61 protein-coding genes are annotated in these 52880 nt (G+C 72.4%); 25 read left to right on the top strand and 36 right to left on the bottom strand.

The window, feature by feature from the left end; genetic code table 11:
• The first annotated feature begins 19 nt into the window (after window positions 1-19).
• From ACWEVP_RS00955 to ACWEVP_RS00945, 3 genes are read left to right on the top strand one after another with little or no spacing between them, the layout of a single operon-like run.
• A complete protein-coding gene (locus ACWEVP_RS00955; RefSeq protein WP_452060559.1) occupies window positions 20-718 on the top strand; it encodes a succinate dehydrogenase cytochrome b subunit in 699 nt (232 codons plus the stop codon).
• A complete protein-coding gene (locus ACWEVP_RS00950; RefSeq protein ID WP_452060558.1) occupies window positions 718-2649 on the top strand; it encodes a fumarate reductase/succinate dehydrogenase flavoprotein subunit in 1932 nt (643 codons plus the stop codon). The genes ACWEVP_RS00955 and ACWEVP_RS00950 overlap by 1 nt, the downstream gene beginning before the upstream one ends.
• Window positions 2646-3392, top strand: a complete 747-nt coding sequence (locus tag ACWEVP_RS00945; protein WP_452060557.1) for a succinate dehydrogenase/fumarate reductase iron-sulfur subunit — start codon at window positions 2646-2648, stop codon at window positions 3390-3392. The genes ACWEVP_RS00950 and ACWEVP_RS00945 overlap by 4 nt, the downstream gene beginning before the upstream one ends.
• Here the strand turns inward: ACWEVP_RS00945 and ACWEVP_RS00940 are convergent.
• The 3 genes from ACWEVP_RS00940 to ACWEVP_RS00930 all read right to left on the bottom strand — a co-directional run bounded on the left by ACWEVP_RS00940 (window position 3389) and on the right by ACWEVP_RS00930 (window position 5540).
• Entirely contained in the window at window positions 3389-3955 is a 567-nt protein-coding gene (locus ACWEVP_RS00940) for a class F sortase (protein ID WP_452060556.1), read from the bottom strand. The genes ACWEVP_RS00945 and ACWEVP_RS00940 overlap by 4 nt on opposite strands.
• A gap of 4 nt (window positions 3956-3959) precedes the next feature.
• Complete coding sequence (locus tag ACWEVP_RS00935) at window positions 3960-4721, bottom strand: choice-of-anchor P family protein (RefSeq protein ID WP_452060555.1); 762 nt, start codon at window positions 4719-4721, stop codon at window positions 3960-3962.
• A 333-nt stretch (window positions 4722-5054) separates the two neighbouring features.
• Entirely contained in the window at window positions 5055-5540 is a 486-nt protein-coding gene (locus tag ACWEVP_RS00930) for a hypothetical protein (RefSeq protein WP_452060554.1), read from the bottom strand.
• 122 nt (window positions 5541-5662) lie between these two features.
• Between ACWEVP_RS00930 and ACWEVP_RS00925 the strand changes: the two genes are divergently transcribed.
• Entirely contained in the window at window positions 5663-6502 is an 840-nt protein-coding gene (locus tag ACWEVP_RS00925; protein WP_452060553.1) for an LLM class F420-dependent oxidoreductase, read from the top strand.
• 108 nt (window positions 6503-6610) lie between these two features.
• Entirely contained in the window at window positions 6611-6907 is a 297-nt protein-coding gene (locus tag ACWEVP_RS00920; protein ID WP_364455042.1) for a DUF1540 domain-containing protein, read from the top strand.
• Here the strand turns inward: ACWEVP_RS00920 and ACWEVP_RS00915 are convergent.
• Window positions 6897-7235: a hypothetical protein gene (locus ACWEVP_RS00915; protein ID WP_452060552.1), complete on the bottom strand. Its 339-nt coding sequence runs from the start codon at window positions 7233-7235 to the stop codon at window positions 6897-6899. The two genes, ACWEVP_RS00920 and ACWEVP_RS00915, sit on opposite strands and share 11 nt — an antisense overlap.
• 23 nt (window positions 7236-7258) lie before the next feature.
• A complete protein-coding gene (locus ACWEVP_RS00910) occupies window positions 7259-7846 on the bottom strand; it encodes an SRPBCC family protein (protein WP_452060551.1) in 588 nt (195 codons plus the stop codon).
• A gap of 114 nt (window positions 7847-7960) precedes the next feature.
• Between ACWEVP_RS00910 and ACWEVP_RS00905 the strand changes: the two genes are divergently transcribed.
• Together ACWEVP_RS00905 and ACWEVP_RS00900 are read left to right on the top strand one after the other, a co-directional pair.
• The gene (locus tag ACWEVP_RS00905; RefSeq protein ID WP_452060550.1) at window positions 7961-8614 is read left to right on the top strand and encodes a TetR/AcrR family transcriptional regulator; all 654 of its coding nucleotides are present in this window, start codon (window positions 7961-7963) and stop codon (window positions 8612-8614) included.
• 10 nt (window positions 8615-8624) lie between these two features.
• Complete coding sequence (locus ACWEVP_RS00900; protein WP_452060549.1) at window positions 8625-9029, top strand: ChaB family protein; 405 nt, start codon at window positions 8625-8627, stop codon at window positions 9027-9029.
• A 25-nt stretch (window positions 9030-9054) separates the two neighbouring features.
• Here ACWEVP_RS00900 and ACWEVP_RS00895 read toward each other — a convergent pair whose 3' ends face one another.
• The 4 genes from ACWEVP_RS00895 to ACWEVP_RS00880 all read right to left on the bottom strand — a co-directional run bounded on the left by ACWEVP_RS00895 (window position 9055) and on the right by ACWEVP_RS00880 (window position 13285).
• Window positions 9055-9786: a metallophosphoesterase family protein gene (locus ACWEVP_RS00895; RefSeq protein ID WP_452060548.1), complete on the bottom strand. Its 732-nt coding sequence runs from the start codon at window positions 9784-9786 to the stop codon at window positions 9055-9057.
• Complete coding sequence (locus ACWEVP_RS00890) at window positions 9783-10592, bottom strand: nucleotidyltransferase (protein ID WP_452060547.1); 810 nt, start codon at window positions 10590-10592, stop codon at window positions 9783-9785. Before ACWEVP_RS00890 ends, ACWEVP_RS00895 begins: the two co-directional genes overlap by 4 nt.
• Window positions 10593-10634: 42 nt before the next feature.
• Entirely contained in the window at window positions 10635-11108 is a 474-nt protein-coding gene (locus tag ACWEVP_RS00885; protein WP_452060546.1) for a hypothetical protein, read from the bottom strand.
• 164 nt (window positions 11109-11272) lie between these two features.
• Window positions 11273-13285, bottom strand: coding sequence for an MGH1-like glycoside hydrolase domain-containing protein (locus ACWEVP_RS00880; protein ID WP_452060545.1), 2013 nt, complete (start codon window positions 13283-13285; stop codon window positions 11273-11275).
• A 185-nt stretch (window positions 13286-13470) separates the two neighbouring features.
• On the opposite strand from ACWEVP_RS00880, the gene ACWEVP_RS00875 reads away from it, so the two are divergent.
• Both ACWEVP_RS00875 and ACWEVP_RS00870 read left to right on the top strand, forming a co-directional pair.
• On the top strand, window positions 13471-14499 hold the full coding sequence (locus ACWEVP_RS00875) for an ion channel (protein ID WP_452060544.1): 1029 nt from the start codon (window positions 13471-13473) through the stop codon (window positions 14497-14499).
• 99 nt (window positions 14500-14598) lie between these two features.
• Window positions 14599-15051, top strand: coding sequence for a hypothetical protein (locus ACWEVP_RS00870; RefSeq protein WP_452060543.1), 453 nt, complete (start codon window positions 14599-14601; stop codon window positions 15049-15051).
• Window positions 15052-15193: 142 nt separating this feature from the next.
• Here ACWEVP_RS00870 and ACWEVP_RS00865 read toward each other — a convergent pair whose 3' ends face one another.
• Both ACWEVP_RS00865 and ACWEVP_RS00860 read right to left on the bottom strand, forming a co-directional pair.
• Entirely contained in the window at window positions 15194-15619 is a 426-nt protein-coding gene (locus ACWEVP_RS00865) for a pyridoxamine 5'-phosphate oxidase family protein (RefSeq protein WP_452060542.1), read from the bottom strand.
• Window positions 15620-15653: 34 nt separating this feature from the next.
• Complete coding sequence (locus ACWEVP_RS00860; protein ID WP_452060541.1) at window positions 15654-16601, bottom strand: 4,5-dihydroxyphthalate decarboxylase; 948 nt, start codon at window positions 16599-16601, stop codon at window positions 15654-15656.
• A gap of 80 nt (window positions 16602-16681) precedes the next feature.
• On the opposite strand from ACWEVP_RS00860, the gene ACWEVP_RS00855 reads away from it, so the two are divergent.
• Complete coding sequence (locus ACWEVP_RS00855) at window positions 16682-17536, top strand: LysR family transcriptional regulator (protein ID WP_452060540.1); 855 nt, start codon at window positions 16682-16684, stop codon at window positions 17534-17536.
• A 40-nt stretch (window positions 17537-17576) separates the two neighbouring features.
• On the opposite strand, the gene ACWEVP_RS00850 is transcribed toward ACWEVP_RS00855, so the two are convergent.
• A complete protein-coding gene (locus tag ACWEVP_RS00850; protein WP_372666270.1) occupies window positions 17577-17708 on the bottom strand; it encodes a hypothetical protein in 132 nt (43 codons plus the stop codon).
• Between the two features lie 99 nt (window positions 17709-17807).
• On the opposite strand from ACWEVP_RS00850, the gene ACWEVP_RS00845 reads away from it, so the two are divergent.
• On the top strand, window positions 17808-18410 hold the full coding sequence (locus tag ACWEVP_RS00845; protein WP_452060539.1) for a hypothetical protein: 603 nt from the start codon (window positions 17808-17810) through the stop codon (window positions 18408-18410).
• Here ACWEVP_RS00845 and ACWEVP_RS00840 read toward each other — a convergent pair.
• The 3 genes from ACWEVP_RS00840 to ACWEVP_RS00830 are packed head-to-tail and all read right to left on the bottom strand — an operon-like array spanning window position 18389 to window position 20765.
• Window positions 18389-18745: an STAS domain-containing protein gene (locus ACWEVP_RS00840; RefSeq protein ID WP_452060538.1), complete on the bottom strand. Its 357-nt coding sequence runs from the start codon at window positions 18743-18745 to the stop codon at window positions 18389-18391. The genes ACWEVP_RS00845 and ACWEVP_RS00840 overlap by 22 nt on opposite strands.
• The gene (locus tag ACWEVP_RS00835) at window positions 18742-19968 is read right to left on the bottom strand and encodes a PP2C family protein-serine/threonine phosphatase (protein ID WP_452060537.1); all 1227 of its coding nucleotides are present in this window, start codon (window positions 19966-19968) and stop codon (window positions 18742-18744) included. Before ACWEVP_RS00835 ends, ACWEVP_RS00840 begins: the two co-directional genes overlap by 4 nt.
• Entirely contained in the window at window positions 19965-20765 is an 801-nt protein-coding gene (locus tag ACWEVP_RS00830) for an alpha/beta fold hydrolase (protein ID WP_452060536.1), read from the bottom strand. The genes ACWEVP_RS00835 and ACWEVP_RS00830 overlap by 4 nt, the downstream gene beginning before the upstream one ends.
• A gap of 380 nt (window positions 20766-21145) precedes the next feature.
• Here ACWEVP_RS00830 and ACWEVP_RS00825 point away from each other — a divergent pair, with 380 nt between their 5' ends.
• Window positions 21146-22237, top strand: a complete 1092-nt coding sequence (locus ACWEVP_RS00825; RefSeq protein ID WP_452060535.1) for an alpha-lytic protease prodomain-containing protein — start codon at window positions 21146-21148, stop codon at window positions 22235-22237.
• A gap of 7 nt (window positions 22238-22244) precedes the next feature.
• On the opposite strand, the gene ACWEVP_RS00820 is transcribed toward ACWEVP_RS00825, so the two are convergent.
• The 4 genes from ACWEVP_RS00820 to ACWEVP_RS00805 all read right to left on the bottom strand — a co-directional run bounded on the left by ACWEVP_RS00820 (window position 22245) and on the right by ACWEVP_RS00805 (window position 24968).
• Window positions 22245-22511: a GlsB/YeaQ/YmgE family stress response membrane protein gene (locus ACWEVP_RS00820; RefSeq protein WP_452060534.1), complete on the bottom strand. Its 267-nt coding sequence runs from the start codon at window positions 22509-22511 to the stop codon at window positions 22245-22247.
• A gap of 92 nt (window positions 22512-22603) precedes the next feature.
• Entirely contained in the window at window positions 22604-22975 is a 372-nt protein-coding gene (locus ACWEVP_RS00815) for a hypothetical protein (protein ID WP_452060533.1), read from the bottom strand.
• 4 nt (window positions 22976-22979) lie between these two features.
• A complete protein-coding gene (locus tag ACWEVP_RS00810; protein ID WP_452060532.1) occupies window positions 22980-23345 on the bottom strand; it encodes a DsrE family protein in 366 nt (121 codons plus the stop codon).
• A gap of 66 nt (window positions 23346-23411) precedes the next feature.
• Complete coding sequence (locus ACWEVP_RS00805) at window positions 23412-24968, bottom strand: HD domain-containing phosphohydrolase (protein WP_452060531.1); 1557 nt, start codon at window positions 24966-24968, stop codon at window positions 23412-23414.
• A gap of 140 nt (window positions 24969-25108) precedes the next feature.
• On the opposite strand from ACWEVP_RS00805, the gene ACWEVP_RS00800 reads away from it, so the two are divergent.
• Complete coding sequence (locus ACWEVP_RS00800; protein WP_452060530.1) at window positions 25109-26269, top strand: LLM class flavin-dependent oxidoreductase; 1161 nt, start codon at window positions 25109-25111, stop codon at window positions 26267-26269.
• Here ACWEVP_RS00800 and ACWEVP_RS00795 read toward each other — a convergent pair whose 3' ends face one another.
• The 6 genes from ACWEVP_RS00795 to ACWEVP_RS00770 are packed head-to-tail and all read right to left on the bottom strand — an operon-like array spanning window position 26270 to window position 31299.
• On the bottom strand, window positions 26270-27016 hold the full coding sequence (locus tag ACWEVP_RS00795; RefSeq protein ID WP_452060529.1) for an SDR family NAD(P)-dependent oxidoreductase: 747 nt from the start codon (window positions 27014-27016) through the stop codon (window positions 26270-26272). It lies immediately after the preceding gene.
• The gene (locus tag ACWEVP_RS00790; RefSeq protein WP_452060528.1) at window positions 27013-27933 is read right to left on the bottom strand and encodes a 3-keto-5-aminohexanoate cleavage protein; all 921 of its coding nucleotides are present in this window, start codon (window positions 27931-27933) and stop codon (window positions 27013-27015) included. Before ACWEVP_RS00790 ends, ACWEVP_RS00795 begins: the two co-directional genes overlap by 4 nt.
• Window positions 27933-28775, bottom strand: a complete 843-nt coding sequence (locus ACWEVP_RS00785; protein ID WP_452060527.1) for an LLM class flavin-dependent oxidoreductase — start codon at window positions 28773-28775, stop codon at window positions 27933-27935. Before ACWEVP_RS00785 ends, ACWEVP_RS00790 begins: the two co-directional genes overlap by 1 nt.
• A complete protein-coding gene (locus tag ACWEVP_RS00780) occupies window positions 28772-29542 on the bottom strand; it encodes an HpcH/HpaI aldolase family protein (protein ID WP_452060526.1) in 771 nt (256 codons plus the stop codon). Before ACWEVP_RS00780 ends, ACWEVP_RS00785 begins: the two co-directional genes overlap by 4 nt.
• A complete protein-coding gene (locus ACWEVP_RS00775; RefSeq protein WP_452060525.1) occupies window positions 29539-30402 on the bottom strand; it encodes a hypothetical protein in 864 nt (287 codons plus the stop codon). The genes ACWEVP_RS00780 and ACWEVP_RS00775 overlap by 4 nt, the downstream gene beginning before the upstream one ends.
• A 12-nt stretch (window positions 30403-30414) precedes the next feature.
• A complete protein-coding gene (locus ACWEVP_RS00770; protein WP_452060524.1) occupies window positions 30415-31299 on the bottom strand; it encodes a DUF6282 family protein in 885 nt (294 codons plus the stop codon).
• A 148-nt stretch (window positions 31300-31447) separates the two neighbouring features.
• Here ACWEVP_RS00770 and ACWEVP_RS00765 point away from each other — a divergent pair, with 148 nt between their 5' ends.
• Together ACWEVP_RS00765 and ACWEVP_RS00760 are read left to right on the top strand one after the other, a co-directional pair.
• Window positions 31448-32809 (top strand): MFS transporter, encoded by a 1362-nt coding sequence (locus ACWEVP_RS00765; protein WP_452060523.1) that lies wholly within the window; start codon window positions 31448-31450, stop codon window positions 32807-32809.
• Entirely contained in the window at window positions 32810-33826 is a 1017-nt protein-coding gene (locus ACWEVP_RS00760; protein ID WP_452060522.1) for a dihydroorotate dehydrogenase, read from the top strand. It begins immediately after the preceding gene.
• Here ACWEVP_RS00760 and ACWEVP_RS00755 read toward each other — a convergent pair.
• The 5 genes from ACWEVP_RS00755 to ACWEVP_RS00735 form a co-directional block, all read right to left on the bottom strand.
• Window positions 33793-34584 carry an IclR family transcriptional regulator gene (locus ACWEVP_RS00755; RefSeq protein ID WP_452060521.1) on the bottom strand — a complete coding sequence of 264 codons (792 nt, stop codon included), beginning with the start codon at window positions 34582-34584 and terminating at the stop codon, window positions 33793-33795. The two genes, ACWEVP_RS00760 and ACWEVP_RS00755, sit on opposite strands and share 34 nt — an antisense overlap.
• 78 nt (window positions 34585-34662) lie before the next feature.
• On the bottom strand, window positions 34663-34833 hold the full coding sequence (locus ACWEVP_RS00750) for a hypothetical protein (protein WP_452060520.1): 171 nt from the start codon (window positions 34831-34833) through the stop codon (window positions 34663-34665).
• A 59-nt stretch (window positions 34834-34892) separates the two neighbouring features.
• Window positions 34893-35186 carry a hypothetical protein gene (locus ACWEVP_RS00745; protein WP_452060519.1) on the bottom strand — a complete coding sequence of 98 codons (294 nt, stop codon included), beginning with the start codon at window positions 35184-35186 and terminating at the stop codon, window positions 34893-34895.
• A gap of 65 nt (window positions 35187-35251) precedes the next feature.
• Complete coding sequence (locus ACWEVP_RS00740) at window positions 35252-36448, bottom strand: hypothetical protein (RefSeq protein WP_452060518.1); 1197 nt, start codon at window positions 36446-36448, stop codon at window positions 35252-35254.
• A 250-nt stretch (window positions 36449-36698) separates the two neighbouring features.
• Window positions 36699-37649, bottom strand: a complete 951-nt coding sequence (locus ACWEVP_RS00735) for a hypothetical protein (protein ID WP_452060517.1) — start codon at window positions 37647-37649, stop codon at window positions 36699-36701.
• Between the two features lie 172 nt (window positions 37650-37821).
• Between ACWEVP_RS00735 and ACWEVP_RS00730 the strand changes: the two genes are divergently transcribed.
• The 5 genes from ACWEVP_RS00730 to ACWEVP_RS00710 are packed head-to-tail and all read left to right on the top strand — an operon-like array spanning window position 37822 to window position 41437.
• Window positions 37822-38070 carry a PLD nuclease N-terminal domain-containing protein gene (locus ACWEVP_RS00730; RefSeq protein ID WP_452060516.1) on the top strand — a complete coding sequence of 83 codons (249 nt, stop codon included), beginning with the start codon at window positions 37822-37824 and terminating at the stop codon, window positions 38068-38070.
• Entirely contained in the window at window positions 38067-38969 is a 903-nt protein-coding gene (locus ACWEVP_RS00725; RefSeq protein WP_452060515.1) for an ABC transporter ATP-binding protein, read from the top strand. The genes ACWEVP_RS00730 and ACWEVP_RS00725 overlap by 4 nt, the downstream gene beginning before the upstream one ends.
• On the top strand, window positions 38966-39649 hold the full coding sequence (locus ACWEVP_RS00720; RefSeq protein ID WP_452060514.1) for a hypothetical protein: 684 nt from the start codon (window positions 38966-38968) through the stop codon (window positions 39647-39649). Before ACWEVP_RS00725 ends, ACWEVP_RS00720 begins: the two co-directional genes overlap by 4 nt.
• Before the next feature lie 25 nt (window positions 39650-39674).
• Window positions 39675-40796, top strand: coding sequence for a sensor histidine kinase (locus ACWEVP_RS00715; protein ID WP_452060513.1), 1122 nt, complete (start codon window positions 39675-39677; stop codon window positions 40794-40796).
• Window positions 40793-41437 (top strand): response regulator, encoded by a 645-nt coding sequence (locus ACWEVP_RS00710; protein ID WP_452060512.1) that lies wholly within the window; start codon window positions 40793-40795, stop codon window positions 41435-41437. Before ACWEVP_RS00715 ends, ACWEVP_RS00710 begins: the two co-directional genes overlap by 4 nt.
• Here the strand turns inward: ACWEVP_RS00710 and ACWEVP_RS00705 are convergent.
• From ACWEVP_RS00705 to ACWEVP_RS00695, 3 genes are all read right to left on the bottom strand, one after another.
• Window positions 41434-41970: a PadR family transcriptional regulator gene (locus ACWEVP_RS00705; RefSeq protein ID WP_452061303.1), complete on the bottom strand. Its 537-nt coding sequence runs from the start codon at window positions 41968-41970 to the stop codon at window positions 41434-41436. The genes ACWEVP_RS00710 and ACWEVP_RS00705 overlap by 4 nt on opposite strands.
• A gap of 27 nt (window positions 41971-41997) precedes the next feature.
• Entirely contained in the window at window positions 41998-42387 is a 390-nt protein-coding gene (locus ACWEVP_RS00700; protein WP_452060511.1) for a nuclear transport factor 2 family protein, read from the bottom strand.
• An 81-nt stretch (window positions 42388-42468) separates the two neighbouring features.
• Complete coding sequence (locus tag ACWEVP_RS00695; protein WP_452060510.1) at window positions 42469-43212, bottom strand: SDR family oxidoreductase; 744 nt, start codon at window positions 43210-43212, stop codon at window positions 42469-42471.
• A gap of 134 nt (window positions 43213-43346) precedes the next feature.
• Between ACWEVP_RS00695 and ACWEVP_RS00690 the strand changes: the two genes are divergently transcribed.
• A complete protein-coding gene (locus ACWEVP_RS00690) occupies window positions 43347-44216 on the top strand; it encodes an RNA polymerase sigma-70 factor (protein WP_452060509.1) in 870 nt (289 codons plus the stop codon).
• Between the two features lie 4 nt (window positions 44217-44220).
• On the opposite strand, the gene fadD8 is transcribed toward ACWEVP_RS00690, so the two are convergent.
• A complete protein-coding gene (gene fadD8, locus ACWEVP_RS00685; protein WP_452060508.1) occupies window positions 44221-45816 on the bottom strand; it encodes a fatty-acid--CoA ligase FadD8 in 1596 nt (531 codons plus the stop codon).
• 419 nt (window positions 45817-46235) lie between these two features.
• Here fadD8 and ACWEVP_RS00680 point away from each other — a divergent pair, with 419 nt between their 5' ends.
• Window positions 46236-47519 carry a sigma-70 family RNA polymerase sigma factor gene (locus ACWEVP_RS00680; RefSeq protein WP_452060507.1) on the top strand — a complete coding sequence of 428 codons (1284 nt, stop codon included), beginning with the start codon at window positions 46236-46238 and terminating at the stop codon, window positions 47517-47519.
• A 30-nt stretch (window positions 47520-47549) separates the two neighbouring features.
• Here ACWEVP_RS00680 and ACWEVP_RS00675 read toward each other — a convergent pair whose 3' ends face one another.
• Window positions 47550-49838, bottom strand: coding sequence for a PQQ-dependent sugar dehydrogenase (locus ACWEVP_RS00675; RefSeq protein WP_452060506.1), 2289 nt, complete (start codon window positions 49836-49838; stop codon window positions 47550-47552).
• Window positions 49839-49933: 95 nt separating this feature from the next.
• A complete protein-coding gene (locus ACWEVP_RS00670; RefSeq protein ID WP_452060505.1) occupies window positions 49934-50557 on the bottom strand; it encodes a TetR/AcrR family transcriptional regulator in 624 nt (207 codons plus the stop codon).
• An 80-nt stretch (window positions 50558-50637) separates the two neighbouring features.
• Here ACWEVP_RS00670 and ACWEVP_RS00665 point away from each other — a divergent pair, with 80 nt between their 5' ends.
• The 3 genes from ACWEVP_RS00665 to ACWEVP_RS00655 are packed head-to-tail and all read left to right on the top strand — an operon-like array spanning window position 50638 to window position 52719.
• Window positions 50638-51477, top strand: a complete 840-nt coding sequence (locus ACWEVP_RS00665; protein WP_452060504.1) for an NmrA family NAD(P)-binding protein — start codon at window positions 50638-50640, stop codon at window positions 51475-51477.
• A gap of 43 nt (window positions 51478-51520) precedes the next feature.
• Window positions 51521-52042 (top strand): PadR family transcriptional regulator, encoded by a 522-nt coding sequence (locus ACWEVP_RS00660; protein WP_372666310.1) that lies wholly within the window; start codon window positions 51521-51523, stop codon window positions 52040-52042.
• Window positions 52039-52719 (top strand): ABC transporter ATP-binding protein, encoded by a 681-nt coding sequence (locus tag ACWEVP_RS00655; RefSeq protein WP_452060503.1) that lies wholly within the window; start codon window positions 52039-52041, stop codon window positions 52717-52719. Before ACWEVP_RS00660 ends, ACWEVP_RS00655 begins: the two co-directional genes overlap by 4 nt.
• Window positions 52720-52880: the final 161 nt, after the last annotated feature.

The following is a 52880-nucleotide window of genomic DNA, read 5'->3' as shown; positions in this document are numbered from 1 at the left end:
CGCTCCTACCGTCGATCGGGTGGTGAACGACCTCGCGACCCGGCGCCCCGTCCGGCAGTTCTGGGCCTCGACGATCGGCAAGAAGATCGTCATGGCGGTGACCGGCGCGCTGCTGCTCGCCTTCGGCTTCGCGCACATGGCCGGCAACCTGAAGACGTTCCTCGGTGCCGACGACCTCAACCACTACGCCCACTGGCTGCGGACGATCGGCGAGCCGGTGCTGCCGTACGCGTGGTTCCTCTGGATCCAGCGCGTGGTCCTGCTCGTGGCGGTGGTCCTGCACGTCACGGCGGCGGTCCAGCTGGTGCGCCGCGACCGGAAAGCGCGGCCGGTCCCGTACGTCCACCGGCGGCCGGCGCGCGCGACCTTCGCCGTGCGCACGATGCGCTGGGGCGGGGCGACGCTGGCGCTGTTCGTCGTCTGGCACATCCTCGACTTCACCGTCGGCGCGGTGAACCGCGACTTCGTGCCGGGCGACCCGTACCACAACCTCGTGGCGGACTTCCGGGTCTGGTGGGTGAACCTGATCTACCTCGCCGCCCTGGCCATGCTCGGCCTGCACATCCAGCACGGCTTCGCCAGCGCCGCGCGCACGCTGGGCGTCACCAGCGCGCGGCGGGAACGGGCGATCAAGCTCTTCGGCAACGCGACGGCGATCGTGATCGCGGGCGGCTACGCGCTCGTCCCGGTCGCGATCATGACGGGACTGGTGGACTGATGGGCGACTACCGGACCGGCGACCCGATCGCCGACACCAAGACCCCGGCGGTCCCGCTGGAACAGCGCTGGGACGAACGGAAGTTCGCCGCGAAGCTGATGAACCCGGCGAACCGGCGCAAGCACCGCGTGATCGTGGTGGGCACCGGGCTGGCCGGCGGTTCGGCCGGGGCCACCCTGGCCGAACAGGGCTACCACGTCGTCCAGTTCTGCTTCCAGGACTCGCCCCGGCGGGCGCACTCGGTCGCCGCGCAGGGCGGGATCAACGCGGCCAAGAACTACCGCAACGACGGCGATTCGGTGTACCGGCTGTTCTACGACACGGTCAAGGGCGGCGACTTCCGCTCCCGGGAGTCCAACGTGTACCGGCTAGCGCAGGTGTCGGCGCAGATCATCGACCAGGCCGTCGCGCAGGGCGTGCCGTTCGCCCGCGAGTACGGCGGCCTGCTCGACACCCGCTCGTTCGGCGGGGTGCAGGTGCAGCGGACGTTCTACGCGCGCGGCCAGACCGGCCAGCAGCTGCTGATCGGCGCCTACCAGGCGCTGTCGCGGCAGATCGACGCCGGGAACGTCGAGCTGCACCCGCGGACCGAGATGCTCGACCTGGTCGTCGTCGGCGGCCGGGCCCGCGGCATCGTCGCCCGCGACCTGGTCACCGGCGAGATCGAGACGCACCTGGCCGACGCCGTCGTCCTGGCGACCGGCGGCTACGGCAACGTCTTCTACCTGTCCACCAACGCCAAGGGTTCCAACGCGACGGCGATCTGGCGGGCGCACAAGCGCGGTGCGTACTTCGCGAATCCGTGCTTCACCCAGATCCACCCGACCTGCATCCCGCGGTCGGGGGAGCACCAGTCGAAGCTGACGCTGATGAGCGAGTCACTGCGCAACGACGGCCGGATCTGGGTGCCGAAGCGCAAGGGCGACACCCGCCCGCCGCGGGAGATCCCCGAGGCCGAGCGCGACTACTACCTCGAACGGCTGTACCCGAGCTTCGGCAACCTGGTGCCGCGCGACATCGCGTCGCGGGCGGCGAAGAACGTCTGCGACGCCGGGCTGGGCGTCGGCCCCGGCGGGCTGGGCGTCTACCTCGACTTCGCCGACGCGATCGAGCGCATGGGCCGCCCGGCGATCGAGGCCCGATACGGGAACCTGTTCGAGATGTACGAGCGGATCACGGCGGAGAACCCGTACGAGGTGCCGATGCGGATCTACCCGGCCATCCACTACACGATGGGCGGGCTGTGGGTCGACTACGACCTGCAGAGCACGATTCCCGGGCTGTTCGTCATCGGCGAGGCCAACTTCTCCGACCACGGCGCCAACCGGCTCGGCGCGTCGGCGTTGATGCAGGGCCTCGCCGACGGCTACTTCGTGCTCCCGGCCACCTTGAACGACTACCTCGCCGGAAACCGCTTCGGCGACGTCCCGCGGGACGCGGTCACGCAGGGGGAAACCGAAGTGCGCGAACGGATCGCGAAGCTGATGGCGGTCAAGGGCACGCGGTCGGTCGACTCGTTCCACCGCGAGCTGGGCCTGCTCATGTGGGACCACTGCGGCATGTCCCGCAGCCGCGAGGGCTTGCGCAAGGCCCTCGACCGCGTCCCGGAGCTGCGCGCGGAGTTCTGGCGGGACGTCCGCATCCCCGGCGACGCGGCCACGCTGAACCAGGAGCTGGAGAAGGCTGGGCGCGTGGCGGACTTCCTGGAGCTCGCCGAGCTGCTGCTGATCGACGCTCTCGCCCGGGAGGAGTCCTGCGGCGGCCACTTCCGCGAAGAACACCAAACCCCCGAAGGCGAGGCCCGGCGCGACGACGAACGGTTCTCGTACGTCGCCGCGTGGGAGTACGGCGGACCGGACGGCCCGCCGGTGCTGCACCGCGAGGACCTCACCTTCGAGCACGTCCACCCCACCCAGCGGAGCTACACATGAACCTCACCGTCCGCGTCTGGCGGCAGGCCGGCCCGGCCGCCGAGGGCGAGCTGGTGTCCTACCCGGTCGACGGCGTCAGCCCCGACATGTCCTTCCTCGAACTGCTCGACGTCCTCAACCAGGAGCTGATCGAGAACGGCGGGGAACCGATCGCCTTCGACCACGACTGCCGCGAGGGCATCTGCGGCTCCTGCGGCGTCGTGATCAACGGGCAGGCGCACGGACCGGAGCGCACGACCTCGTGCCAGCTGCACCTGCGCTCGTTCCGCGACGGCGAGGTCATCGACGTCGAACCCTGGCGCGCCAGGGGTTTCCCGGTGATCAAGGACCTGGTCGTCGACCGTTCGGCGCTGGACCGGATCGTCCAGGCCGGCGGCTACGTCAGCGCCCCGACCGGCAGCGCGCCGGATGCCCACGCGACCCCCGTCCCGAAGCCGGACGCGGACCTCGCCTTCGACAACGCCACGTGCATCGGCTGCGGCGCCTGCGTGGCGGCGTGCCCCAACGGCTCGGCGACGCTGTTCACCGCCGCGAAGGTGACGCACCTTTCGCTGCTCCCGCAAGGACAACCGGAGCGGGCGCAGCGCGTGCTGGACATGGTGGACACGATGGACGCCGAGGGCTTCGGCGGCTGCACCAACACCGGGGAATGCGTCGCGGCCTGCCCGAAGGGGATCCCGTTCGCGAGCATCGCCAGCCTGAACCGGGAGTTCCGGAAGGCGAGCCGCTCGGGCCGCCGTTAGCGCTTCAGCTTGGCGTACACGATCACGTTGTCGAGGTAGTTCCGGTTCGCCGCGTCGTACTTGCCGCCGCAGGTGATCAGCCGCAGCTCGGGGTCGGTGGTGTTGCCGTACACGGCTTCCGTGGGGAACTCCTTCTTCGCGATCTGGTCGACCTTCGTCACCTCGAAGGTCAGCTTGCCGCCGTCGGCGCGGTCGACGTGCACCGGGTCGCCCGGCTTCAGCTCGTGCAGCCGCCAGAAGATGCCCTTGCGGTGGTCGCCGTCGATGTGGCCGAGGATCACCGCCGGCCCGACCTCGCCGGGCGTCGGGCCGTACTCGTACCAGCCGGCCTGCAGCGGCTGGTCGACCGGCGGCACCTCGACCGTGCGGTCGGCGTTCAGCCCGAGGGACACCAGCGTCGACTTCGCGTCGATGGCGGGGACGTCGAGCGCGGTCGGCAGGGACCGCGTCGGTGCCGCGGCGGCGGCCGGAGCGGGCGGCGGGGCGGCGGCCGGGGTCGTCGTCGCGCCGCAGCCGGCGAGCAGCAGCGCGGTGACGGCGACGAGGAGTGCGCGACGCAGCATCGGCTCAGCCCTCGGCCAGGCTGCCGTCGCCGGTCTGCGGCGCGCCGGCGGGGACGACGACGACCTGCCCCGGCCCGCGCGGCGGCGCTTCGGGCGCGCGTTCCTTCGACGGCCCGCACGTCACGGACGCGAGCTTGACGTCCCCGCTGCCCAGGGCGCCGGTGGTCTTGCCGCCGAGCAGCTTGATGTGCAGGGCTGTCACTTCGAGGGCGCCGTCGTACCGCTGGAGCTGTTCGTTGACGATCACTTCGGCGACGCCGGGGATGCCGAGCTTCTGGTTCGGTGACGTGGCGGCGGGGAGCGTGCCGAGCCGGCCGAGGTTGACGCCGGCGAGGTCGCTGCTGCCGGTGACGTGCCCGTCGGCGGACCCGCAGCGGGCGCTGATCAGCCGGATCGACGGGACGCGCCCGGCGGCCGCGGCGAGCAGCGGCAGCGTGACCTCGGCGACGCTCGCCTTGGCGGCCACGGTGCCGGCGCCGCCGACGACGGAACTGCTGATGGCCTTGGCGGTCACGAGCCCTTCGAGCGGCGCGTCGGCGACGCTCGCCTCGGCCGGGCCGCCGCTGCTCGACGCGGCCAGCTGTCCGGTGTCGACGGTGCCGCCCTTGCCGCCGGTGAGCACCCCGGGCAGCAGCGAAACGCTCGCCGAGGCGCCGTAGGCGGAGCCGGTGACGGTGTCGTCCGCGGTGGCGACGCCGGCGGCCCCGGCGAGGACGGCGACGGTCACCCCGGCCAGGCTCCCGGCTCGGAGCAGGGTCGTGCGCATGAGGAAAGTCCTTTCGCCGCAAGGGAAACGAGGAGAAGCCGCGACGGGGTCGTGCCCCGGCGGCGAGGGAAGCCCGGCCACGCTATCAAAATCGCTACGCGGGGCAAGGATCCGTTGCGGCGCAGCCGATCCCGGCGGATCGCGAAAAGTGATCACCGGCCGCACGGGCAACTCGAAGCGGTCATGCGCGAATGAGGAAATCCGCGATGGGGGGACGGGGAGTAGCGCGCATTGCGGCATTCGGGGCGGTCTGCCGCCCGATCGCCCACGGAAGAGTGATTACCTGGACGGGCGGCGGCGAACACGCAGCGTCATGTGACCGCCACGGCCGTTTCAAGCACGGTAGGGCCCGCGGTTCCCGAGGTCCGGGCTCACGCGCGGTTCCGGGCCGCCCTGTCCCGGAACGGGGGTGACGGCCGGCTGCTCCACCGCCGCCTCCGGCACCGGCTGGACGTACACCTCGGACGGCCGCTCGGTCTCCTGGAGGTGCGTCTCCACGATGGTGTCCTGCCGGCGGCGGCCCAGCACCGCCAGGGTCGAGGCGTGGGCCACCGCGAGCAGCAGGAGGAACACGCCCAGCCTGCCGACGAGGGCGGCCGTCGAGCCCGACCAGCCCGGGCCCACCACCGACAGCAGCGCCAGCACCCCGAACGCGACCAGGTGGAACACCGTCACCACCATCCACGCCATCGATCCGGTGCCGTCGCCACCGTCCGGGCCGCCGAGGTAGCGGCGGCCGCCGCGGTAGAGGATCTGGCCGTCGGCGAGCACGAAGATCAGGCCGATGATCAGGAACCCCGGGAGTTCGTTGTCGGGCATCGTCTCCTCCTCCTTTCCGGCGGGGTACCCCGGGGCGGGCGGCACGACGAGGTGCTTCACCGGATCGAGCGATCGGCATTCGGGCCGCCACCTGGAGGAACTCCGGGTTTACGATCACGATCATGCGATTCGCCATCAAGACCTCGCCCCAGAACACGGCTTGGGCGGACATGCTCGCGGTGTGGCAGGCCGCCGACGAGATCGAGCTGTTCGAGTCCGGCTGGACCTTCGACCACTTCTACCCGATCTTCTCCGACTCGAGCGGCCCGTGCCTCGAAGGCTGGGTCACCCTCACCGCGCTCGCGCAGGCCACCCGGCGGCTGCGCGTGGGCACGCTGGTCAGCGGCATCCACTACCGCCACCCGGCGCTGCTCGCGAACATGGCCGCGACCCTCGACATCGTCTCCGGCGGCAGGCTGGAGATCGGCATCGGCGCCGGCTGGAACGAGGAGGAGTCCGGCGCGTACGGCATGCGGCTCGGTCCGGTCAAGGAGCGCAGTGACCGCTTCGAAGAAGCCTGCGAGGTGCTCGTCGGCCTGCTGACGCAGGAGACGACGACGTTCCGAGGGGAGCACTACCAGCTGACCGACGCCCGCTGCGAACCGAAGGCCGTGCAGACGCCGCACCCGCCGATCTGCATCGGCGGCAGCGGCGAGAAGCGCACCCTGCGCACCGCCGCGAAGTACGCCCAGCACTGGAACTTCGTCGGCGGCGCGCCGGAGGAGTTCGCCCACAAGCGCGACGTCCTGCACCGCCACTGCGCGGACATCGGCCGCGACCCGGCCGAGATCACGCTGTCTTCGCACGTCCGGCTGAGCCCGGACGGCGACTACGCCAAGGTCGCCGCCGAAGCGGAGGCGCTCGGCGAAGCCGGTCTCGACCTCGCGATCGTCTACCTGCCGCCGCCGCACACCCCGGCCGTGCTGGAGCCGCTGGCGAAGGCGCTCGAACCGTTGCGCTGACGCGGCTTCCGTTCACCCGGCCGGGTTGCCGCGAATTGCGCGGCCCCGGACCCGGTGGGAGCGTCGGAACACCGAACTGCTTTCCCACCACGGATCCAGGAGCCGCGCATGACCACCACCGAAATGCCCGCCGTGCACGAATGCACCGTCAGCGGTTGTTCCTACAACCACGACGGCTGCCACGCCTTCGCGATCACCGTCGGGGGCGACAACGGGTCCGCGGACTGCGGCACGTTCGTCCCGCTGAACACCAAGGGTGGCCTCGACCGTGTCGTGGCCCAGGTCGGCGCCTGCTCCCGGGCCGACTGCCGGCACAACTCGGCGCTGGAGTGCACGGCGTCGAGCGTGCGCGTCGGCCCGGGCGAAGGCGGTCACTCCGCCAACTGCCTCACCTTCACGAAGTAGCCGGCGCCGCCGTGGCGCGCCGCCGGGCGAAGTGCAGCCCGGCGGCCGCCGCGGCACCGGCCGCGGCGACGACCCCGGTCGCCACGGGACTCAACGACTTCGACAGGCTCGGCGCCGTGCCCGGCCCGAGCAGCCCGCCGGCCAGCGGGACGACGTAGGCCGTCGCCATCAGCGCGCCCCACCAGCGGGCCGCGGGCGAACGCAGCGTGCGCGCCAGCACGATCACGGCCGGGATCCCGGCCAGCAACGCGAACTGGCCGAGCACCATGACGGGAAACACCCACGCGGCAACGAGAACGCCGCGCGTCGGGCGAACGGGTGCGGTCATCGTCTTCTCCCTTCGCGAGCGGGTCAGCACGCGGCTTCGGCCGCGGTCTTGAGGTCGGCCAGCCAGCGGTCGAGGCCCGGCGCGAGGTATTTGACGGCCGTCGCGGGGTCGGCCTCGATCTGCGCGCCCGTCCAGCTCTCCTCCGTGCGGACGACGACGCCGCCCCGGACCGGCGTGAACGTCCAGACGTGGACACCCCGGTCGATGCGCAGGCCTTCGCCGATCGCGGGGCCGCTCCAGCGGACGCAGTGGTCGCGCTGGACCTGGTGGACCGTGGACGTGATGACGAGCGTGGTGGCGGGGGAGGACGGCGTTGCCGGGGCGGGCGTCGTCCAGCGGAACCGCGAGCCGGGGTGCAGGGGGCCGGGATCGAGCCGCTTCGCGCTGGTGACCGCGGACTGCCACGCCGGCCACCCTTCGACGTCCGTCTGCGTCTTCCAGACGGTGTCCGGCGGCGCCTTCACGAACGTTTCGGCGCCGTAGTGCAGCTGTGCCGCGGGGTCGATGCCCTGACCGCGGCAGGTCAGCGGGCGTGCGGCGGCCGCGTCGGCCGGTGCGGCCGCGAAGAGGGCCGTGGCGGCCAGTGGGACGGCGAACAAGGCGTTGATCATGATGGTTCCCCTCGAAGTGTTAGTGGCTCTTGCTGTAGTTAGAAGCTATAACTTACCTGTGCTTAGTGTCAATAAGAAAAGTGATAACCTCTAACCCGTCAGGAAGGGGCCGCCATGACGGACGCAGGACCGACTTCGCGCGAGCGGTACCGGGCGCAGGTGCGCGCGGAGATCAAGCAGCACGCGTGGGAGCAGATCGCGACGGCGGGCGTGCCGGCGTTGTCGCTGAACGCGATCGCCAAGCAGCTGGGCATGAGCGGCCCGGCGCTCTACCGGTACTTCGCGAGCCGGGACGAACTGATCACCGCGCTCATCCGGGACGCCTACCGGAGCATCGCCGACACGGTCCGGGCGGCCTACGACGACGGCGCGGACCTGGCCGGGCTGGCGCGCGTCATCCGCGACTGGGCCCGCGGCGACCCGCAGCGGTACTTCCTGATCTACGGCACGCCCGTCCCCGGCTACCACGCGCCCGAGGACACGACGGCGATCTCGTTCGAGGTGATGGCCGTGCTCATCGAAGCGTGCGGCGCGCTGGGCGAAGGCGGGCCGGCGACGCCGTTCGACGCTCACCTCGACGGCCACCGGGCGTGGGCGGGTGGCCATCCCGCGCCGGCGGCCGTGCTGCACCGGGCGCTGGCGTTCTGGACGCGCCTGCACGGCGTGCTCTCGCTGGAGCTGGCCGGGCACTTCACGGGGATGCTGTTCGACACCGACCCGCTGATCGACGAGGAGATCGCCGGTTTGGCGCCCCGCGCCGAGGGGTAGCCGAGCGGGCATGCCCGGACGCGAAGACTTGCCCAGCACGCTGTTGCGCTCCCCGCGCGAGGCCCAGGACACGTGGGTGGCGGCCCATGATTCGGCGCTGGAGACCTACGGCCCCGGCCGCCGCGCCCAGCAGACGGCGTACTCGGCGGTGAAGCACTCGTTCGAAAAGGTCGGCGACCACTGGGAGCCGAAGCCCGAACGCGGACCGTCGGACGAGCAGGCGGCCCGCGGCGCGGGGCAGCCGGCCAAGCCGACGCGCGGGGGAGTGAACGCGACGGCGAGCCGGCAGCACCTGTACGAGCGGGCCAAGCAGCTCGGCATCCCCGGCCGGTCCCGGATGTCCAAAGAGGACTTGGTGGCCGCGCTGGAGAAGGAGAACCGGCGCCGCACCGACCGCGCTCGCCGAGGGAAGTGAAGCCGGGCCGCCGGAATCCGGTGGCTCAGCGGCGGGCCGGCTGCTTCGCGGGGCTCAGCTCGTACAGCGCGTAGGCCTTCCGGATCACCGGCTGGGCCACGTTGCGCACCCGCACCCCGCCCGGCGTCACGCCTTGCTCGCAGCCGAAGTGGGCGTGCCCGTGCAGCGCCAGGTCCGCGCCGGCCTCGTCGATCGGCTCGCACAGCAGGTACGACCCCAGGAACGGGTGGATCTCCGGCGGCTCACCGTGCAGCGTCCCCGGGATCGGCGCGTAGTGCGTCAACGCCACGACCACGTCCGTCTCCAGCGACGCCAGCGCCGAGCGCAGCGAGTCCGCCGACGCGATCGTCGTCTCGACGAACGCCTTCATCTCCCGCTCGCCGAACCGGCTGGCGCACTTGCCCGCGAAGCCACCGCCGAACCCCTTCACGCCGGCGACGCCCAGGGACCCGTCCGGCAGGTCGAACCGCGCGGCGGTGCCCTCGAGCACCACCACGCCGGCCTCGCCGAGCAGCTCCGCGATCCCCTCCGCCTCGTCGCTGTGGTGGTCGTGGTTGCCGAGCACCGCGGCGACCGGCACGCCCAGCCCGGCGACCTCGTCGGCCACCACGCGGGCCTCCGCGCACGTGCCGTGCCGGGTGAGGTCGCCGGCCAGCAGCAGGACGTCCGCGGTGCCGGCCAGGTGGTCCAGCGCGGGGCGCAGCAGCCCCCGCGAATCCTCTCCGAGGTGCACGTCCCCGACGGCGGCGATCCTCATCGGCTGATCTCCTCCGCGCTCGCCGGTTCCCGGACGTCGGCGACCCGGACGTCGTTGTGCACCAGCTCCCCGGTCAGGTACTCGGCGACGACGGCGTCCACCTCCGCCTTCCGCGCCGGGCAGGTGACCTCCCCGGTCAGGTGGACGTGCTCGCCGCGCACGGTCACGTGCACGCCGAGTTCGGCGGTGCGGGTGTCTTCGGCCAGCGCCCGGCTCAGGCGGGCGACGAGGTACTGCGGCGGTTCGGGCACGAGAGCCTCCTTCGGGTCGATCACGGACAGGTCGCCGAGCAGGCCCAGGAACGCCCGCGCGTACGGCGAAGCCGACACCTGGACGGCGACCTCGGTCCAGTTCACCTGCTCGCGCAGATCGCGCGCGATCCGCAGCAGCGGCTCGAAGTCGCAGCGGTGCGGGTCGAGCACGAGCAGCTTGTCCACGAGCAGGTCGGTGCCGGACAGGACCGGCGCGGCGGTCGGGCCCACGCGCATCAGCGCGGCGCGGTCGAGCAGCTCGTCGGTCACCGGCCGGTGGTTGGGCCGGTGGATCAGGTCGACGAGGACGTCGCCGTCGTAGACCTTCGTGAGCCAGTCCTCGGGCGGGTGCTCCCGCCGCAGCCCCGCCGCGGTCAGCACTTCGGCGGCCAGCTCGGTGTCGCCGGGCTTGAGGAAGAGGTCGACGTCGTGGTCGGACGGCGGCCCGCCGCGGGCGTACACGGCCAGCCCGCCCGCGACGGCGAACCGGAGACCGGTCCCGTCCAAGGCGGTCACCACGCGCGTCAGGCTCTGGAGCAGGGCATCCGGTCCCATGGGGGACGATTACCCGCTGCGCCGCGGCTCAACCCGCGGGGCTCACCGGGCGAAGCAGCTCAGCGGGGGCAGGGTGCCGGTCTCGCTGCCGGACAGCTCCACGAGCCAGACGAGCAGGTGGATCACGACGCCGACGACCTCGTCCGGCGCGCCGCGGGCGGCCAGCTCCAGCTGGATGTCGCGGCTCTCGTCGTCCTCGCCGAGATCGGCCAGCAGGGCGCGCAGGGCCGCCAGCGGCCCGGGTGGCAGCCGGTCCACCTCGACCGGCCGGGCTTCCTCGTCGGTCACGGCCACGGTGAAGACCGCCCCGGGATCGGCCGGGTGGCGGGCGCGGACCACCGCCGTGCAGTGGCCGACCAGCTCGGCGGCGACCTCGCCGGGGACCCGGGACGACCCCGCGCGGGCGAGGATCCCCAGTGCGTCGGCGACCACGTCGTACGCGCCGTCCCTCGCCGCGTCGGCCAGCTCGGCGGTGAACTGCCGGACCGAAGCGCCGGCGTCTCGGTTCTCCGTCATCCCGGCCAGGTACCCGGCCCGCCCGCGCCTAACCGGGGCCGGCGGCGTGTGCGGTGGCCGGCCGGTCGGGGGGCGTGCCGCCCGGCCACCGCGACGACCATCGAGAGGGCTCTCCGGCCCGGCTGTGACGGCCGGGCCGGGAGTTCACCGGTTCGGGTGACGCGTCAGCCCGCGGCCAGCCAGTCGAGGTTGATCGCGCCGGTGTCGCCCGGTGCGTAGGAGAGCGTGACCACCGGGTCCCGGCCGGTGAGCGGGACGTCGCCGAAGGTCACCGTGCCCCAGGCGTCCCAGCTGTCGGAGACCTTCGGGAAGCTCACCTGCCGCAGCCGCCGCCCGTCGACCGACAGCGTCATCGTGCGGGTGTCGCTGTTGGCGTTGGCGTACCGCACGGTGAGCGCGGTCGTCGCCGGGTCGCCGGTCGCGCGGTGCAGGGTGAACGTCGACGCCGCGCCCTGCGCCCACAGCCCGTCGAGGAACGCACGGCCCGAGTAGCCGGTGTGGTTCACGTTCGTCTTCACGCCGCCGGTGTTGAGCGCGTCCTCCGCTTCGAGGTGGTCCGGGGCGGGGCAGCCGCTCACCGTTCCCGCGGTGTCGGCGCAGCGGTCGGCCGCGTCGGGCACGCCGTCGCCGTCGCGGTCGCCGGCGGCCGCGCCGGTCAGCGTGATCGCGATGGTGTGGTCGCCGGTCACCGTGGCCGGCACGGTGGCGCCGGGCGCGGGACGGCCGTCGATCGTGACCGAGCCGACCCGGGTGCCCGCGCCGCGCAGCTCGATCGTGAGGGAAGCGTTGCGGTAGCGGAGGTTCCGGAGGGTGACGTCACCCCAGCCGGCCGGGAGGTCGGGCGCGAACACCAGGCCGCGGTCGGTGAACCTCAGCCCGAACAGGCCGGTGTGGACCATGTCGAGGAACGCTGTGGCCGACCAGGTCTGGTCGGGTTCGGAGCCCCAGTGGAACTTCACGGTGTCGCCGAGCCGCTGGTAGCCGCCGTCCACGACCCCGGTGGTGCCGTTGTAGATCTCCCAGTACCCGCTGTTGCCGCCCGCCAGTTCGGCCAGCCGCGCCACCTCCGACGCGAAGGCGCTTTGGTTCCCCTGCCCGGCCAGTGCTTTCGCCCACAGGCCCTGGACCAGCGGCCAGACGATCGCGTTGTGCCGTCCCGGCTGCGCGTCCGAGTAGCGGGTCCAGTTCGGGAACGTGTCGGGCATGCCCCACGTCATCTCCCGCGCGTTGGCCACGATCGACCTGGCCTGCGCCGGGTTCGCGACGCCGAAGAGCAGGGCGAAGGCCAGCCCGGTGCCTTCCTGGTAGGCACCGCGGGAGCCGTCGGCGAGCAGCTGGTAGTCGTAGAGTCCGGTCTTCGCGTTCCAGAAGTGCTCGTTGATCGCGGACTTCAGCGCGTTCGCCTTCGTCCGGTAACCGGCGACCTCCGCACCCGGGCGCCGCAGCTGCTCCGCCATGTTCGCGGCGTTGACGTAGGCGGCGTAGTAGATCTCGTTGGTGCTGAGGTACATCCCGCTCGCGACGCCCGGCCACGGCATGCTGCCGGTGCTGACCGACTCGGTGGCGTCGGCGGGTGGCACGGGGTAGCCGGCGATGCCGTCGTTGAAGAACGACGCGCCGGTGAACAGGCCGTACTCGGCGTCGAACCCGGCCGTGGTGGCGTGTTCGCGGATGCTCAGCGTGTTCGCCGTCGTGCGGTAGGCGTCGGCGAGGAAGCCGGTGTCGCCGGTCACCAGGTAGTGGTGCCACGCCGCCGTCGCCCAGACGACCTGGTCCCACTGCTGGTCGTCCTGCTGGACGCGCAGCGCGCCGCCGGAGTCCTTGTCGACGACCGCCCACAGCGTGTTCCGGGCGAGCGCGGGGGAGAGCAGGCTCGTCGCGTTCCAGCTGTTGACCGACGCGTCGCGCGTCCACGGCTGGTCGTACCCACCGCCCGCGCGGACGATGCCGGTGGCCGGGTCGAGCAGGCCGCTCTTGTCGTACTTCGCGTCGTAGCCGATGGTGTTGGTGCGCAGCAGGTTGTCCAGCGCTTCCTGGTAGGCCGTGCCGAACAGGGCCTGGCTGCCGGGGTTCGCGAACTCGAGCGCCGGTGGCGCCGCGCTCGCGGCCGCCGGGGTGGCGATCACGCCGCACGCGACCACCGTCGCGAAGAGTGCCGAACGGACCCGTTTCCTCATGCGCGTACCTCTTCCGGCGCCGGGGGACCGGGGACAGTCCACCACGGAATGCGGGTTTTTCCCGCCGGCCGCGGGGATTCTGTCCGTTCTTGTCGGGCCGTCACGGTCCGGTAACCGTCGTTGTGCCTGGTAGCACCGTGTGATCAGGTGTCGGGACCGGTGATCGCGTTCGGTGAGGAGGACCGGTGTCGTTCTTCCTTTCGCGGCTGTTCGCGCGCTGGGTCCTCCCGCGCGGCTGGATCCTGCCGGTCGCGGTCGTGGTGGTCGTGTTCGCGACGAGCTGGCCGCTGATGGCGCTGGCCGAGCCGGCCGGCAGCGAGCTGGTCCGGCCCGGAAACTACTGGTGGTACTTCGTCGTCACGACGACCACGGTCGGTTACGGCGACTATTCGCCCGAGACCGCCGCCGGGCACGTCGTGGGCGCGTACGTCATCGCCGGCGGGCTCGCCACGCTGACGACGGTGTTCACGAAGCTCGCGGCGCTGCTGGAACAGGCGAAGGGACGGCGGATGCAGGGGACGGAAGCGGTGCGCCTGAGCGGGCACACGGTGCTGCTCGGGTACGCGGCGGGGCGGACCGAGCGGATCGTGGCCCAGCTGCTGGCCGACGGCGTGCGCGGGCTGGTGCTCTGCGCGCAGGTGCCGGTGCACCCGATGCCGGGGCAGCCGGTGCAGTTCGTCCGCGGGGAGCCGACGGCCGCGGACGTCCTGGCGCTCGCCGGAACCGTGCGCGCGGCCGCCGTCCTGGTCGACGTGGCCGACGACAACGAGGCGCTGGCGGTCGCGGTGACGGTCGACCACGCCAGCCCGGCGGCGCACGTGGTCGTCACCCTGCGCGACCTGGAACGGGCCGAGCTGCTGCGGTACGTGAACCCGCGGCTCCGCTGCGTCCAGTGGCACACGCCGCGGATGGTGACGGAGGAGCTGACGTCCCCGGGGATCGCGGAGGTGTACGCGGAGCTGATGACGGCCGGGGGAGCGGACACGTTCTCGGTGACGCTCCCGGAGTCCCTGGGCCGGCTGCCGGCGTCGCGCTGCCACGTGGCGCTGGGGCGCGCGTACGGGGCGACGGTGCTGGCGGCCCGCACCGGGGAGGGCCTGGTGGTGAACCCGCCGTGGGACGCGGAGCTGGCGGCCGGGGCGGTCCTGTACTACGTCGGCCCACGCCGCCTGACGGGCACTGAGGTCGAGATCGCCCTGCGCGATCCTGCGTGATCGGTCGCTTTGTCCGCTTTTTTGGCGCCGGAAGGTGGCCGCGCCGCGCCGCGGGTTGCATACTGCGACCATGGCGCGAGGGAAAGCGGAGGTCGCGCGGTGAGTCCCCGGGAGGGGTCCTCCCGCCCGAAGTTCGGCAGGATCGACCCGTACTGCCTGATGGCGGTGCTGCCGGTGCTGCTGGTGGCCGGCATCATCGGGTCGCTGGTCAACGTGGCCCTGGGGCTGGGCTGCGCGGTGTTCGCGGGCTTGATCCTGCTGTTCGATTCGTGGGCGAACCGGCCGTCCCGGGCACCGGAGGAGAGCAGCCCGCGGCGTCCGGCGCCGGAGCGTGAACCGGTGCGCCGGGTGGCGCCCCCGCCGGGGCAACGGACGCAGGTAGCGCGGACCCAGGCACCCCGGACCCAGGCACCCCGGGCTCAGGCACCGCGGGCGCAGCAGGTGCCGCGCGGGCAGGTCCCGCCGCGGGGGCAGGTGCCGCCGCGCGGGCAAGTGCCGCGGCCGCAGGCTCCGCGGGTACGGCAAGCGCCGGGTGGAGCGCCTTACCGCTGAGTGCGGTGCGGTGCGATGCCGCGACCGGGTGGGCTTTGCTCCCCGGGCTTTCGTGCCGGGCGATCTCCGGCGATCAGTGGCGACCCGCCGGTGGGCTGCGGCCCTGGCGCGTCCGGCCGCGGATCAGTCCGAAGTGGTCACCTCACACCGTCCCCATGTCCAGCGACAGCCAGTGTTCCGGCCGCAGGTACACGACGATGTGCTCCCCGACCCGGCTCCGCTCGAACTCCAGGTAGCCGTCCACCTTCTCCTCGGGCAAGTACCGGCGCGCCATCTCCCGGGCCAGCGACGGGCTGTCCGGTTCCGTGCGGACGACCGGCCCCTCCACCGACACGTACCGGACCGTCGGGGAGGTCCGCTGCGCCAGCAGGCTGAACCGCCCGGCGGCCGAGATCGCCTTCATCTTGCGGGACTCCGGCAGCGTCCGCACCCACAGCTCGCCGCCCGGGGTGTACTGGTACCACAGCGGTACCGTCAGCGGGGCCCGGTCCGGTCGTTCCACCACCGACAACGCGCCGATGTTGGGTTCGGCCAAAAACTTCTCGCGTTCCTCCGTCGAAAGAGCCATGCGCCCGACGCTACCGGCACCCACCGACAGAAGATCACGTGCCGGGCAGCGCGAAGACCTCCTCGATCGCCCACTGGCGCGACGAAAGTCCCTGCTCGTGGTGGTAGCGCAAATAAGTCTCCAAGGTCGCACGATTGGCTGAAATCCCGTACGGCCACCAATCCGCGCCGAACTCGGCTTCGACGCGCTCGACCAGCGCGTTCATCCACGGCACCATCGTCGGCACCTGGTAAAGCCGCCGATCGCGCCGGTAGCTGTCGGCGGCCGCCGACGCCGCCTCCGAAAACAGCCGGTAGACCTCCTCGGCGGCGTCCAGCAGCTCGCGGCGGATCACCACGACGTGCATGATCGGGAAGATCCCGGTGCGCCGGTGGTAGTCGCGCTCGAGCGGCTCGAAGTCGGGGAACAAGCGGACCACGTCGGGGGCGCCGTCCAGCACGCACTGCGGGACGTTCGCCGAGAACAGCGCGTCGATCTCGCCCGCCGCCAGCAAGTCGCCGAGCGCCCGGTCGGACGTCGTCACCGAGACGTCCTCCGGGTGCGGGTGCGGGATGAACCCGAACGGCGCGGCCGGCCGCTCCAGCCCGCCGATCACCCACCGGTTGCGCGCCGGCTCGAAGCCGTAGTCGTCCGCGAGGATTCCCTTGGCCCACACGCCGGAGTCCTGCCCGTACGTGCCGAACTCGCCGATCGTCCGGTCCACGAGGCCGGCCGGCCCGGTGATCCCGGAGCGCGTGTTGACGAAGACGCACGAGTGCCGGAACACGCGGTTGGGGAAGATCGGCAGCGCGACGTACGGCAGCCCGGATTCCAGCAGCCGCAAGTAGAACGTCAGGCCCAGCTCGGCCACGTCGAACTCGTGGTCGCGGACCGTCCGCTCGAAGATCTCCGGCAGCGTGGCGGCCGTCTGCACGGTGACGTCGGTGCGGTCGAACAGCGCCCGGGTCGTGTCGTAGCGGTAGCACCCGATCGTGAGAGTCATACCGGAATCGTTCGCCGCGGAGGCGCCGGACGTCCAAGTCCGGCTCGGTGCACCCGATACCGTGTGGGTATCGTGACGCCGTGGACCTGCGCGCGCTCCGCTACTTCGTCGCGGTCGCCGACGAGCGGCACGTCGGCCGGGCCGCGAGCCGGCTGCACATGACGCAACCGCCGCTGAGCCGGGCGATCCGGCAGCTGGAGGACGAGCTCGGGGCCGCCCTGTTCGAGCGCACCCCCCAGGGCGTCACCCTGACCCCCGCCGGCTCGGTGCTCTACACCGAAGCGGACGCGCTCCTCAACCACGCCGGCCGGATCCCCAGCCGGGTCACCGCCGCCGCGGGCGCGGCCGGCCTGACCGTCGGCACCCTGGCCGACGCGGCCGGACACGTCAGTACCCGGCTGGTCCCGCTGTTCCGGGAGCGCCACCCGCACGTCGACGTCCGCGTCCACGAAACCGACCTCGGCGACCCGGCGGCGGGCCTGCGCACCGGCCTCGTCGACGTCGCGCTGACGCGGACTCCGTTCGACACCGCGGGAATCGGCACGCACGTGCTGCGCTCGGTGCCGGTCGGGGTGGTGGTACGCGACGAAGACCCGCTCGCCAGGCGGCCGTCCGTGCCGGCCGGCGACCTGGCGGGCCGCCGGTGGGTCCGCCTGCCCGACGGAGCCGATCCACTGTGGACCGCCTTCTGGACCGGCGGTGCGCCGGACGGGGACGCGCCGGTGCTGCGGACCGTCCAGGAATGCCTGCAGGCCGTGCTGTGGAACGGAACCGCGGCGCTCGCCCCGGTCGACCAGCCGCTCCCGCCCGGCCTGGTCGTCGTGCCGCTGGCGGACCGGCCGCCGAGCGACCTCGTGGTGGCCTGGCCGAAAGCCGGCCGCAGCCCGCTCGTCCGCGGCTTCGTCCAGGTGGCCGCGGCGGTCCACCGGGAGTGACGGTCCCCGGCGCGGAGCTTGCCGCACCGGGGACGCCGGCTCACTGGCAGGCTTCGCAGTCCGGGTCGTCGATGCGGCAGGCCGCACCGTCGGTGAGGTCGAAGTCGAAGTCGTCGAGCACCGGGACCACCGGGGTGGTCGAGGCGTCGGCCGGCGTGGTGGTGGCGGACATGGCCCTCCTTGGGTTCGGTCGGTTCCTACCCCTGTTCAGCGCCCAAGATCGACGCGCATTCCGTGACGCGGAGCACATCCGGTGTGCTAGCTTCCCGGCATGCGCCTCGTCTTCGCCCGGACGCTCGCGGTCATCGCATCCCTTCTCCTGTTTTCCCTGGTCACCCCGGCCGCGAACGCGTCGCCGCCGTCCGCGTGCGAGTGCGCGACGCCGTCGATCGACCGGCTGCAGCAGTGGCTCGCCAGTGGTGAGGGCACCACCGTCCCGGCCACCGGGAACCTTCTCGTCCCCGAAGGACGCGGGTACACCGCGAAGATCGACTTCCTGAACGCCGAGTGGCACGTGGCCGTCGTGTGGCTCGGGAACCGGTTCGAGGCGCAGGCCGATCTCTCCCGTTCGGCCGGCTTCTGGCTGACCTACCGCGCCACCGACGACCTCTACGTCCAGTTGCGCCCGGCCTCGCACTGGAGCGGTGGCGACAAGTGGCTCACCCTCGTGCCGTCGACGCGCGGGAAGCTCGTCACGAAGTTCTTCGGCTTCAAGCCCCGCGCGTGGACGTCACTGCCGGAGCTGGGGACGCCGGCCTACTCGTTCGCCTCGGCGCTCACCGAAGCCCGCGGCCTGGTCTTCGTCGGCAAGACCCCGAACCGGCTGGAGTTCCGGGGCCTGCGCGTCGACGGCTACCGGCCGCCCTGCCTCTGACGGATGGCCTCTTCGGCCGTCGGGTAGGTCGGGAAGAAGTCCGACAGCCCCGTCAGCGCGAACGTCCTGGTGAGCCGGGCCGGAACGGCGACCAGGGCGATCGAGGCCCCGGCCGCCTCGGCGGCGTTGCGTGCCGCGATCAACGCCGAGATCCCGCTGGAGTCGCAGAACGTCACCCCGGCCAGGTCGACGACGAGCAGCTGCCCGGTCGCCAGCACCAGCTCCCCGATCCGGGTGCGCAGCCGGGGCGCGGTGGCGACGTCGAGCTCACCCCGGACGGTCAGGATCGGGCCCGATTCCGCGGGGTCCGTCGAGGTCGAGAACGGGCTCGTCATGGCTGATCGCCTCCGGTCGGGGGAATGCCGAACGCCAGCAGGGCGGTGTCGTCCTCGACACCGTCGCCGAAGCCGGCCAGCAGGGCGGTGACCGCCTCGACGACCGCGGGCGCGGTCGCCGGGGCCAGGCCGGTCAGGTCCTCGCGAAGCCGCTCTTCGCTGTAGCGGGTGCGGCCGTTCGTGCGGGCTTCGGTCAGCCCGTCGGTGTAGAGCAGCAGCGTGTCGCCGGGCGCCAGGCGCACGTCGGCCGAGACGAACCGGGCGCCGGGCAGGGCGCCGACGAGCTGGCCGCCCCGCAGGGGCAGGAACCGCGCGGTCCCGTCGGCGGTGATCAGCAACGCCGGCGGGTGGCCGCCGCCGGCCAGGGTGACGGTCGCGTGGCCGCCGTCCGGCCGGATCCGGCCGTTGACGACCGTGCAGTAGCGCGGGTCGCTGCTGTGGAAATGCTGGTGCAGCACCGTGTTGAGGGTGCCGAGCGCCACGGCGGGGTCCGGGTCGTGGACCGCCGCCGCCCGCAGCGTGTAGCGCGCCAGCGACGTCACCACCGCGGCCGGCGCGCCCTTGCCCGAGACGTCGCCGAGGAAGAACCCCCACGTGTCGCCGGTGATCGGGAACAGGTCGTAGAAGTCGCCGCCGACCTGGTCGGCCGACGCCGGGTGGTAGTACGCCGCCACCTGCATGCCGGGCACTTCGGCGGGCGCCGGCGGCAGCAGCGTCTGCTGGAGGGTTCTCGCCAGCCGCTGCACGCGGTCGCGTTCTCGTTCGGCTTCGTCGCGCGCCCGCAGCAGTTCCTGCTCGTAGGCGCGGCGGTCGCGCGCGTCGAACACCGTGGTGCGGATGAGCTGGGCCTCGCCGTCGAGGCCGGTCTTGACCGTCGAGGTCACCAGCACCGGCAGCCGGCCGCCGCTCGCCGTCTTCAGCTCGAAGGCCACGCCGCCGAGCTCGCCCTGCATGCGCAGCAGCGGTGCGAAGTGCGTCTCGTGGTATAGCCGGCCACCGACGGTCAGCAGGTCGGCGAACCGCCGTCGCCCTACGATCTCGTCGCGGTCGTGGCCGAGCCAGCTCAGCAGCGTCGCGTTGATCTTCGCGATGGTGCCGTCCAGCAGCGTCGAGAGGTAGCCGCAGGGGGCGTTCTCGTAGAGGTCCTCCGCGCTGTCCTCCAGCAGCGCGGAAAACGCCGGGTCCGCGTTCTCCCGGCCGCCCGCGCCGGCCTCGCACATCATGGGCCGCTCACGAAGGCCGTGATCGCGGCGGCGGTGGCTTCGGGCGCGCTGAGCTGCGGGCAGTGCCCGATCGCGTCGAGCGTCACCAGGTGGCTGCCGGCGATCCGGTCGTGGGTGAACCGCCCGACCTCGGGCGGCGCGATGGCGTCCTGCGCGCACTGGACGACCAGCGTCGGCACGGAGACCTTCGCCAGGTCGTCGCGGTTGTCGGAAAGGAAGGTGGCGCGCGCGAAGACCCGTGCGATCGCGGGATCGGTGCGGCAGAAGCTGTTCGTCAGCTCCTCGCCCAGTTCCGGGCGGTCCGGGTTGCCCATGATCACCGGCGCCATCGCCGCCGACCAGCCGAGGTAGTTCGACTCGAGCGCTTCGAGCAGCTCGTCGATGTCCTCGCGGCTGAAGCCGCCGCGGTAGCCGTCGTCGTCGAGGTAGCACGGCGACGGCGTGAGCAGCACCAGCTTCGCGAACCGGTCCGGCTCGCGGTTGGCGGCCAGGACGGCGATCATCGCGCTGACGGAGTGCCCGACGAGCACGACGTCGGTCAGGCCGAGTTCGTGGCACAGGGCGAGGACGTCGTCGGCGTAGCCGTCGAGGGTGCCGTAGCGCTCCGGGGTCCAGGCGGACAGGTCCGAACGCCCGGCGCCGGTGTGGTCGAACAGCACGACGCGGTACCGCTCGGCGAGGGCGGGGACGACCAGGCGCCACAGGTTCTGGTCGCAGCCGAAGCCGTGGGCCAGCAGCACGACGGGCCCGTCTTCGCGCCCGGTCTCGACGACGTTGTTCCTGGTCCGCATGCTCACCGGCCACATCCTGCCACCCACGCCCGGCGTGGCGGAGGCCGAGCCGGGCTTGTTTGAGATCGCCGGTGAGTGGGTACTGGAGGAGGCTCTGCTGCGGCGGGACACGCGGCGCGCGGCCGGCGCCGAGGCGTGGTTGTCGCAAGTGGACGGTCGAGGGCACCGCGGCCGGAGCGTGGTCCGCCTTCGCTGCCCGGTTGCTGTGCGGGAGCGAGCGTGCGTCCGATATGCCCGGTACCTATCTTTTGTCCTGTACGACGAAAGTCGGTACCGCGGGCCCGGGCCACGGGATCACCCTCGGGCGGAGCGGATCACCGGATCCCCACCGCGACCGGCGCGGCCATCCCTCGTGCCGGTTTCTCCCCGAGAAAGCGAGTACCGGCATGCGCACAAGACACCTGCTCGCCCGCACCGCCACCGCGCTGGCAGCCACCGCCGCGGTCGCCGGCTTCCTGACGAGCCCGGCCGGCGCGGTCACCATCGACGGCTACGCCCCCGACGTCCAGCGCGACGCCGTCGCGTCCCTCGCCGCGGAGGCCGGGATCGGCGAGTCCGCCGCGGTCGCGCTGCTGCGGACGCAGGCCGCGAGCGTCGAGACCCTGCACCGGGTCACGGCCGACCTGGGCGCCCGCGCGGTCGACGGCTACCTCGACGCCGCGGCGAAGCCCGTGGTGAACGTGCTCGACCGGGAAGCCGCCGACCGGGTGACCGCGGCCGGCGCGCAGGCCCGGCTCGTCAAGTATTCGAGCGCGGCGCTCGCGGGCGCGCAGAACGCCCTGCGGGCGCTGCCGGCGGTCGCGCACACGTCGATCGGGCTCGACCCGAAGACCAACCAGGTCGTGCTGACGGTCGCGGACGCGGCCAAGGGCACCGACACCCTGCTGAACGCCGCGGCGTCGCTCGGCGACCGCGTCCGCGTCGAGCGGGTCGCGGGGGAGATGCACACGGCGATCTACAACGGCGAGGCCATCACCGGCGGCGGCACGCGCTGCTCGGTCGGCTTCAACACCAACCGCGGCGGCCAGAACTACATCCTGGACGCCGGCCACTGCACGCGCGCGGTGTCGCAGTGGAACGTCGGCCCGTCGCAGGGGTCGAGCTTCCCGGGCAACGACTACGGCCTGATCCGCAACACCACGGGCAGCGCCCCCGGCGCGGTCACCCTGTGGAACGGCTCGACGCAGCGGATCAGCTCGGCCGGCACGGCGACGGTCGGCCAGCGGATCAGCAAGAGCGGCAGCACGACGCACCTGACGTCGGGCTCGGTCACGCGGACGAACGTGACGGTGAACTACGCCGAGGGCTCGGTGTCCCAGCTGATCCAGACCAACGCGCTGGTCAACCCGGGAGACTCGGGCGGCTGCCTGTTCGCGGGCAGCGTCGGCCTCGGCATCACGTCCGGCAAGGGGTCGGGAACGTCGTTCTTCCAGCCGGTCGGCGAGGCGATGAGCGCCTACGGCGTGAGCCTGAACTAGGTCTCGGCTAGTCGCGGCGGCTGCGGCCGAAGACCATCCGGTAGAGGACGAGGATGATCAGCGCGCCGAGGATCGCCAGGCCCCACGTGCGGAGATCGAAGAACGTGCCGAGATCCGTGTGGAACAGGGTCTTGCCGACCCAGCCGCCGACGAACGCGCCGCCGATGCCGAGCAGGATCGTGATGATGCAGCCGCCCGGGTCCTTGCCCGGCATGAGGGCCTTCGCGATCAAGCCCGCGATGAGCCCGAGCACGATCCAGCTGATGACGCCCACGGGTGCCTCCGTCCGCCTGTCTTCCTGATCGCCAGAGGATGGCAGGCGGACGGCCGCCCGGCGCGGTGAGCCACGCCGACGTGATCGGATTCTCAGCCGGAGAGCGCCCGGTAGCCGGAGCAGAGGACGCGCAGCCAGCCGATTTCTCCGTTTTGCGCCGTGTAGTACGCCTGCTGCTCGACGAGGTGGTCGGCGCCGTCGCGCCCGACCCGCAGCCGGTAGGTGACGTGCTCGCAGTCCGCGACCCGGCCGGTGGTTACCGAGCACAGTTCGTGGATGGTCCGGCCGGGACCGAACCAGCGGCCCAGGATCACGTCGTCGACGATCTCCGCGGGATCGGTGGCGCTCCAGTGGCGGCCCGGAGTGAGCGCGGCGAAGTCGACTTCGCCGGCCAGCACCGCGTGCAGCCCGGCGGAGTCACGAGCCGCGAGAGCGTGGGCGAACTTCTCGCCTGCGGTGGTCATGGCGTCAGTAGCTGAACGTCGTGACGGGCTCGTCGCCGATCCACTCCCACATCGGCACGGTGCCGCCGAGGGACGCGTTGGCGACCAGGCCGTCGTCGGCGAGGTGGCGGGCATTGAAGCAGATCGGGCAGACCAGGAACCGGCCGCCGGCGGCTTCGTAGCGCTTGACCAGGTCGGCCAGCGGCGGGCAGCCCTCGCAGGCGGTCGCCTGGGCGAACCCGTCGAGGGCGAGGCGGACCGCCTCCTTGGTGAGGAACATCAGCGTCGCTCGGTGCTGTTCGGCGGCGCCGACCGCGACGAGGAACGCGACGGTGACCTTCTCGGGGTCTTCGAGACCGGTGGTGAGGCTGATGACGGCGCGGGTGGGCATGGCGGGCTCCTTACGGTTCGCCTCAGCCTCGTGCTCACCCGCCCGCCCGCGCATGGGGCGGATGCCTCATCTTCCGGGCAGGCCCGCGATGCCGTGTTCGAGCGCGAACAGCCCGGCGCCGGTCCGGTTGGACACGCCGGCCTTGGCGTAGATGTGCTCGACGTGGTTGCGGACCGTCTTCTCGCTGATCGACAGCTCGCGCGCGATCTCCCGGTTCGAGCCGCCGCCGGCGAGCAGCCGCAGCACCTCGACCTCGCGCCCGGTCAGCCCCGCGGGGTGCGCCGTCCGGCGGCGCGCGTGCCCGGCCGCGAGCAGCACGGCGTCGACGGCGTGGGCGTCCAACCGGGACTCCCGCGCCTGCTGCCGCAGGATCTCGGCCGCGTCCACGGCGTCGCGCGCCGGGCGGTGCGGCCGCGGTTCGCGCAGCGCGTGGTAGACGTCGGCGGCGGCGAGCAGCCGCGCGTGCGGGGCCAGCGCCGCGCCGGCCACGCCGAGCGGGTAGCCGGAGCCGTCGAGCCGTTCGTGGTGGGCGGCCGCGACGACCGCGACCTGCTCCAGGCCCTTGACCCGGCGCAGGATCCGGCCGGTCAGGTAGGGGTGCAGCCGGACACGTTCGCGCTCGGCTTCCGTCAGCGGGCCGGGCTTTTCCCAGATGCTGTTGGGCACGCCCATCCGGCCGAGGTCGTGCACGAGCCCGGCCCGCCGGACGAGCCGGACGTCCGGTTCGGACAGTCCACTGTGGCGCGCGGCTTCGGCGGCGAGGCCGGCGACCCCCCGTGAGTGCCCGATCGCGAACGGGCACTTGAGGTCGGCGAAGTCGCCGATGGCGGTGAGCAGGTCGTCGAGTTCGTCGTCGGTGAGGGTCCGGTCGCGGTCGGGGGCCTGGTCGAGGGCGGCCGTCCAGACGTCGGCGTCGAGCAGGCCGTCGAGGATTTCGCCTGCCGCGCCGGTGAACGCGGCGACGACGGCGGGGTCGAACTGGCGGCCGCTGCGCGCTTCGGCCATCGCCTTGGCGGCGGCCACCCCGCCGCGACGCAGGTGCACCTCGGCGACCTCGGCGAGGTGCACGACCCGTACCTCGATCGGGAGCCGGTCGCCGCGGGCGCCGGCGGGCAGGCCGCTGCCGTCCCAGCGTTCGAAGGTGCCGGCCAGCGCGCGGCCGACCGTCTCGCCGAGTCCCAGCCGGTCGGCGAGCCGTCCGGCCGAGGAGCAGTGGGAGTGGATCAGCTCGGCGAGCCGGCCGCGGGCCCGCAGGAGGAAGGCGGCCGCGACGACACCCCGCGCGACCGGGGCTCGGTCCCGGCCGGCGTGGGTGGCGAGCAGGCGCAGGAAGGGCAGGCCGGCCCAGTCGACGCGGTAGGTGGCGGAGCGGAAGGCGATGTCGTCGCCGAACCACGCGGCCAGTTCGTGGGAGTCGGCGTGACAGCCGATCCAGGCGACGAGGGTGGCGTAGAAGGTGGTGCCGCGCTGGTCGTCGTCGAGCCCGAGCCGCTCGGCGAGCCGGGTGGCGATCAGCGCCGAGCGCAGCATGTGCTCCATGGGCTGCCCGAGCCCGAGGTCGATGGCGAGCGAAAGAGCGGCGAGCACCTCGGCGCGCCGCGGCCCGTCCGGCTGGATCGCCATGGGCACCGCCTTTCGTCGGGGAGAAGCGTGCCACCCGGACGGCCCGCTGACCAAGCTGCTCCGTCCGGGTGACCATCCGTAACGGCCCGGTAGCTCTCGGAGACTGACCTTGCGGTGACCCCGATGTAGAGGAGCCGTGGATGAAGATCGACCTGTTCAACGAGATCCAGAACCCGCGGCCCTGGCCCGAAGGGCACGAACAGCTGCGGTTCCGGCAGGCGATCGAACAGGCCGTCCTCGCCGACGAACTCGGCTACGGGTGCTGGTGGCAGGTCGAGCACCACGGCGCGGGGGAGTTCAGCCTCTCGTCCGCACCGGAGCTGATGCTCGCGGCGCTTTCGCAGCGCACCAGCCGGATCCGGCTCGGGCACTCCGCGGTGCTCGCGCCGGGGCGGTTCAACCACCCGATCCGCGTCGCCGAGCGGGCGGCGACGCTCGACCACCTCAGCGGCGGGCGCGTCGAGCTGGGGCTGACCCGCTCGACGATCCCCGAGTGGCGCCTGTTCGGCATCGAACCGGACGACGCCCGCGCGCAGACCCAGCAGGCGTTCGAGATGGTGCCGAAGATGTGGACCTCCGAGCGGTTCTCCTACGAGAGCGACGCCTACCGCGTCGACGGCGTCGCGATCGGGCCGAAACCGCTGCAGAAGCCGCACCCGCCGCTGTGGCAGGCGGCCGCGAGCCCGGCGTCGTTCGAGGAGGCGGGCCGGCGCGGGGTGGGCGTGCTGGGCACGACGATGTGGGAGTCCCTCGAACGCGCGGGCCGCCTGGTCGACCTATACCGCGCGGCGGCCGCGCGGTGCACCGATCCGGTCGGGGCGTTCGTCAACGACCAGGTCGGCTTCTTCACGTTCGTCCACTGCGCGGACACCGACGAGGAGGCCATGCGGGACGGCGCGGCGGCCGCGGCGGCGTGGTACACGGTGACGGCGCTGACGTTCTTCGAAGCGGCCACGGAGTTCGTGCGCGCCAACGCCCGCAACGAGGAGCTGGTGAAGGCCCCGGGCCTGACGGGCGACTTCCTGCGCGGCGAGGCTTCGAACGCACCTTCGGAGGCGAACCTCCTGATCGCCCGGATCCTGCAGGGCGAGCAGGTCCCGGACGAGGAGGTGTTCGAGGTGCTGAGCGCGCAGGACTCGCTGATCGTGGGCAGCCCCGAGACGTGCCGCAAGAAGCTGCGCGCGTACGCGGAGCTGGGCATCGACCGGATGATGTGCCTCCAGCAGATCGGCGGCATCCCGCACGAAAAGGTGCTGAAGAGCATCCGGCTGATCGGCGAGCTGATCCCCGACCTGGCGTGACTACGCCGTGAAGCCGCCGTCGACCGGGACCACCACTCCGCTCAAGTGACTCGCCCGGTCGCTCAGCAAGAACGCCGCCGTCGAGCCCACTTCCGTGCCCGTTCCCGCCTTCCGCAACGGCGTTGCCGCGATCCGGGCCTCCACGCCGCCCGGGATCGTGCGGCGCAGCTCGTCCAGCATCGGTGTCTCCGTCGGGCCCGGCGCCAGCACGTTGACGCGGATGCCCAGCGGGCCGAAGTCGTGGGCGGCCGTGCGGGTCAAGCCGATCACCGCGTGCTTCGTCGCCTGGTACGCGCCCATGCCCGGGCTGCCGCGCAGGCCGCCGATGCTGCTCACGTTCACGATCGAGCCCGCGCCCTGCCGCTCCATCACCGCGGCCTCCGCCCGCAGGCACAGCCACGTGCCCTTGACGTTCACCGCCATGATCCGGTCGAAGTCCGCTTCGGACACCTGGTCGAGGCGCCCGCCGCCGCCCATCGCCGCGTTGTTGAACGCGCCGTCGAGCCGGCCGAAGCGGGACACCGTCGCCGCCACGAACGCGTCCACATCGGACGCCGACGACACGTCGCCCGTCGTGTAGGCGACGTCGTAGTCCGACAGCTCCGCCGCCAGCTTGGACAACGGCTCTTCGTGCCGGGCCACCAGCATCACCGAAGCACCGTCCGAAGCGAACACCCGCGCGGCGTCCGCGCCGATGCCCGAACTGGCCCCGACCACCAGAACCACTTTCCCCGTCAGCAAACTCATGCCGCTCCTCCTCGCAGTGCCAGCATCGCGCGCGCGTCGGCCGGCGTGGCGATCGGTTTCCCGAGATCCTCCACGACCGCCCGGATCTTCCGGACCTGCTGGGCGTTGCTCTCCGCGAGCCGCCCCTTGCCGATCCACAGGCTGTCCTCCAGGCCGACCCGCACGTGCCCGCCGAGCCACGCGCTGTGCGTGCCGAAGCTCAGCTGGTCGCGCCCGGCGGCAAACGCCGAAAAGCAGTAGTCGTCGCCGAAGAGCTTGTCCGCGATCCGCACCATGTGCTCCAGGTTCGCGTGGTCGGCGCCGATCCCGCCGAGGACGCCGAACACGCCCTGGATCAGCAACGGCGGTTTCGCCAGGCCCAGTTCGACGAAGTACGCCAGCGAGTACAGGTGCCCGATGTCGTAGCACTCGTACTCGAACCGCGTCCCGGACTCCCCGAGCGCCCGCAACGTGTGCTCGATCTTGTCGAAGGTGTTCACGAACGGGTGTGAGTACGTGTTGAGCACGTATGGCTTTTCCCAGTCGTGCTTCCACTCCGTCACCTTGTCGGCGATGCCCGAGTAGACGAAGTTCATCGACCCCATGTTCATCGACGCGAGTTCCGGCCGCAGCCGGTAGGCGGCCGCGAGCCGTTCGTCCATCGTCATCGACGACGCGCCGCCGGTGGTGATGTTGATGACGGCGTCGGACTCCGCCGTGATCCTTCCGACGATCTTCTCGAAGACGTCGGGATCGGGCGTCGGCCGCCCGTCCGGCTCGCGGGCGTGCAGGTGCACGACGGCCGAGCCCGCTTGGATGGCCTCCAGCGCGGCGTCGGCGACTTCGTCGGCGGACAAGGGCAGGTACGGGCTCTGCGACGGGATGTTCACCGAGCCGGTGATCGCGGTGGTGATGATGACTTTTTCGGCCGTGCGCATCAATCCTCCTGGGGCGCGAGCGCCCGGTAGGCGTCGAGCTTCGCGTCGTCGAGCGGGCCGGCCAGCGTCAGCGCCACCTGGGTGGCGCCGGCTTCGTACTGCGCTCGCACCGCCTCGCGCACCTGGTCGGGGGTGCCGCAGGCGACGAGCGCGTCGACGAGCCGGTTGGACCCCGGCGGCGCGAGGTCGGCGTCGGTGAAGCCGAGCCGCTTCAGTTTGGCGAGCTGGTGGGGGAGCGTCAGGTAGTAGGCGAGCCGGTCCCGGGCGACCTCGCGGGCGGCGGCACGCGACCGGCCCACCACCGCCCACTGGACCACCGACAGGAACAGGTCCGGGCCGACCGTCTCGCGCGCCCAGCGGGTGTGATCCGGCGTGACGAGGAAGGTGATCAGCCCGTCGGCGCGCTCGGCCGCCAGCCGGGTGATCCCGGCCGAGTACGCCCCGAGCACCTTCGGTACTCCAGGCGCCACCTTGTCGACGCCGTCGAGGTACTCCCGCAGGAAGGGGAGCGGTCCGACCCCGCGTTCACGGACCGCTCCGCTCACCCCGAGGCCGAGCACGTACCGCCCGGGGTACCCGGCGGCGAGGTCCCGGGCCGCCGAGCCCGCCGACTTCGGCACGCGCTCCAGCGCCCGGGCGACGCCGTTGCCGACGATCACCCGCTCGGTGGCGGAAAGGACCAGCGCCGCCGTCGTGAACGCCTCGCGCCCGTTCACCTCGGGGATCCAGACCGTCCGGTGGCCGAAGTCCTCGAGCGCGCGCACGAACCGGAGGACGCCGTCGTGGTCCAGGTGGTCCAGTTCGCCGAGCGACAACGCCGCGCGGGGCAGCGAAAGCGTCATGCGGTCGCGTCCCGGAAGGCCGTGACCAGGCCGCGGGCGGCTTCGGCCAGCATCGTCGTGTCGTTGCTGAGCAGCACGAAGTCGCAGCCGTCCCGGACCGCCCGCGCGGCTTTCCCCGGAACCCCGCCGAACGCGAGCCCGCACTTCTTCCCCGCGTCGTGCGCGGCCGAGATCGCCGAAGCGATCAGGTCGAGCACGTCGGGGGACGCGGGCGTCGAGCCCATCGACATCGACAGGTCCGCCGCCCCGACGAACACCGCGTCCACGGTGTCCAGCGCGAGCATCTCCGGCGCGGCCTTGATCGCCTCGACGCTTTCCAGCTGCGGGATGCACAGCACGTCGTCGTTCCCGGTGGCCAGGTACTCGGTGGCCGGCTTCAGTCCCCACGAGCCCGCCCGGCTGGTGCCCCCGGCGCCGCGGACACCGTGCGGCGGGAACCGGCACGCCCGCCCGACCGCCGCCGCTTCTTCGACCGTGTCGACGTGCGGCACGAGGATGCCCCTCGCCCCTGCGTCGAGGATCTTCTGGATCGTCGACGGCGTCTTGTCCGGCACCCGCACGATCGGCGTCATGCCGAGCGCGGCGGCGGTGTTGATGAGCCGGTACGCCGTCACCAGGTCCAGGGGCGCGTGTTCGAGGTCGACGACGACGAAGTCGAACCCGGCGAACGCCATGATCTCGGCCGGCTCGGTCGAGGCGATCTTCAGCCAGGTGCCGACGGGAGTGTGCGGGAGGGAGAACAGCCCGCCTCCGGTCCGGCCGCTCACGGCATCGGGTAATCGTCGGCGTTCAGGACCCAGCCGGGCTTCTCCGAGAAGTCCACCCGCGGCGGGCTGAAGATGTCGATCAGCTGGTTGACGCCCGGGTCGCTCGCTGCGGAGGTGTGCACGGTCGGCGGCGGGATGATCGTCACCGACGGGCTGCCGATCCGCACGTGCTCGTCCTCGCGCCAGGTCGTGCTGTCGGGCAGCCACGGCGTGCGGATGTGGTGGACGTATTCCCCTTGCACGGCCAGGGAAAGCTGCTCGAAGTCGTCGTGGTGGTGCGGCGAGAGCTTGCGCGGGTCGCGCGGGCCGTCCTGCAGCGGCAGGAAGTTCACCATGAACGACCGAGTGCGGAAGATCCGGCCGAACCGCTTCGGGTCGTCCGGCACCTCCGAGAGCGGGTAGCAGCGGACGCGCTCTTCGGCGGGTGCCGGCCAGCGTTCCAGCAGCGCGACACGTGGGTGGTCGTGCGCGTAAGCGTCCGCGTTGGCCGCGCGGTCCCGCCACGCGGGTTCGGTGGCCTCGACCAGCCGCACCAGCGGGCCGTCGCCGTGCACGCTGATCCGGGACGCGCCGGGCGGGACCACGACGAGCCCCGGCGAGTCCACTTTGGTCGCACCGTCGGCGGTCAGCACGGTGAACGCGGGGGAGGCGCCGGTGACGACGATCGCCAGCTCGCCTTCGAGCGTGCCGTTGTCGAGGTCGTCGCCGTCACGGGCGTCGGTGTGGATGAGGATGACGTTCTGGGCTCGCACGACCGGGTTCTCGCGCAGGTCGAGGTACTGCGCCGCGGCGATCGCGTCGCCGCTGTCGGGCCGGGCCGCGGTGGCCAGGCCGGCGCGGGGATCGTCCTTTTCGTACACGAGCGGGTCCTTTCAGGCGTCGAGGTTCAGCAGGTACGTCGGGTTGTCGCGGACCATCCGCCGCAGGTCCTTCTCCGGCAGGCCGAGGTCGAGCAGCGCCTCGCTCACCCGCAGCCACGCGTCGACCGGCTTCGGGTTGGCCTTCTGGCCGAAGTCCGACGCCAGCACCGTGTGCTCCGGGCCGAGCGCCTCGATCCAGGTCAGCAGGTTCTTCGGGTCCCACTTCTGGGTGCCCTCGGGGTCGTACATGCCGACCTCGTGCTCGATGAACGCGCCGAGCTCGATCAGCTCGCGGCACAGGGCCGGGTCGGCGCCGATGACGAAGTCGGGGTGGCTGACGACCATCCGCTTCATGCCGCGTTCGTGGGCCTCCTGGAAGAGCGTCTTGATGTACTCGGGGTACATGTGCCCGCCGTTGAGGACGGCCTGCTGCTCCTTGATCTCGTCGAGGATCTCGAGCGCCTCGGGCTTGAGCGCCCCTGCGCCGTCGACGATGTCGATGCGCTCGAGCGTCAGCGGGACAGTGGTGGTCGGGAAGGCGCCGTCCTCGGGGTGGCAGTCGATGTGCCGGCCGGAGGAGATGGTCGGGAACCAGACGACCTTGCCGCCCATGCGCAGGGTCATCCGCACGGCGTGGACGTTGAGGCCGCCGACCGTGCTGTTCAGCGCGATCCCGCCGAAGGCCTGCGCCTTGACGCCTTCGAGCCGGCCCTTCATCGCGAGGATGTCCATCTGGGTGTTGTGGTGGTGGGACTTCGCGACCATGGCGCGCATCCCGATCCGGGCGCCGTCCTGCGCGGCCTCCACGTGGTCGAAGCGCCGGGGGAACGGGCTCGGGCCGGAGTGGACGTGCATGTCGACCAGGCCGTCCAGGACGGCGGCGATGGCGGGGCTCATCAGCGTGCCTCTCGTTCGCATTATGAAGTCAAAGTTCACTATAAGACCGGCTGTCAACCCTGTGACCGCTCTTGTGTTCACGCTTGGCGGTATTTAGAGTGTCTGACGTTCGCTTCGTGAACACTAGGTTCGAAAACGGAGGACACCGATGTCCACACCGCCCGACGCCGCGGAGGCGGCCGTCCGCCCCGGCGCCCCGCACGGCCCGGACCCCGCGAAGGTGCGCGCCGCGGTCCGCGGCGGGACGCTCGCCTACTTCGTCGACCAGTTCGACATCTACCTGCCGATCGTCGTGCTGGCGCCGGCGACCGCGTACTTCCAGGCCGCGAACCTCAGCGCGAGCACGACGGCCCTGCTGGCGTCCCTGGTGTTCGCCTCGACGCTGATCGGCCGCCCGCTCGGCGCGGTCATCTTCGGCCACTTCGCCGACACGGTCGGCCGCAAGCGCACGACGCTGGTCGCGGTCGGCGGGTTCGGCACCATCACGCTGCTGACCGCGTGCCTGCCCGGCCACGAGACGATCGGGATGTGGTCGGTCGGCATCCTCATCGCCCTGCGGTTCGTCGACGGGATCTTCCTCGGCGGCGAGTACACGACCGCGGTGCCGCTGGCGATGGAGTGGAGCCCGAAGCACAAGCGCGGCCTCTACGCCTCGATCATCACGTCGACCTCGCCCGCCGCGTACGCGGTGATCGCCGCGATCACGCTGCTGATGCTGCAGCTGCTGCCCGCCGCCGGCCTGCACAGCGCCTACGTGCAGTGGGGCTGGCGGATCCCGTTCTTCGTCGGCGCGCTGCTGGCCGCGGTGCTCTTCCGCTACTACCTCAAGCAGGTCCACGAACCCCCGGCCCAGCTGACCGGCGAAAAGCACAAGCTCCCGTTCGTCCGGCTGCTGAAGAAGTACCCGCGGGCGCTGGGCCAGGTCTTCATCCTGATGACCGGCACGTGGCTGGCGACCAACATGGAAGCGGCCGTGACACCCGCGCAGCTGAAGGCGCACCTGGAGCTGTCCAGCAAAGAAGTCACGCTGACGATGCTGGTGATCAACGCGTCCGCCGCGCTGTCCTACCCGCTGTTCGGCATGCTCTCCCAGCGCATCGGGCGCCGGCCGTTCTACATCGGCTACGGCCTGGCGATGGTCGTGCTCGGCGCGGGTTCGTACACGCTGCTGATGGCTTCGGACGGCGGCTTCGGCGCGGCGCTCGGCTTCGGCGTGCTCATCGGCGTGTTCACCGTCGGCACGTTCGGCCCGATCGCGGCCTACCTGACCGAGCGGTTCCCGGCGAGCATCCGGTCGACCGGCTACGGCGTCGGCTACAGCCTCGCGCTGATCGCCCCGGCGTTCTACCAGTTCTACCTGCAGCGGTTCGACGGGTTCATGCCGGCGCACCTGGCACCCGGCGTCCTGATCGTCGTCGCCGGCCTGCTGATCAGCCTGGGTGGCTTCCTCGGCCCGGAGACCAAGGACGTCGACATGGCCGACGACAGCACGATCCCGAAACTGTCCTGAGTGGACGGTGTGGAAGTCGGGGGACTGGCGGCCGCCAACCCGGTGTGGGTCGGTTCTTCGGAGCTGACCATGACCCTCGAGGGGATCACCGCGTGCGTCGACGCGGGCGCCGGGGCGGTGGTGGCCAAGTCGGTGAACGAAAGCGCGGCGGCCCGGGAGCAGCTGGCCATCGCCGACTACGCCTTCGTTTCCGCCGACGGCGAGGTGCGGCCGCCGGGCGCGGGCCGGCCGGGCGACGGCCTGCTCAACCGGTCCGGGCTCGCGGCCGTACCCCTCGGCGACTGGCTGGCGATGCTGGCTTCCGCCGGTTCCCACGGCGCGGCGAAGGGGTGCCCGGTGATCGGCAGCATCACCCTGGGCGACCCGGCCGCGGCCGCGCGGATCGGCCGTGCGCTGGCTTCGGTGGTCCCGGCGGTCGAGCTGAACATCGGCGCCCCGCACGGCCGCGAGGCGCACGCGGTGCGGCAACTGACCGAAGCGGACGGGGTGGCCGAGGCGGTGCGGACCGTGCGGGCGGCCGTCGACGTGCCGCTGTTCGTGAAGCTGCCGGGCCAGGCATCGGACGTCGTCGCACTGGCCCGGGCGGCCCGCTCGGCCGGCGCCGACGCGGTCGGGCTGGTCGGCCGCTACCCGGGCTTCCTGCCCGATCTCGACGGCGGTTCGGTGCTCGGGTCCTGGGGCGCGTGGAGCTCACCGGGGTGCCTGCCGATGAGCCTTTACTGGATCAGCAAGGCTTTCCGGCAGCTCGACGTGCCCCTGATCGGGACCAACGGCGCCCGTACGGCCGCCGATGTCCTGCGGTTCCTCGCTTCCGGTGCCCGCGCGGTCGAAGTCGTGACGGCGTTGTGGACCGGCGGCCCCGCGGTGCTCCGGGAGCTGGTCGACGGCGTTTCCGGGGTCGGCGAGGACTTCGTCGGCAGCGCACTGGCCGGGACGCGCGAGTACGCGGACGTCGCGCCGCTGCCGTCACCGGCGTGGCTGCCCTACACGGCGCGCTGGAGGTCGTCGGGCCGGTAGTGCCCGCCCAGTTCGAGGGTCAGTTCGCGCGCGGTGTCGACCACGACCCGCAGCTCGGGCGTGTCGTCGCCCATCGACAGCGTGTTGTCCGGGCCCACGATCGCGATCGTGGCGCAGATGCCGTACTCGTCGAAGACCGGCGCCGCCACGGCCACTATCCCGGGCGTGCTCATCGCCGAGCAGTGCCCGACCTCGCGGACCCGGTCGACGTCGGCGCGCAGCTCGTCGCGCGCGGTGCCGGACAGGTTGCCGATCAGCCGTTCCATCGACAGCTGGTCGGCGTGGTAGGCGAGGAAGACCTTGCTCTGCGCGGTGTCCAGCGGCAGGTGGCTGCCCACCCGCACGGAGACGATGACGATCGTCGAGGCGTTCTCCTCGACCCGCGACACGACCGGGCCGGTGAGGCCCCACAGGCTGAGCACGACGCTGGTCTGCGTGGCGCGGGAGAGCGCCTGCATGTGCCGCGGCGCGAGGTTGACCACGCGGCGGTGCCCGATGGCGAACGCGCCGAGCTGCAGCAGCAGCCCACCGGGCACGTAGCCGCCGTCGTTGCTGCGCTCGAGCAGCCCGGCCGCGACCAGCGACGTGCAGTACCGGTACGCCGTCGTGCGGTTGAGACCGAGCCGCTCGGCGACCTCGGTGGCGGTGACTTCGGGCGTCGCGGGCTCGAACAGCGACAGGATCTGGCTGACCCGGCTCACCGCCTGGATGTCCGCCTGGTCCGCGCGGGCGTCCGGGGACCGCGTCGGTTTGGTCACGGGGGCCTCCGCCCGGAGTTGGTACGGCTGTTCACTTCGTGAACACAGGCTACCGGACCGGACGGAGGCCGACCCGGGTCAGCCGGCGAACCCCACGTACAGAAACGCCAGCACCGAACCGGGCCCGACGAGCAGGCAGATGCCCAGCCCGCCGAGCAGCGGCTCGTCGTCCCGGTACATCTTCACCATCAACCCGGCGGAAACCGCGATCGCGGCGACGAGCAGAGCCAATACGACAACCGACACCATCGAAAATCCTTCGCGCGCAGCAGTGGGCACGACGCCGGGCGCGGCGCCGTGGAACGGGTTCAGCTCGCGAAGGCAGGCGGAGCGCGGGTCGAGCGCGAAGTGGGGAGGGCGACGGCCCGGAGGACCGGACCGGGGGATTCGGCACGCCACCACGTCGGGACCGGAGCGGCGGTGGAGGTGGCCGGCGTGAGCGCCCACGGGACCGGGGTGGTGACCGGGCCGCGCGGGACGGCGGGCCGGACCGAGACGAGGTCGTGCGCCGGCGCGGTGGCCACCGCCGGGCCGCCGGGCGAGGACGACCACGGCTGGAGCGCCGGCGTCCCGCCGAAGAACAGCAGGACGGCAAGCAGCAACCCGAGGCGGCGGTACCGCCCCGGGTTGCTGTGCTGTCCGAATCGTCCGATGTGGTCAGGCTACCTCAGCCACCGCCGTAGGTGGCCTGCGTGACCGCGAAGACGTTGCGGTTGCCCGCGCCCTCCTGCAGCGACCACAGCAGGTCGGCGGCGGTGTCGTCCTCCCAGTAGGACAGGCTCTCGCCGCTGCCCACCCACGCGAACGTCGACGAGCCCGCCGAAGGCGTCCAGTAGTACAGCTGCTTCGAGCCGGACGAGTTGAACCACCAGCGCCCGTTGTGCGACGCCACGCCGTTCAGCTTGTACCACGGCAGCTGCAACGCCTGGCTCGCCGTCGTCGTGGCCGCGAACACGCCCGAGGAGTCGAACGGGTAGCGGATCGCCCGCGGCGCGCGGTTCGGGTAGTCCGTGCAGCCGGACGAGCAGGTGTACTCCGTCATCACGATCGACTTGCTCACCCGGTCCAGCGAAATCGACGACCACGCGAGGTTCGTGCCGGAGGTCGTCTTCGACGTGATCGTGCCCACCTGCGGCAGGACGTACGCGTAGTTGTGGGCGTAGTACGTGCTGCCGCTCTCGTGCCCGATCTGGTCGGCGGTGCCGCCGGTGTCGGTCTTGAGGATCTTCCGCATGTCGAAGACCCGCATGCCCTTGCCGGTGTCGGCGACGTAGAGGTAGTCGCCGTACCAGGAGACGCCGCCGGCGTGGATCGGGATGTCCTTGAAGTCCGGGGCCGCCGCCGTGCCGGTCGGCTCGACCAGCAGCACCTTGCGGTACTTGTTCGGGTAGGTGGCGTCCCAGTCGACCAGGGTGATCCGGCTGCGGGTCTGGCCGCCGTCGCAGCCGTCCTTGGTGTACCAGCTGACCACGACGAGCTGGTGCCCGTCGTAGTTGCCGCTGTTGGCCGTGCCGACCGCGTCCCGGCTGGTGGTGATGCCCTGCGGGTAGTTCGTGCAGTCGGAGTTGTCGCCGCTGTCGAACCGGAACCCGGTCGAGAGCCCGGCGACGGAGAACGACGACGGCAGCGCCGTGCGGTCGTGGTTGGCGTTGTCCATGACCGTGTGGACGGCCGCGGTGCCCAGCGTCGAGACGAGCGCCGAGTTGACCGCGTCGAACTGGTTGTAGTTCGCGGTCAGGGTGTACTGCGAGGCGGGCAGCGTGGTCGGCCCGGCCGCGGCGACGGCCGCGGGCGGCGCGGCGACCAGGCCCGCGAGGACGCCCGCCCCGACGGCGGCGTTCAGCAATCGGTGGCGCAATGACATGAGACCCCCAGTAGTCCGATCAATGCCCGGAACACGGTAGAACCGGGCGAGGTGAATGGGCAACAGCTTCTCGGTGAAAAGGGCAAGATCTTTTCGCGACGTCTCACATTGAGACCTGCGGGACCCGGGCGCCGTGCTGTGATCGCAGCCATGGAGCCCGAACCCGAACCCGGACCCGGCGAGCACCGCGTCTGCTTCGAGCGCGCGCTGGTGCCCGCCGGGTGGCAGATCGATTTCGAGGACGACGGCGCTACCAGCTCGACGGCACGTAAGCCCAGCCGAGGTAGTCGGAGCGCTGCGCGTACGTGCTCGTCTGGTACACCGTCGGGCCGGTGCTGATCGCGACGCCGCCGCCGAGCGCGAGCATGATGTGCCCGTTGCTGGTCGTGCTGGTGAAGAACACCGCCGCGCCGGCCGGGGCGACCGAACCGGTGTGGATGCGGCCGTTGTTCTTCTGCCACTGGTAGTGCGTGGTGGCCGAAGCGAACCGGCCGCTGGTGCCGAAGGCGCGTTCGACGAACAGCTCGCACTGGTTGTTCCAGTCGGTGTGGCCCAGGCGCGCCTTGGCGAACGCGATCGCGCTGTCGGCGCGCGGGTCCGCCGGGTACGCCGTGCCACCCGCCTTGAGGCCGTCGGTGTCGCAGTGCGGGACGCCGCTGACGAAGCCCTCGGTCCCGGTCTTGACGAACTCGTCCGGCACCCACAGGTTGTCGCTGGTGAAGTCCCAGATCTCGTCCGAGGCGGTGGCCTGGCAGACCACCGGCACCGAGGCGCCGGCCGGGTACTTGTCCGCCACGCTGCCCGCCGCGTCCGCCGCGTCGCCCTTGTGCGCGCGGCCGTTGAGGTCGGCCTTGGCCGGGTACGAGTGCGGGGTGGTGCACTGCGGGGCGACCATCGCCGTCGAGCCGGTCTTGACGTAGGCGTCCGGCACCCACAGGCCGTCGGTGGTCAGGTCCCAGATGCTGCTGCCGCCGTATTCCGGACCGGTGTCCTGGCACGCCAGCGTCACCGAGGTGCCCGCCGGGTACATGTTCGCGATACGCTGCTTGCCCACCGCGACGTCCGGGTCCTTGACGGTCCGACCGTCCACTGTGGTCGTGACGGGGTAGGCCGACGCGGCCTGGGCCGCGGGCGCGGCCAATCCGGTCAGTGCGACGCCAAGGCCGATCGTGGCCACCGCCGCCTTGAGTGTGGTTCTCACGTTTCCTCCATCGGGATGTCCGGTGGATCCTGGGCGCACGCCGTACAAGAGCCGTACAAGCCCGCTCGGCGGCCTAGTACTTTCCGCCTATCCCGGACTCCCCGAAGATCGGATGTGCGGGCGCGCGCGATCGGCGATCTTGGGTGCGGAACACCGACGTGAGGAGAATCCCATGCACCCGGCCGCCCTGATCGAAGGCCACGAACAGACCTGGTCGTGGCTGCTGCTCGGCCTGACCGGCGCCGTCCTGCTGGCCTTCGCCGTGCTGTTCCTGGCCGCGCTGGTCAGCATCCTCGGCTCGCGCCTCTCCGGCGGTATGAAGCTCGTCTGGGTGATCTTCGCCTTCTGCGCGCCGTTCCTGGGCAGCCTGCTGTGGTTCGCGATCGGCCGTCGCGACGCCCACGTCCCGGCGCGCCGGTGATCGTCGCGGAGGGGCTCGCGAAGACCTACCGCGGCGGCGCCGGTGTCGAGGACCTGTCCTTCACCGTCCGGCCCGGTGTGGTGACCGGCTTCCTGGGGCCCAACGGCGCCGGAAAGTCGACGACCATCCGGCTGATGCTCGGCCTGACCCGCGGCCGCGGCCGGACCACGTTCGGCGGCCGGGTCTACGCGGACGTCCCCGGTCCACTTCGGACGGTCGGCGTGCTCGCCGACGCCGCCGCCGTGCACCCGGCCCGGACGGCCGCCGCGCACCTGCGGATGGTCGCCGCGGGCGGTGGCGTGGGCGCCCGGCGCGTGCGGGAGGTCCTCGCGACCGTCGGCCTCGAGTCCGTCGCGGAGAAGCCCGCCGGCCGGTTCAGCCTCGGCATGAAGCAGCGGCTCGGCCTGGCCGCGGCGCTGCTCGGCGACCCGGAGTACCTGATCCTCGACGAGCCGGCCACCGGACTCGACCCCGAAGGCGTGCGGTGGATCCGCGACCTGCTGCGGCGGCTGGCGGGGGAGGGGCGGACGATCCTCGCGTCGTCGCACCTGCTGGCGGAGATGTCGCCGCTCGCCGACGACCTGATCGTCATCGGCGCGGGCCGGCTGGTCTCGGCCGGGCCGCTGGAAGAGTTCGTCCGGCGGCACGCCCGCGCCGACGTCGTGGTGCGCGCCGACCGGCCCAGCGCGCTGCTGGTCGCGCTGGCCCGCGACGGGCTGTGCGTGCGGCAGGAGGCCGCCGACCTGGTCGTCGAGACCGCCGATCCCGAGCGGGTGGCGGCGGTCGCCGGCCGGGCGGGTGTCGCGGTGCGGGAGCTGTACGTGCGGCGCAGCGGGCTCGAGGACGCCTTCCTCGCCGCGACCGCGGCCGCCGTCCGGCACCGGGGGGAGCTGCCGTGAAGCACGCGCTGGCCTACGAATGGGCGCGGGCCCGCTCGCTGCGGTCGACGTGGCTGCTGCTCGCGGGTGCGGGGGTGCTGCAGTTCGCGTCGGGGCTGTACTGGGGCCGCAACCGCGACCTCGGCACGCTCGACGCGTTCACCTCGGCGTTCGGGCTGGTCGACCGGCTCGGCGCGCTGCTGGTCGCGGCCGTCGGGATCGCCGCGTTCGGGCTCGACCACCAGCACGGCACCCTCGCGGCCACCCGGCTGGTGCTGCGCTCGCCGTCCCGCATCGTCGCCGCGCGGGCCCTGGTCACCGCCGGGCTCGCGCTGCTGGGCGGGGTGCTGATGGTGGTGCTGACCGCCGCCGGCGTGCTGGCCGGCGGAGGCGCCCTGCCTGCCGGCGCGGGGGCGGCAGGCAGGGCGGCGGCACCGGTGCTGCCGCTGACCGTCCTTTCCGGACTCGCCGGGGTCGCGCTCGGCGGGCTGCTGCGGCACACCGGGCTCGCCGTCGGCGTGTTCGCGGTGTGGACGTTCGTCGTGGAGACGACGCTGTCCGCGCTCGGCGACGTGCCGGTGACCGCGCTGCCCTTCGTCGGCACGGCCTTGTTCGCGCTGCCGGGGACGGCCGTGTTCGGCGGCCTGGTCCTCTTCGCGCTGGGCGCGACGACGTTCACCCTGGCTCGCCGTGACGGGTGATCCGGCGCGCCCTAACCTGTACGCGATGAAGCGATGGCTGAGCTGGTGGGACGGCCGCGTCGTCCTGCTCGCGCTCGACGTCGCGGTGGCGGCGGGCACGATCGCGTTCAGCCTGGCCGGCGGCGACCCGCGCGACCCGCACCCGGCGCTCTACGTCCCCGCGGTGGTCGTTTCCGGACTGGCGCTGCTGGCCCGGCGTCGGTGGCCGTTCCCGGTGCTGGTGGTCGCCGCGCTGTGCCTGCTGGCCGACGTGACGCTGCTGCCGGTAACCATCGCGACGTACTCGGTCGCGGCCCGGCACGGCGTCAGCTGGTGGACCGGTGCCGCGGCCGTCGTCGCCGGCGTGACCGGCAACGCCTTAGGCCTGCTGCGGCAGCCGGCCGACCTCATGATGGTCACCCTTGTACTGGGGTTCTTCGTGCTGGGCCCGGTGCTGGCCGGGCTGTGGATGCACCAGCGCGCGGCGCTGCTGGCCGTGCTGCGCGACCGCGCGGAGGAGGCCGAGCGGACCCGGACGCTGCTGGCCGACCAAGCCGTTTTCGCCGAGCGGCGGCGGATCGCGCGCGAGATGCACGACGTCGTCGCCCACCGCGTGACCGCGGTCGCGCTGCAGGCGGGCGCGCTGTCGCTGCGGGCGCCGGACGAAAAGACGGAGCAGGCCGCCGAGACGATCCGGGCCACCAGCGCGACCGCGCTCGACGAACTGCGCGGCATCCTGCGCGTGCTGCGCGACGACGCCCCGTCCCCGGACACGGGGCCGGGCGTGCTCGCCTCGCTCGAAGATCTCGTGGCGGAGGTCGCCGCGACCGGGGCGCGGGTCGAGCTGACGCTGCCGGACCCGCTGCCCGCGGTGCCCGACCAGATCGGCCGGGCCGTCTACCGGGTGGTGCAGGAGTCGTTGACCAACGCGGGGAAGCACGCGCCGCACGCGGCCGTCGACGTCCGGCTCGCCGTCACCGGGGAGCGGCTGGCGGTCGAGGTGACCAACCGGCTGACCCCGCACGGCAGCGCCGTGCTTGGGTCCGGCTACGGGCTGGTGGGCATGCGCGAACGCGTCGAGCTGGCCGGGGGCGACCTGCGCACCGGCCCGACGGGCGACGGCCGGTTCCGGGTGTCGGCGGGGTTCCCGGTCGGGGAGGGCGTGTGACGGTCAAGGTCGTGCTGCTGGAGGACGAGGAACTGGTCCGCAGCGGGATCCGGATGATCCTCGAGTCGGCCGACGACGTCGAGGTCGTCGCCGAGGACACCAACGGCGCCCGCGCGGTCGAGCTGACCGACCGGCACCGGCCGGACGTGGTGCTGACCGACGTCCAGATGCCGAAGGTGGACGGCATCGAGGTGGTGCGCCGGCTCGCGGCGCACCCGGCGGCGCCGGCGGTGGTGGTGCTGACGACGTTCGACGTCGACGAGTACGTCTACGCGGCACTGCGCCACGGCGCGGCGGGTTTCCTGCTGAAGGACACCCCACCGCGGGAGCTGGTCAACGCGGTCCGCGTGGCGGCCCGCGGCGAAGCGATGCTGTCGCCGAAGATCACGAAGCGGTTGTTGACGGATTTCGCCTCCGGGGGCGGGAGTGCGCGCGCCCGCGCGCGGCTGGCGGTGCTGACGCCCCGGGAGCACGACGTGGCCGTCCACATCGGACGCGGGTTGAGCAACGCGGAGATCGCTCGTTCGCTGGTGGTGAGCGAGTCGACGGTGAAGGTCCACATCGGACACATCATGGCCAAGCTGGAGGCGGCCAACCGCACCCAGGTGGCGCTGCTGGTCCACGACGCCGGCTTGACCTAGCGCGTCGCCCGGCGCTCGAGGATCTTCAGCGACTGCTCGCACCAGCGGAGGTTCTCCCGCTCGAAGGCCAGCCCGCGCATCAGCGTCAGGTACGGCCCCACCCGCTCGGCCCCGGCCAGGTAGTCGCCCTCGAAGCGGCCGTCCAGCAGGCCCGCCCGCAGCCGCTCGTACCGGGCGATCTTCGTCTCCGCGCGCGTCATCCGCTCGTCCAGCGCGCGGCGGACCGCCGCCACGTCGCCGTCGTCGACCGCTTGCACCTGGACGAGCAGCTCGTCACGGATCACGCCCGGGCGCGGGGCCCGCGCGGTGAACTCGCGCAGGGCCTGCCGTCCGGCCTCCGTCAGCGCGTAGAGGCGCTTGTCCGGACGCTTCTCCTGGTGGACCACGCGGGCGCGGACCAGGCCGTCCGCCGCCATCGCGTCCAGTTCGCGGTAGAGCTGCTGGGGTGTCGCGGGCCAGAAGTTCGCCACCGACGCGTCGAACACCTTCGCCAGGTCGTAGCCCGAGGCCTCGCCCTCCAGCAGCGCCGCCATCAGCGCGTGGCGCAGCGACCTACTCACTTAGTTGAGTGCTTCGCGCTGGATCTGATCGAACTGCGCGGCCATCGCTGCGGACAACGCCTGCGCGGCCGACAGCGGCCGGACCATCACCGTGAACTCGTCGATCAGCCCGTCGGCGTCGAAGTGCAGGAAGTCGCAGCCTTCGACGCGGGTGTCCCCGATCCGGGCCTCGAAGACGAGCGCGTGGTCCCGGCCTTCGCCGCCGCTGAGCTCGCGCACGTACCGGAAGTCCTCGAACACCCGCAGCACGCCGCGCAGGATGGCGGCCGTGATCGCCTTGCCGGGGTAGGGCTTGAACGCCACCGGGCTGCGGAACACGACGTTCTCCGCCAGCGTCGCGGCCATGGCCTCGGGGTCACGGGCCTCGACGGCCTTCCGGAAGCTGCTCATGCCTCACCTCATCTAATCAATTAGTTGAGTAAAGGCTACTACGGTCGCGCGGGTGGCGCCGGGCCACCCGCGCGACCGCCGTCACGACCGGGCCAGCCAGTCGGCCAGCTTCGTCTCCGCGAGCCGCGCGCCCGGCCCGGGCAGGAGGTCCTCCGCGCCCGGTACCGCGCCGAAGTACGGCGCCCGCGGGTCGCTGACCACCTCGCGGGGGTCCTGGCGGGCCGCCAGCACGGTGCGGACCCACTCGTCGAGGCCGAAGACCTCCGGGCCGGCGATCTCGGCGATGCCGCCGGCCGGCTGCCCGGCCGCGGTCCGGGCGACCGCCGCGGACACCTCGGCCGCCGCCATCGGCTGGACGCCCGCGCCCGGCAGGCGCACCACGCCGTCGGTCGTCGACGTATCCGCGATCCCGCCCGCGAACTCGAAGAACTGCGTCGCGCGCACGATCGAGTACGGCAGGCCCGATTCCCCGATCAGCCGCTCCTGGGCGACCTTCGCGCGGAAGTAGCCGACGCCCGGTTGCCGGTCGGTGCCCACCACCGACAGCGCGACGTAGTGCGTGACACCCGCTTCCCGCGCCGCGGCGACGAGATTCCCCGTCGAGCTGCGGAAGAAGCGCAGCACGTCGTCGTCGGCGAACGACGGCGAGTTCGACACGTCGATCACGGTGTCCGCGCCCTGCAGCACCTCCTTCAGCCCTTCGCCGGTCACGGTGTCCACACCGGTGCTGGGGGCGGCGGCGACCGCCTCGTGGCCGTGCTCGGCCAGCCGGGTGACCACGTTCGTGCCGATCAGGCCGGTTCCGCCGATGACGACGACCTTCATGTCCGTTCCCTCCGCTCGGCGCCCGCCCGGACGGCCCGGGGGAGGTGCGCACCAGTCAAGACAAGACAGCGCTCTCGTTCGTGACAACCGGCGGTGGATACGCTGCGGGAGCCGAGCGGACGGGAGGCCCGCGCATGGGAGAGCTCGACGACGCGGCCGCCGTCTTCGCGGACGTCCGGCCGCGCCTGTTCGGCATCGCCTACCGCATGCTGGGCAGCGTCCTCGACGCGGAAGACCTGCTCCAGGACGTGTGGCTGCGCTGGCAGGCCAGTGACCGGGCCGCGGTGCGCACCCCGGCGGCCTACCTCGCGACGACGACCACGCGCCTGGCGATCAACGCGACCAAGACGGCCCACGCGCGCCGCGAGACCTACGCCGGCCCGTGGCTGCCGGAGCCCGTCGACACCTCGGCCGACCCGCAGCTGGGTGCGGAGCGGGGTGCCGCGCTGGAGCTCGCGGTGCTGCTCCTGCTGGAGAAGCTGACGCCCACCGAGCGCGCGGCGTACGTGCTGCGCGAAGCGTTCGGCTACCCGTACGGCGAGATCGCCGAGATCGTGCGGACGAGCGAGGCGGCGGCCCGCCAGCTGGTCAGCCGCGCGCGCAAGCACCTCGCGGCGGACCGGCGCACCCCGGCCGCTCCTGCCGAGCAGCGGCGGCTCCTCACGGCGTTCGTCACCGCCGCCCGGGAAGGTGACTTGTCGACACTGGAGGAGCTGTTCGCGGCCGACGTGATCAGCTACGCCGACGGCGGTGGCGTGGCACGCGCGTCGCGCATCCCGGTCCGCGGCGCGACGACGGTGGCGAAGTACGTCCGCGCGTTCAAGGACCGCTTCTGGGCCGGCGTCACGGTGACCCCGGCGTCCGTCAACGGCGCGCACGCGGTGCTGCTGTCCCGCGACGGCGAGGTGTTCACGGTGCTGACGGTGACCGCCTCGGCCGAGGGCATCGACCAGGTGCTGTGGATGATGAACCCCGGCAAGCTCACGGCGGTCGCCGCCGTATAACGCCCTACACGCTCGCGCGCCGCGGCTCGTACTTCGCCCGCAACGCCTTCTTGTCCGGCTTCCCGAGCCCGGTCATCGGCAGCGACTCGGCGATGATCACCTGCTTCGGCACGTGCACGGGTCCCTTCCGCTCCCGCACCGACGCCTGGATCTCGGCCGTCAGCCGCTCGACCGCGGCGTCGTCGGCGGCCGCGTCCGAGCGCAGCACGACCACGGCCGTCACCGCTTCGCCCCACTTCTCGTCCGGGGTGCCGATCACGCCCACCTGCGCGATCGCCGGGTGCTCGGCGACGACGTCCTCCACCTCGCGGGGGAACACGTTGAACCCGCCCGTCACGATCATGTCCTTGACGCGGTCGACGATGAACCAGAAGCCGTCTTCGTCCTCGCGGGCGACGTCGCCCGTGTGCAGCCAGCCGTCGCGGAACGTCTCCGCCGTCACCTCCGGCAGGTTCCAGTACCCGGCCGCCAGCAGCGGGCCGGCCACGCAGATCTCGCCGGGTTCGCCGGGCGCCACCGGGTTGCCGTCGGCGTCGAGCAACGCCGTGCGCAGGAACGCCGACGGACGCCCGCACGAGGACAGCCGCGCGTCGTCGTGGTCGCCCTTGGCGAGGTAGCTGATCGCCATCGGGGCCTCGGACTGGCCGTAGTACTGCGCGAAGATCGGCCCGAACCGGTCGATCGCCTCGCGCAGGCGCACCGGGTTGATCGACGCGGCGCCGTAGTACACCGTCTGCAGCGACGACAGGTCGCGCGTGCGCGAGTCGGGGTGGTCCATCAGGGCGTAGAGCATCGTCGGCACCAGCATGGTGGCCGTGATCCGCTCCTCCTCGATGATCCGCAGGACGTCGGCGGGGTCGAACTTCGGCACGACGACCAGTGAGCCGCCCTTCAGCAGCGTCGGCGCGAAGAACGCCGCGCCCGCGTGGGAAAGCGGGGTGCAGATGAGGAACTTCGGTGCCTCCGGCCACTCCCACTCGGCGAGCTGGATCTGGGTCATGGTCGCCATCGCCTGCGCCGTGCCCATGACGCCCTTGGGCTTGCCGGTCGTCCCGCCGGTGTAGGTGATCGACACGACCTGGTCCGGCGGCAGCGCGGCGGGCTCGAGCGGGCCCGGCTCGAACTTCGCGGCGGTCGCGGTGAGGTCGTGCCCGACGTGGGCCAGTGGCTCGGGCACCGGCCCGATGGTCAGCACCCGCGTGAGGCCGGGGACCTTCTCGAGCAGGCCGACCGCCCGCTCGACGAACATCGGCACCGGGTCGATGATCAGCGTGGTGATACCGGCGTCGCCGAGGATGTAGGCGTGGTCGTCGAGCGAGCCCAGCGGGTGCAGCGCGGTCCGCCGCGAGCCCTGCAGCTGGCCGGCCGCGATGATCAGCAGGACCTCGGGGCGGTTCAGCGACAGCAGGGCCACCGCCGCGCCCGTGCCGGCCCCGAGCTCCTCGAAGGCCTGGGCGTACTGGCTGACCTGCTCGGCGGTCCCGGCCCCGGTCATCGTCGTCTCGCCCAGCGTCATCACCGGCGCGTCCCGGTGGCGCTTCAGGGCGGAGACGACCAGATGCCCGAGGTGGTTCGGATACCGCATCGTCGATTCGCCCATCGGAGTCCCTTCCCCGCCGCCTGACTAGAACACGTTATAGTTCTATGCGCTGAACCGAGTTGACGCAAGTGCTTGTGCGCGACGCGGGGAAGGGAACAAGTTTCACCGCCTGGCCGTGGATCATCGGGCCGTCGTAGACCCGCGCATCGGTTGTACAGCGTTCGCATATGTCGTCGGCCGCAACGCGGACCGAGCTGCTCGTGGACAACGACCGTCCACAGTGGACAAGGGCAACGGCCGCCCGGCGGGCCGGGACGAAACGGCGCCGGAGTGCTCAGTCGCCTGACAAGACGGGGGTGCGGGACACTCACCGCGGAAGAAAATGGGCTTTCGGTGCCGAAACCTTGCGCCGGGCCTCTCGTTGGACGACTATCGCGTGACGTTCTGCACGTGCAAGCGCACGGGCGAAGGGGGTGTTGGTGACCGAGGTGGCACCGGCGGTGGCCGGGACGGCGGACGTCCCGAGCGACGCGGTCTTGATCCAGGCGGTGCGCGGCGGGGACCTCGCCGCGTACGGCAGGCTCTACGACCGGCACCTGGTCGCGGCCCGCCGGGTGGCGGCCGCGATCGCGTCCGGCGAAGCCGAACGGGAAGACCTCATCGCCGAAGGATTCACCCGCGTGCTGCGGATTCTGCGCGCGGGGGAGGGGCCGGACGAAGAATTCCGGCCCTATCTGCTGACGACGATCCGGAACACGATGATCAGCTGGCGCCGGCGCGACTCGGCGGTCTCACTGGTCGCCGAGGTTCCGGACGTGCTGCCGAGTGCGGGCAGCGACGAGCCCGTGGACAGCCGGCTGCACGGCAGCGTCGCCGCGGGCGCGTTCGCGAGCCTGCCGGAGCGGTGGCGGACCGTGCTGTGGCGCACGGAGATCGAGGGCGAGTCGCCCGCCCGGATCGCCCAGGACCTCGGCATGACGCCCAACAGCGTCGCGGCCCTGGCCTACCGCGCCCGGGAGGGGCTGCGGCAGGCCTACCTGGACCAGCACGTGCCCGAGGCCCGGCGCCGCACCTGCAAGGTCGTCTCCGGCCAGCTCGCCCGGTGGGTGCGCGACGGCGTCGGGGACCACAAGGGCCACCGGATCGCGCTGCACCTGGACCGCTGCGCGGACTGCCGGAAGCTGGCCACCGGGCTCAAGGAGCTCAACGCGGAGCTGCCCGCCACCGTCGCCCCGCTCATCCTCGGCATCCCGGTCGTGACGCACTGGCTGACCACCGGCGGAACCGTCGCCTCGTCCGGCGTCGCCGCCGGCACGGGTGCCTCCGCCCTGTCGTGGGCCACCGCGGCGAAGATAGCCGCCGCGAGCGCGGCGCTGGTGACGACGGTGACGATCGGCGCGGGCACGTCCAGCGAGGCGCCGCACGCGGTGCCCGGCGGCGAGGGCACGACCGCCCAGCAGACCGGCACGCCGGGCGCCGCGCGGACCCCGGTCCCGGCCGGGGCGCCGTCCGGCGAGGCCCCGCCGGCTTCGGGCTCGCCGACGACCTCCATGTCGGCCACCCCGGGTGCCTCCGGTGCCGAGACGACCGGCGAGCAGCAGCCCGGCAAGTCCGGGCAGGCGGGCACCCCGGCGAGCCCCTCGAAACCCGCGGTGGCGGCAGACCCCGAGAAGGGCAAGCCGACGACGCAGGCGGGCAAGCGCCAGAACGAGTCGAAGACCCACCCGGCGAAGCCGGAGAAGACGAAGGAGCCCCAGGGCTGACCCGGCCCCGCGCGGGGCCGGGTCAGCCGCTCAGCAGGGCTGCAGCAGCCAGCAGAGCCGGTACTTCGCCTGGTAGGTGGCGGAAGTCGCCGGGGCGACGATGTTCTGCGTCCGCGCCCCGCCGTGCGCCCAGCTCGAGAAGGCGTACTTGAGGTTGAGCGGCGGCAGGTTCTGCGGGCTGTCCGCGCTGATCGAGTTCGTCGAACCGGCGATCACCGTGCGGGAGAACGGTGTCCGCTGCTGCGTCCCGCCGACCGTCAGCAGGGCCTGGTCGGGGCTGGACGTGAAGTTCAGCGTCACCGTCTTCGGCTGCAGGTCGATCGTCTTCGTCCCGGTGCGGCCCGTCGAGTCCGTCGCCGTCACCGAGAGCTGCAGGTAGGACGGGTACTCGTGGTCCGGCGCGACGAACGTGCCCGACGCGACGCCCGGGAAGTCCTGGACGTTGTGCGTGTGGCAGGTGCCGTTGGCCGCGCAGTGCCGGATCGCGAGCCGCCACGACAGCGCCGAAGCCGGCAGCTCGCCGTCCTGCGCGTCGATCGCGCGGCCGGAGAACGCGATGGTCTGCCCCACCGACCAGGTCAGCGACGCGGCGGGCGTGTCGATGACCGGGACCGGGTCCAGCCCGGCCGGGGTTCCGACGGTCACGCGGACCGTCGTGGTGGCCGTGGCGCCGTGGGAGTCGGTCACCCGCAGCCCGGCGTCGACCGCGGCGGCCGTCGTGTAGGTCCACGCCGGCCGGGCGGCCGCCGAGTCGTCGTAGGCGCCGTCGGCGTCGAGGTCCCAGGCGTAGGACAGCACGTCCCCGGCGTCCGGATCGGTGGACCCGGTGCCGTCGAACTGCACGGTCAGCGGGGCGGGCCCGCTCGACGGCGTCGCCGTGGCGGCGGCGACCGGCGGCCGGTTGGTACCGCCCGGGTAGCTCACGCGACGCAGCTCGCCGCTGCCCAGCGCGACGTAGAACAGGTCACCGCCGGGTCCGGTGAGCACCTGCACCGGCGTGCTCGCGCCGGTCACGAACGGCACCAGCAGGCTCGGGCTCGGCTGGCCGTTCGCCGTCTGCATCGCCCAGATGCACCCGCGCGACGAGTCGGCGAAGAACAGCGCGCCGGCGTACGCGGCGGGGTAGTTGCTGCCCGACTCGAACGCGATGCCGCTGATCGACGAACCGCCGGTCGGGCACGGGTCGCTCGCGACGACCTTGGCGTTGTGGTTGTAGGCGTAGAACGGCGCGGTCTGCCCGCCGGCGGCGTACAGCGATTCGCAGCGGTCGAGGTTGGCGCCGTCGTAGCCGGCTTGGCGCGCGGTGCCTTCGAAGCACGGCCAGCCGAAGTTCTCCGCCACCGCGTCGCCGGCGTTCGCCACGCGGTTGATCTCTTCCCAGGTGTTCCAGCCGACGTCGCCGGCCCACAGCTCGCCGGTCCCCGGCCGGAACCCGAACCGGAACTGGTTGCGCGCGCCGTAGGCGATCACGCGCCGGGCGTTGGCGTCGGAGCTGCTCGCGAAGGGGTTGCCGGGCAAGCCGTCGCCGGTGTCGGGGTCGATGCGCAGCAGCGTGCCGTTGAGCAGCACGGGTTGCCCGGCCGCGCGGCGCGGGGACTGCGACCGCAGCGCGCCGCCTTCGGCGTTCGGCGGGGTCAGGTTGGTCCCGGCGGGGGAGGGCGGATCGGCGCAGGCGTTCCCGGTCTGGCCGTAGTCGGCGTAGTTGAAGCTGGCGCCGTCGCCGCCGCCCGCGTACAGGGCGCCGTCCGGGCCGAAGGCCAGCGCGCCCACCGAGTGGCTGGGGAACTGCTGGCACCAGCCGGTGACGAGCGGCTTTTCGCTGACGGCGGTGCCGTCCGGGCCCATGGTGAGCCGGGAGACCCGGCCGGTGACCACGCAGCCCTGGTCGGTCGCGCCGGGCGGCGTCGGGCACGTGTCGCCCCACCGCGGCGCGGTGCCGCCGGGGACGGCGTCGAGGGTGTAGGAGACGTAGACGTACGGCCGGGCGGGGAACGCCGGGTCGACGGCGAGCCCGAGCAGGCCGCGGTCCCAGAAGTCCTGGGTCGGCGTCCGCAGGTCGGCGAACACCGTCGCCGTCGGGTCGGCGAGGGAGTCGAAAACCTTGACCAGGCCGCTCTTCTCCGCGACGAACACGCGGCCGTCGGGGGCGAACGCCGCGGCGGTCGGCGAGGTCAGGCCGCCGATCGCGACGGTGTCGGCGAAGCCGGTGGGCACGGCGGCGGCGGGTGCCGCGACGGCCACCGCCAGTGCGCCGGCGAGCGGGACGACGACCGCCGCGGCGAGGGTGCGGCGCGATCTTCGGGGGAACCTGAAAGGCATCACGAGGACTCCTGGTGCGCGGGGACCGGACCGTCCCCTATGGCGCCGGAAGCCGGATAGTTGTTACATCGCGACGGAAAATGCACACGAACCGCTCAGCCGCGGTCGAGCCACTCCTGCAAGAGGGCGCGCTCCGCGGCGGTGAGCGTCGGCGGCTCCGGCGGGATGGCGGGCGGGGCCGGTGCGCCGGTCAGGATCCGGGCGGCCACGGCGTCGTACATCGCGTCGGCGAGGCCTTCGGCGGGGCGGGCCAGCAGCGTGAGCACCGCGCCCGTGCCGGCCGCGTGGATCAGCTCGACGGCGAGGGGCTCGGGGACGCGGAGCCGGCCGGCTTCGGCGACCCGGCGTACCCGGGCGCGCAGCACCGCGAGGCCCGCCTCGGCCGCCGGGGACTCCCGGCCCGGCGTCACGAGCAGGCCGAACAGGGCCGGGTTGGCGAGGCCGAAGCCGATGTGCGCGGCCCAGCCCGTCCGGAGGTCTTCGACCGGATCGCTGTCTTCGTTGGGCTTCTTCTCGCTGACGTACGCGGCGAGAACGTGCTCGGCGACGGCGTCGAGCAGTGCGTCCTTGTCCTCGAAGAACCGGTAGAGCGCGGGCGCCTGCAGGCCGGCGGCCCGCGCGACCGCGCGGATGGTGAGCGCGGCCGCGCCTTCGTCGTGCAGGAGCCGCGCGGCGGTGTCGAGGATGCGCGTCCGCGTCTCGCTCCGGTCCTTCGCCATGGTTCCGATGATAACTCATAGTTGCTATCACTGGTGCTAACGTGGTTAATATCGATGGTAACCAATCGAAGGGTCGGACCATGATCGTGATCACCGGGGGAACCGGCAAGCTGGGTTCCCGGATCGTCGAGGAGCTGCTCCGGCGCGTGCCGGCCGAGCGGGTCGGCGTCAGTGTGCGGGAGCCCGGCCGGGCTGCCGGTCTCGCCGGACGCGGGGTGCGGGTCCGGCGTGGCGACTTCGCCGATCCGGAGTCGCTTGCCCACGCGTTCGAAGGCGCTTCCCAGGTGCTCGTCGTCTCGACGGACGAAACGGGGGAAGCGGCCTTGGGGCACCATGTCGCGGCGATCGACGCCGCGCGGGACGCGGGTGCCGAGCGCGTGCTCTACACGAGCCACCAGGCGGCGGCCGAAGACTCGCTGTTCGCGCCGATGCCCGACCACGCCGCGACCGAGCGGCACCTGGCGGCGGGGCCGTACACGGCGCTGCGCAACGGGTTCTACGCGAGCACTGTGCCGTTGCTGGTGGGGCAGGCGCGGGAGACCGGTGAGCTGGTCGCGCCCGCCGACGGGCCCGTGTCGTGGACCGCGCACGCCGATCTCGCCGAAGCCGCGGCGGTCGTCCTGGCCGACGAAGGGCGGTTCGACGGCGCGACGCCGCCGCTGACCGCGCCGGTCGCGTACGACCTGTCGGAGGTGGCGGAGATGCTGGGCGACCTCACCGGCCGCACGATCCGCCGGGTGGTCGTGGACGACGACGAGTGGGTGGCCGGCCTGGTCGGGCACGGCGTCCCGGAAGACCGGGCCGCGTTGCTGCTCGGCATGTTCCGCGCCGCCCGTCGCGGCGAGTTCGCCGTCACCGGTCCGGACCTCGAAGACCTGCTCGGACGGCCCGCCACGCCACTGCGAACCCTGATCGGGTGATCACTATGCACTCCGGCTATACACGTCGTGTACAGTTCGGCCCATGTCGATCGGACACACCCTGCTCGGGTTGCTGGAGAACGGGCCGCGCCACGGCTACGACCTGAAGCGCGCCTACGACGACCGGTTCGGGCACGACCGGCGCGTCCACTACGGCCAGGTCTATTCGACCTTGGCCCGGCTGCTGAAGCAGGGACTCGTCGAGGCCGACGGCACCGAGGCGGGCGGCGGGCCGGAGCGGAAGCGGTACGCGATCACCGAGGCCGGGGTCGCCGACGTCGGCACGTGGCTGGCGACCCCGGAGAAACCCGAGGCGTACCTGCAGAACACGCTGTACACGAAGGTGGTGCTCGCGCTGCTGTCCGGCCGCCCGGCCGCCGACGTCCTCGACGTCCAGCGCACGGCCCACCTCGACGCGATGCGCGAGCTGACCCGCCGCAAGACCGGCGGCGACCTGGTCGACCAGCTGGTCTGCGACCACGCGCTGTTCCACCTGGAGGCCGACCTCCGCTGGCTGGAGCTGACCACCGCCCGGCTCGACCAGCTGGCGGAGGAGGTCGCGTGAGCACCGTGCTGCTGGAGGCGGCCGGCGTCCGGAAGGCGTACGGGCCCACGGACGCGTTGACGGCGGCGAGCCTGCGGGTGTGCGCCGGCGAGGTCGTGGCGCTGATGGGGCCGTCCGGGGCGGGCAAGTCGACGCTGCTGCACTGCCTGGCCGGGATCGTCCGGCCGGACGAGGGCACGGTCCGCTACCAGGGCGAGGACCTCGCGGCGCTGACGGACCGCGCGCGGTCGGCGTTGCGCCGCACCGACTTCGGGTTCGTGTTCCAGTTCGGCCAGCTCGTCCCCGAGCTGACGTGCCTCGAGAACGTGGCCCTGCCACTGCGGTTGAACGGGGAGCGCGGCCGGGCGTCGGCCCGCCGGGCGCGCGAGATGCTGGCCGAGCTCGGGCTGGAGGGCATCGCCGGCCGCAGCCCGGGCGAGGTGTCGGGCGGGCAGGGCCAGCGTGTCGCGGTAGCGCGGGCTCTGGTGACGGGCCCGCGGGTGGTGTTCGCCGACGAGCCGACGGGAGCACTGGATTCCCTGAACGGCGAGCAGGTGATGCAGCTGCTGACCACGGCGGCCCGCGAGCGCGAAGCGGCGGTGGTGCTGGTAACGCACGAACCCCGGGTCGCGGCGTATTCGGACCGCGAAGTCGTGGTGCGGGACGGGCGTACCCGCGAGCTGGAGGTGATCCGGTGACGGGGTCACAAGGCCTGGAAGAGGCCGGCCGGGGCCGGGGTGAGGTGGCCGTGCCGCGGCAGTTCGGCGGTGGTGGCGGGGTGCGGGGTGCGGCGGTGGTGTCGCGGGTGCCCGGCGGTGGTGGCGGGGTGCGGGGTGCGGCGGTGGTGTCGCGGGTGCCC

It is taken from the genome of Amycolatopsis sp. NPDC003865, assembly GCF_053605345.1.
The sequence above is the reverse complement of the archived record's forward strand: the minus strand, read 5'-3'. Positions and strand labels throughout refer to the sequence as shown.

Bases quoted from the DNA above. Each gene is read 5' to 3' on its own strand.
- ACWEVP_RS00665 (WP_452060504.1), top strand. From the start codon at position 50,638: ATGATCGTGATCACCGGGGGAACCGGCAAGCTGGGTTCCCGGATCGTC.
- ACWEVP_RS00905 (WP_452060550.1), top strand. From the start codon at position 7,961: ATGACGGACGCAGGACCGACTTCGCGCGAGCGGTACCGGGCGCAGGTG.
- ACWEVP_RS00670 (WP_452060505.1), bottom strand. From the start codon at position 50,557: ATGGCGAAGGACCGGAGCGAGACGCGGACGCGCATCCTCGACACCGCC.
- ACWEVP_RS00915 (WP_452060552.1), bottom strand. From the start codon at position 7,235: ATGACCGCACCCGTTCGCCCGACGCGCGGCGTTCTCGTTGCCGCGTGG.
- ACWEVP_RS00770 (WP_452060524.1), bottom strand. From the start codon at position 31,299: ATGAGCCCCGCCATCGCCGCCGTCCTGGACGGCCTGGTCGACATGCAC.
- ACWEVP_RS00865 (WP_452060542.1), bottom strand. From the start codon at position 15,619: ATGGCTCTTTCGACGGAGGAACGCGAGAAGTTTTTGGCCGAACCCAAC.
- ACWEVP_RS00935 (WP_452060555.1), bottom strand. From the start codon at position 4,721: ATGCGCACGACCCTGCTCCGAGCCGGGAGCCTGGCCGGGGTGACCGTC.
- ACWEVP_RS00940 (WP_452060556.1), bottom strand. From the start codon at position 3,955: ATGCTGCGTCGCGCACTCCTCGTCGCCGTCACCGCGCTGCTGCTCGCC.
- ACWEVP_RS00705 (WP_452061303.1), bottom strand. From the start codon at position 41,970: ATGGCGGCGCTGCTGGAGGGCGAGGCCTCGGGCTACGACCTGGCGAAG.
- ACWEVP_RS00920 (WP_364455042.1), top strand. From the start codon at position 6,611: ATGACCACCACCGAAATGCCCGCCGTGCACGAATGCACCGTCAGCGGT.
- ACWEVP_RS00785 (WP_452060527.1), bottom strand. From the start codon at position 28,775: ATGACGCTTTCGCTGCCCCGCGCGGCGTTGTCGCTCGGCGAACTGGAC.
- ACWEVP_RS00835 (WP_452060537.1), bottom strand. From the start codon at position 19,968: ATGATGTGCGAGGCCGGCGCGGGCGGCCGGGAGAACGCGGACCCGGCG.
- ACWEVP_RS00845 (WP_452060539.1), top strand. From the start codon at position 17,808: ATGCGCCTCGTCTTCGCCCGGACGCTCGCGGTCATCGCATCCCTTCTC.
- ACWEVP_RS00675 (WP_452060506.1), bottom strand. From the start codon at position 49,838: ATGCCTTTCAGGTTCCCCCGAAGATCGCGCCGCACCCTCGCCGCGGCG.
- ACWEVP_RS00885 (WP_452060546.1), bottom strand. From the start codon at position 11,108: ATGACGGAGAACCGAGACGCCGGCGCTTCGGTCCGGCAGTTCACCGCC.
- ACWEVP_RS00925 (WP_452060553.1), top strand. From the start codon at position 5,663: ATGCGATTCGCCATCAAGACCTCGCCCCAGAACACGGCTTGGGCGGAC.
- ACWEVP_RS00805 (WP_452060531.1), bottom strand. From the start codon at position 24,968: ATGGCGATCCAGCCGGACGGGCCGCGGCGCGCCGAGGTGCTCGCCGCT.
- ACWEVP_RS00700 (WP_452060511.1), bottom strand. From the start codon at position 42,387: ATGAGCAGCTTCCGGAAGGCCGTCGAGGCCCGTGACCCCGAGGCCATG.
- ACWEVP_RS00860 (WP_452060541.1), bottom strand. From the start codon at position 16,601: ATGACTCTCACGATCGGGTGCTACCGCTACGACACGACCCGGGCGCTG.
- ACWEVP_RS00695 (WP_452060510.1), bottom strand. From the start codon at position 43,212: ATGAAGGTCGTCGTCATCGGCGGAACCGGCCTGATCGGCACGAACGTG.
- ACWEVP_RS00890 (WP_452060547.1), bottom strand. From the start codon at position 10,592: ATGGGACCGGATGCCCTGCTCCAGAGCCTGACGCGCGTGGTGACCGCC.
- ACWEVP_RS00765 (WP_452060523.1), top strand. From the start codon at position 31,448: ATGTCCACACCGCCCGACGCCGCGGAGGCGGCCGTCCGCCCCGGCGCC.
- ACWEVP_RS00790 (WP_452060528.1), bottom strand. From the start codon at position 27,933: ATGCGCACGGCCGAAAAAGTCATCATCACCACCGCGATCACCGGCTCG.
- ACWEVP_RS00815 (WP_452060533.1), bottom strand. From the start codon at position 22,975: ATGACCACCGCAGGCGAGAAGTTCGCCCACGCTCTCGCGGCTCGTGAC.
- ACWEVP_RS00800 (WP_452060530.1), top strand. From the start codon at position 25,109: ATGAAGATCGACCTGTTCAACGAGATCCAGAACCCGCGGCCCTGGCCC.
- ACWEVP_RS00950 (WP_452060558.1), top strand. From the start codon at position 718: ATGGGCGACTACCGGACCGGCGACCCGATCGCCGACACCAAGACCCCG.
- ACWEVP_RS00840 (WP_452060538.1), bottom strand. From the start codon at position 18,745: ATGACGAGCCCGTTCTCGACCTCGACGGACCCCGCGGAATCGGGCCCG.
- ACWEVP_RS00690 (WP_452060509.1), top strand. From the start codon at position 43,347: ATGGGAGAGCTCGACGACGCGGCCGCCGTCTTCGCGGACGTCCGGCCG.
- ACWEVP_RS00825 (WP_452060535.1), top strand. From the start codon at position 21,146: ATGCGCACAAGACACCTGCTCGCCCGCACCGCCACCGCGCTGGCAGCC.
- ACWEVP_RS00900 (WP_452060549.1), top strand. From the start codon at position 8,625: ATGCCCGGACGCGAAGACTTGCCCAGCACGCTGTTGCGCTCCCCGCGC.
- ACWEVP_RS00945 (WP_452060557.1), top strand. From the start codon at position 2,646: ATGAACCTCACCGTCCGCGTCTGGCGGCAGGCCGGCCCGGCCGCCGAG.
- ACWEVP_RS00740 (WP_452060518.1), bottom strand. From the start codon at position 36,448: ATGTCATTGCGCCACCGATTGCTGAACGCCGCCGTCGGGGCGGGCGTC.
- ACWEVP_RS00880 (WP_452060545.1), bottom strand. From the start codon at position 13,285: ATGAGGAAACGGGTCCGTTCGGCACTCTTCGCGACGGTGGTCGCGTGC.
- ACWEVP_RS00810 (WP_452060532.1), bottom strand. From the start codon at position 23,345: ATGCCCACCCGCGCCGTCATCAGCCTCACCACCGGTCTCGAAGACCCC.
- ACWEVP_RS00715 (WP_452060513.1), top strand. From the start codon at position 39,675: ATGAAGCGATGGCTGAGCTGGTGGGACGGCCGCGTCGTCCTGCTCGCG.
- ACWEVP_RS00795 (WP_452060529.1), bottom strand. From the start codon at position 27,016: ATGAGTTTGCTGACGGGGAAAGTGGTTCTGGTGGTCGGGGCCAGTTCG.
- ACWEVP_RS00850 (WP_372666270.1), bottom strand. From the start codon at position 17,708: ATGTCCGCCACCACCACGCCGGCCGACGCCTCGACCACCCCGGTGGTC.
- ACWEVP_RS00750 (WP_452060520.1), bottom strand. From the start codon at position 34,833: ATGGTGTCGGTTGTCGTATTGGCTCTGCTCGTCGCCGCGATCGCGGTT.
- ACWEVP_RS00930 (WP_452060554.1), bottom strand. From the start codon at position 5,540: ATGCCCGACAACGAACTCCCGGGGTTCCTGATCATCGGCCTGATCTTC.
- ACWEVP_RS00895 (WP_452060548.1), bottom strand. From the start codon at position 9,786: ATGAGGATCGCCGCCGTCGGGGACGTGCACCTCGGAGAGGATTCGCGG.
- fadD8 (WP_452060508.1), bottom strand. From the start codon at position 45,816: ATGGGCGAATCGACGATGCGGTATCCGAACCACCTCGGGCATCTGGTC.
- ACWEVP_RS00910 (WP_452060551.1), bottom strand. From the start codon at position 7,846: ATGATCAACGCCTTGTTCGCCGTCCCACTGGCCGCCACGGCCCTCTTC.
- ACWEVP_RS00730 (WP_452060516.1), top strand. From the start codon at position 37,822: ATGCACCCGGCCGCCCTGATCGAAGGCCACGAACAGACCTGGTCGTGG.
- ACWEVP_RS00660 (WP_372666310.1), top strand. From the start codon at position 51,521: ATGTCGATCGGACACACCCTGCTCGGGTTGCTGGAGAACGGGCCGCGC.